The organism is Pseudomonas sp. KCJK9000 (assembly GCF_046230725.1).
Classification (GTDB): domain Bacteria; phylum Pseudomonadota; class Gammaproteobacteria; order Pseudomonadales; family Pseudomonadaceae; genus Aquipseudomonas; species Aquipseudomonas promysalinigenes.
The window spans coordinates 1-56802 of sequence record NZ_JBJJLN010000012.1 but is presented as its reverse complement, the minus strand read 5'-3'; the positions used below and the strand labels follow the sequence as shown (position 1 = coordinate 56802).

Here is a 56802-nt window from a genome sequence, read left to right as displayed (position 1 = left end):
GGGCCACGAATGCTGGCACCACAGCCGATGCAAGACCTGAGTGGAAGGCTCTCTGTGGGCGAAGCGGGTTTCGGTGCCGGGGTCAGACGGCGGATGCGGGGCCCGATCAGGAGACGTCCTTATAATCGGGGGGAGATTATAACGATGTCGCGGGCAGAAAGGTCGTTAATCGTGGTTTTTATTGCAGCGTTTGTCAGGCTGCGAGGATGCGCTGATGCCAGCGATGGCTTGCAGGCATGCAAACGCGGGCTTCGGCGGGCAGTTCGCGGCCTAGCCAGGCCAGCCGGATTTCAGTGATCTGCACCCAGCCGTAGCCGCCGGGTACCTGGCTGGATTGCTTCAAAGCCAGGCATATGCCGTCGGTGTCCAGGCGCGCATAGCAGTTGAGCTGTGGGCGTTGCAAGAGCAGGGTCCAGAGCGAAGTCATGGCGGTATGTCCTGTGCGTTAGGCGTTGGCGCAAGGATAAAGGCGCAGCCATGAAACGATTGTGACAAGCCTGCCCGACCGATGACTGGCCTGTGTCAGGCTGGGTATACTGTGGGCCTTTGCCGTATTTTCTGGAGAAACGCGCATGTTGCAACGTCTGTTGTTCGGTTTGATTGCCGTGGCCAGCCTCAGCCTGGTCGGTTGTGCCCACAGCCCGCAACAACTCAGCCCGCAACCCACGCTCAAGGCTCAGCTTGCACCGGTCGGCCACGGCCAGCCAGTGGTGGTCAAGGTGGTCGATGGCCGGGCTTCGCAGTCGCTGGGCACCCGTGGTGGCATGTACCCTGAAACCAGCACGATCAGCGTCAGTGGCAACGATGTCGTACCCAAACTGCAGGCCCAGGCCGAAGCGGCCGTGCGCCTGTTAGGGTTCACCCCAACTGCGAGCGCCTATAACGCACCGCAACTGACCGTGACGTTGGCAGAGCTGAAATACCAATCGCCCAAGGACAACCTGTACGTGACCGAGGCCACCATCGGTGCAACCTTCCGTGCCGATGTCCAGAATGCCAACCGCCGCTACAGTGGCCGCTACGGTGCCTCTCTGGACCAGCGCTTCGGTATGGCGCCGAATCAGGACACCAACACCCAGTTGGTGGGTGATGTGTTGAGCGATGCGCTGACGCGTCTGTTCAAGGACCCGACCATCGGGCAGGTACTGGGCGAATAAGTCAGCTTTTGCGTTACAAAACCCGCCGCCCGGCTTAGTGCTGTTTACTTGAACCTAGAGGCTCGGCGTGAGCTCTTCGTTGGAGCGCAGACCGAGCGCCGCCCGCGCGGCGCATCGCGAGCTGCGCTCGCTCCTACGTTTGTTTCGGGCCAATTATGCCTGTGGGATTTGTGCGCGGACTCGCGTCGTACCAACAAGGCGGTCGCGCGCGTCTGCCACAGGCGTTACTGGCCCGAAACAAGCGTAGGAGCGAGCAAAGCTCGCGATGCGCCGCGCGGGCGGCGCTCGATCTCACAGGCGCTAAAAGACTCAGATTGAACTACCTGGCCTGACCGTTGACTTGCCTGCCCTTCACAGAGCGAACATGCACAGATGAAACCTGGTGACACTTTGTCGCCAAGGCGCGGCGCGTAGCGTCGACTTCGGTAGAATGGCGGGCTTCGCCGTTGCTATGACCGAGGTTGTGTGATGTCTTTGCAAGTGCTTTGGGGGGTCATGACCGCCCATCCGACCAAGCTGATCAATTTGCTGGCGTTGCTGCTGACCTGCCCTGGCGGGTTGCTGCTGCAAAGCGCGCGGCGCCATGCGGTGATCACCCGCCAGCGCCTGGCGGTAGATGAGGGGGTGGTGGACAGCCTTGGCCAACGCATACCGCGCTATTACTACATCCTCGGCTTTTCCTGCCTGGCCATGGCCTTGCTGTTGTCCTGGTTAAGCACCTGGATCTGAACCCGTCGAGGGCCGCCCCGCGGCCCTGACCGTTCAGGCAACCGGCGTTTGTTGCTTGACCTGATACTGGTTACGTACTGGCGTAGCGTATTGCAATATCAGGAAGGGCCTTTGCTCTTCAGGGCAGGCATCCAGGCGGCGTTGCCATTCTTCCTTGGCCTTGGCCAGCTCTTGGTCCGGGAACATGTTCTCGGCGCTTGGCACATCAAGCGCCTCGTCCTTCTCGCTCCACATCGCATAAGCCAGGTAATGCACCGGGAACAGGCGGTAGCCGCCCAATATCTGCCGGTCGGTTTCCTGGGCCAGTTGCTTGGTGTCCTCGTAGTAGTCGGTCACTGGCGAGGCGAAGTGGATGTGGACCCGGCCCTTGTAGCCGGTGATGCCCTTGGCGATGCTGTTGTCGTCCTCACCGGGCGCTTTCTGATAAGTGCCGGTAGTTGCGCGGATGTACAGCTCGCGCGCCTTGGCCTGATCACAAGGGTCGTACTCGTAACTGATCGACACCGGCGTCAGGTTCAGGCTTTGGATCACCGCGCCGAACGGCTCATCCTTGCGGCTCATGTGGAACATCTTAAGGATCGCCGAATCGGTGCGGTCGTCACCGTCCTTGGCGCGGCCTTCGGCCTGGGCGATCCAGATGGACGTGCGATCCTTGCAGATCGAGTGGTTGATATAGGCCGAAAGCAGCTGGTACGCCGCGAGTTTCTCGCGCCGCCCGCTGATCGAGCGATGGACGATGAAGCTCTTGTTCAACCGCATCATGTCGCTGACGAACGGCTTTTGCAGCAGGTTGTCACCAATGGCGATGCGCGGCGTCGGCAGGCCTGCGTGGTACACGGCGTAGTTGACGAAGGCCGGGTCCATGACGATGTCGCGGTGGTTTGCCAGAAACAGATAGGCCGTACCTGCCTTGAGCTGTTCGACGCCGGAGTAGGTCACACCGTCGGTGGCACGTTCGATGGTGTGGTCGACGTAGTACTCGACCTTGTCCTGCAGTGTCGACACGCAGGTAACGCCTGCGAATTCCTTGCGCAGGCGCCGCGCGATCAGCGGCTTGAGCAGCCAGCCGAAGGCGCCGGCTGCGCGCGGGAAGCGGAAGTGGGTGAGGATATCGAGGAATGCCGGGTCGCTGAGCAGGCGCGCCAGAACGGCAGGGACCTCAGCATCGTCGTATGGTCGGATGGCATCGAATTCGCCCATCATGCTCTCTTGTTGGAAACGGCTAGGGTAATAAGGTAAGGGGTGGGGCCCGAAAAACGGCTCGGGCACACGCAAGCCCTGTAAATAGACCGGCAATTATACGCACAAGTCACCCCGGAGGCCTCGATGCTCGAACAAGCATTCTACGATTGCCCATACTGTGGCGAAGAAGTCGAAACGACCGTTGACCTGTCAGGCGGGGACCAGGAATACATCGAAGACTGCCAGGTCTGCTGCAAGCCTATTCGCTTTGTGCTGCAGGTTCACGGCGACGAGTGGATGCTGGATGTTTACGGCGAGAACGACTGATGCGACGGATCTATGAACCGGAAAACCTGCTGGAAGCCGAAATGCTGCTAGGCATGCTGGCCAGCGAAGGCATCGATGTGCACCTGGCCGGTCGTCACCTGTTGGGGGGCGCCGGTGAGTTGCCGCTGCAAGGGTTGCTCGGCCTTGCCGTGCCCGATGAACAAGCCGAATACGCACGGCAACTGATCGATGCGTACAATGGTGCCGAGCCGCTTGCCGGTGACGAGCCGGAGACTGTTCCCGGTACCTTGATCTGCTAGGTTCTGAAATCGCCCATGTGTGGACGTTACGCCCTGTTTCGCTGGCCCCAGGCGCTGGCCAGCCTGCCGGGTTTCCCTGCTGGCCAGCCAGCCCAATGGAATATTTCGCCAGGTGCCACGGTGCTCATCCAGCGCCAGCTCGACGGCCAGCAGCAGTTGGCCCCGGCACGCTGGGGGCTGACCCCAGCCTGGCTCACCGACCTGTCCCGTACCCCCGCCCATGCTCGTGCCGAAACCCTGGTTGAGCAACCGATGTTCCGCGAAGCGTTTCGCCAGCGCCGCTGCCTGATGCCTGCCAATGGTTTTTACGAATGGCGCGGCACGGTGCGCAAGCGTCCTTATTGGTTGACGCCAGGGGAGGGGGCATCGCTGTATTTTGCCGCTGTTTGGGAGGCCTATCCGGTGCAGGACCAGGTCTGGTTGAGTTGTGCAGTGGTGACCCAGGCCGCAATGAATCAGCGTCGGCCATTGATCCTCGACGAGGCTGGGCGCGCTGCCTGGCTGGATCCGGATACCCCGTTGCCGCGCCTGCAGGAGTTGCTCGCCAGCCCGCCGGCAACCCTGCGCGAACGGGCGCTGGCGAACTTCGTCAACGACCCGAAACTGGACGCGCCGGAGTGTTTGACGCCCGCTTAGCTAAAAACTTCCATGCGGCTATGGCAGGGTGCTGGCGACTCAGCCTAGGATACGGCGCATGCAAAAAAGGGAGTGTCTCGATGCGTAAGTCTTTTATCGTCAGCCTGCTCAGTGCTGGCATCCTCATCGGCGGCTGCCAGGCGGTTAACACCACCAGCGGCGGGGCTGTTGGTGTCCAGCGTCAGCAGTACATGTTCAGCATGCTGTCGACCGATGAGGTCAACCAGATGTACGCGCAGTCTTACCAGCAAACGCTCGGCGAGGCTTCGAGCAAAGGCGTGCTGGACAAGACCAGTAGTGACGCCAAACGCGTGCAGGCCATCGCCAGCCGGCTGATCGCCCAGGCGCCGCAGTTCCGCCCCGATTCCGCCCAGTGGAACTGGGAAGTCAACGTCATCAAGAGCGATGAGCTCAACGCCAACTGCGGGCCCGGTGGCAAGATCATCGTGTACACCGGGCTGATCGACCAGCTCAAGCTGACTGACGCCGAAATTGCCGCGGTGGTCGGCCACGAAATCGCCCACGCCCTGCGTGAGCATAGCCGCGAGGCGATGTCCAAGGCGTACGGGGTGCAGATGGCGCGCCAAGGCGCAGGTGCCTTGCTTGGCCTTGGCCAGGACAGCATGGCACTGGCCGACGCCGTGGTGAATTATTCCATGACCCTGCCCAACAGCCGCGCCAACGAAAACGAAGCCGACCTGATTGGCTTGGAGCTGTCGGCGCGTGCCGGTTATGACCCCAATGCCGCGATCACTTTGTGGAACAAGATGAGCAAGGCATCGGAAGGCGCGCCGCCGGAGTTCATGAGTACTCACCCATCATCCAATAGTCGGATTGCCTCGTTGCAGGCGGCGATCCCGAAGGTGATGCCGCTGTACGAAGCTGCGAAAAAGTAAGCCATCGGCGGCTGTTAAGCAGTCGTTCGCGAACCGGGGCGCATAGCGCCCCACTTTGGTTTTATCCCACCCAACCACTGGTCTTCATGGCCGAATAAACCGCCACGATCGCCAGTACGAAGAATGCAGCAGCAGCCAGGCGACGGATCAGGGTCAGTGGCAGCTTCTCGGCGGCAAAGTTACCTGCCAGCACAACTGGCACGTTGGCAATCAGCATGCCCAGGGTAGTGCCGATGATCACCATGATCAGGTGCGGATACTGGGCCGCCAGCATCACTGTGGCGACCTGGGTCTTGTCGCCGATTTCCGCCAGGAAGAAGGCGATCAGGGTGGTCAGGAAGGGGCCGAAGCGGCGTGCCGGGTTCTCGTCGTCATCCATCTTGTCTGGCACCAGGGTCCACAGCGCGGTTGCGGTGAAACTCGCGGCAAGCACCCAGTGCAACACCGACTCGCTGAAGAAGCTGCCTACCCAGGCCCCTACTGCACCGGCGGCAGCATGGTTGGCCAGCGTAGCGGCAATGATACCGGCAATGATTGGCCAGGGTTTGCGAAAGCGCGCGGCAAGAATGAGCGCGAGCAATTGCGTTTTGTCGCCGATTTCGGCCAAGGCAACGATAGCGGTGGGGACCAACAGAGATTCCAGCATCAGGCTTCCTACGGGGGCGGGTCGACACGGCTATGACACGTACAGCCTCCCCGCCCCGGGTAAGGTGTGCGTGTCATAGGTCTTGTCAAACCCCTGGCCTGTCTGTGCAGGCCGCTGGGTCGCACGCGCCATGGCCTGTGGGCCAAGTATGTTGACGCGTACCGGGCGAGCAGGGCGCTCGCGGGAGACTACTCCCCTAGGACGGTGCGGATTCTGCCTAGCCCAAACGCTTTCGGCAAGCCCTGTTTTTTAACCGCGTGTGGCGCGATAGATTCGAAAGCCGTCGGCCTCGGCGCAGGTCTGGCAGTTGCCGAGCGCGCCTTCGATCAGTGGCTGGTAGCGCAGGAAACTATTGGCAACCAGGCGCATTTCGCCGCCTTTTCGCAGATGTTGGCCGGACTTTTTCAGCAAGTTCTCCGAGGCCTGATAGTTTGTGTGGACCCCGGTATGAAAGGGCGGGTTGCTCAAGATCAGGCATAGGTCGGCGGGCGCTGCGTCGATGCCATCGCCGCTGATGACTTCACCGTCAAGGCCGTTGGCTGCCAGCGTCAGGCGGCTGGCAGCCACCGCGAAAGCATCGACGTCCAACAGGGTGACGCGGCTTTGTGGATAGCGACGTTTGACGGTGGCGCCCAGCACCCCCGCGCCACAGCCGAAGTCGAGCACATGGCCGACCGGCAGGCCATCGAGGTGCTTGAGCAGTAGGGCAGTGCCGCGGTCCAGGCGGCCATGGCTGAACACGCCTGGCAGGCTCACTACCTGCAGTGGGCCGTCCTCGAGATCCAGCGAAAAATGTTCGGCCAGGCTTTGCAGCGGTGTGGCCTCAGGGGCGTTATCCACGGTCACCTGCCAGAGTTGGCAATGCCGAGCGCTGTCGAGCTTGCGCGGTTTGCCGAACGCCTGCAGCTGCTTGGCTGCGCCCTCGATGCCGCCACGTTTTTCCCCCACCAGGTACAGTTCACGGCCTGCCAGGCGCGAGGCCAGTGCGTTGAGCAGGTAGGCGGCCAGTTCGCGGGACTTTGGCAGGAACAGCACCGCCGCCTCGAAGGCCACCGCAGGTACCTCGACGCCGTAGTGGCTGCGCTCGCTGAAGCGGCTGTCAAGCATGGCCTGATCGCCAGCGTGCCAGGTCCAGGCCTGTGCGTTTGGCAGTTGCCCGAGCAAACCATCGGCGGGGGCGCCAGCGAGCAACAACGGGCCCTGGAACAGCTCTGCCTGGCGGAGCAACACTTCACTGCGCGGGTCCATGGACGACGCCTCCTGAAAAAGTGGCGCAGTGTAGCAGAGCCTGGCGCTGGCCTCAGCTCACCACGCGGCGTGGCTGGCCTTCGAAGAACGCTTTGGCGTTTTCACCGAGCTGGCCGACGATGCGCTGACGTGACTCCACCGCGCCCCAGGCGCTGTGCGGGGTGATCAGCAGGCGCGGGATACCCTTCTCCAACAGTGGGTTGCCGTTGACGGGCGGCTCGACGCTCAGCACATCGGTGGCGGCGCCGCCCAGGTGGCCGCTGCGCAAGGCGTCCGCCAGGGCGTGTTCGTCGATCAGGCCGCCACGGGCAGTGTTGACCACCAACGCGCCTTTTTTCAGCAACCCCAGTTCCCGAGCGCCGATCATGTGGCGGGTGTGTTCGTTGAGTGGGCAGTGCAGGGTCAGCGCATCGACCTGTGGCAGTAATTCATCCAGTGCCAGGCGGTCTTCGCGGGCTGGGCGGCCAGGGATCTGGCCACTCAGTACGCGCATGCCGAAGGCTTCGGCCAAGCGTGCCACCGCGCCACCGAGTTCACCGTGGCCGAGCACGCCGAGGGTCTTGCCGTGCAGTTCGACGATGGGGTAGTCCAGCAGGCAGAACTGGCTGGCCTTTGCCCACTGACCATCGGCAACGGCCTGGTTGTAGTCGCAAAGGCGTGTGGCCAGGGCCAGTAGCAAAGCCAGGGTGTGCTGGGCCACCGAAGGTGTGCCATACCCTTGGCAGTTGCACACTGTAACGCCGTGGCTGCGGGCTGCTGCCAGGTCAACATTGTTGGTGCCGGTGGCTGCCACCAGAATCAGCTTGAGCTGGGGGTTGGCGGCCAGCGTGGCAGCATCGAGCATCACCTTGTTACTGACCACGGCAACCGCGCCCTGCAAGCGTTCGGCGACCTGCTCCGGTGCAGTGGTGGCATGCAGCTGGAATTCGTCGAACTGATCACGCAGGGGCGACAAATCAAGGTCGCCAAGGTCCAGGGATTGGTGGTCGAGAAACACGGCGCGGCGCAAGCTTGACATCAATGAGGGCTCCGGTGACAGGGCGAGTTTATCCATCAATCCGCACAATGCCACTCATACCCGGCGCAGCCAAATCATTCCTTCGGCTGATTTGACCGTCACACTCAGCCACTACAGTAACGCCAGAGTTGTTCGGCCTGCTTTCCAGAAAAGGGATTACCATGTTGCAGACCCGCATCATCAAGCCCGCCGAGGGCGCCTATGACTACCCGCTGTTGATCAAGCGCCTGCTCATGTCCGGCAGCCGTTATGAAAAGACTCGCGAAATCGTCTACCGCGACCAACTGCGCCTGACATACCTGCAGCTCAATGAGCGTATCGCCCGCCTTGCCAACGTACTGACCGAGGCAGGGGTAAAGGCGGGTGACACCGTGGCAGTAATGGATTGGGACAGCCACCGATACCTGGAGTGCATGTTCGCCATCCCCATGATCGGCGCGGTGGTGCACACCATCAACGTGCGCCTGTCGCCCGAGCAGATCCTCTACACCATGAACCACGCCGAAGACCGCTTCGTGCTGGTCAACAGTGACTTCGTGGGCCTTTATCAGGCTATCGCCGGGCAACTGACGACGGTCGACAAGACCGTGCTGCTCACCGATGCCCCAGGCACCACCGCCGACTTGCCGAATATGGTCGGTGAATACGAGCAACTGCTCGCCGCCGCCAGCGCGCACTACGACTTCCCTGATTTCGACGAAAACTCGGTCGCGACCACCTTCTACACCACCGGTACCACCGGCAACCCCAAAGGTGTGTACTTCACCCACCGTCAGCTGGTGCTGCATACCCTGGCCGAAGCAGCAGTGACCGGCAGCATCGACAGTGTGCGCCTGCTTGGCAGTGACGACGTGTACATGCCCATTACACCGATGTTCCACGTGCACGCATGGGGCATCCCCTATGCCGCCACCATGCTGGGCATGAAGCAGGTCTACCCCGGCCGTTACGAGCCGCAAATGCTGGTCAAGCTATGGCGCGAAGAGAAGGTCACCTTCTCGCACTGTGTGCCGACCATTTTGCAGATGCTGCTCAACTGCCCGTCCGCTCAGGGCGAGCATTTTGGTGGCTGGAAGATCATCATCGGCGGCAGCGCACTCAACCGGGCACTTTACGAGGCAGCGCTGGCCCGGGGTATTCAACTGACGGCGGCTTATGGCATGTCGGAAACCTGCCCGCTGATTTCAGCCGCGCACCTGAACGACGAGCTGCAGGCCGGCAGCGATGATGAGCGGGTGACCTACCGCATCAAGGCGGGTGTCCCGGTGCCCTTGGTGGAGGCGGCGATAGTCGATTGCGAAGGCAACTTCCTCCCAGCCGATGGCGAAACGCAAGGCGAGCTGGTGCTGCGTGCACCTTGGTTGACCTTGGGTTATTTCAAAGAGCCGGAAAAGAGCGAGGAACTGTGGCAGGGCGGCTGGCTGCACACCGGCGACGTCGCCACCCTCGACAGCATGGGCTATATCGACATCCGCGACCGTATCAAGGACGTGATCAAGACGGGTGGCGAGTGGATCTCCTCGCTCGATCTGGAAGACCTGATCAGCCGTCACCCGGCGGTGCAGGAAGTGGCGGTGGTCGGGGTGGCCGACCCGCAGTGGGGGGAGCGTCCGTTCGCCCTCTTGGTGGTGCGCGAGGGCCAGGCCATCGATGCCAAGGCGCTCAAGGAGCATCTCAAACCTTTTGTCGAGCAAGGGCATATCAACAAGTGGGCGATTCCAAGCCAGATCGCCGTTGTTACTGAAATTCCCAAGACCAGTGTCGGTAAGCTGGACAAAAAGCGTATCCGCCAAGACATCGTCCAGTGGCAGGCCAGTAACAGCGCCTTTCTGTCTACGGTGTGAGCAACAGGCGGGTCGTGCGCGCCATAACGCGACCCGCATGCTAGACGGGCTGTAGCCTTGCCAAACGGGAAAAATCGGCCATGCTTGAGCGTGGCCAATGGGCAACCTGCGCAAATCACACTTTAGAGGGATCAAGCACGGGTGCCTGCTGGCTATAGTCGGGGCCAGGGAATTTTCAGAAATGGGGGGCGGCGTGCGCAAGGCACCTCGTCACGGGGGCAAGCCCGCACACCGGTCGCACGGGCCGTTTCTGAAGGGACTCACTGCCATAACAATAAAGTACATGGAGTAGCGTCGATGAAATCTGCATATCCGTTCTGGCGCCGGGCCAAGCTGCCTTTGGCCGTCAGCCTTGCTTCAACGCTCGCAAGTCCTGCTTTCGCTGTCAGTTTCAACATCGGTGAAATCGAAGGTCAGTTCGACTCGTCGCTCTCCGTTGGCGCCAGCTGGTCCACCGCCAACCCCAACAAGAACCTGATCGGGGTCAACAACGGCGGCAAGGGCCTGTCGCAGACCTCCGACGATGGCCACCTGAACTTCAAGAAAGGCGAGACCTTCTCGAAGATCTTCAAAGGCATCCACGACCTTGAGCTCAAATACGGCGATACTGGCGTGTTCGTGCGCGGCAAGTACTGGTACGACTTCGAACTCAAGGACGAAGGCCGCGAGTTCAAGGACATCAGTGATGCGGGCCGTAAGGAAGGCGCCAAGTCCTCCGGTGCCCAGTTGCTCGATGCCTTCGTTTACCACAACTACTCGATCGCTGATCAGCCGGGTTCGGTACGCTTCGGCAAGCAGGTAGTGAGTTGGGGTGAAAGCACCTTCATCGGCGGTGGCATCAACTCGATCAACCCCATCGACGTGGCTGCATTCCGTCGCCCTGGCGCCGAGATCAAGGAAGGCCTGATCCCGGTCAACATGTTCTACATCTCACAGAGCCTGACCGACAACCTGTCGGCCGAGGCCTTCTATCAATTGGAGTGGGACCAGACCGTCGTCGACAACTGCGGCACCTTCTTCTCCCAGCCGGACATCATCGCCGACGGTTGCACCGATAACCTGCGTGTGCTCAACAGCAGCCGCACGGTACCGGCTGCGGCGCAGCAGTTTCTGGCAACCCGCGGCGTCAACATCAATCAGGAAGGTGTGATGGTGGCCCGTGGCGCCGACCGCGATGCGCGCGACAGCGGCCAATTCGGCGTGGCCATGCGTTACATGTTCGAGCCGCTCGATACCGAGTTCGGCGCCTACTTCATGAACTATCACAGTCGCGCACCGATTTTCAGCGCAACGGGCGCTTCGCCGTCGGTCTTTGCTGGCTTGAGTCAGTTGCCGGCGCAACTGCGTGCGTTGGCACCACTGATCGTTGCAGGCAATTCCAAATACTTCGTCGAGTACCCCGAAGATATACGCCTGTACGGTTTGAGCTTCTCCACCACGCTGCCCACGGGTACTGCCTGGAGTGGCGAAATCAGTTACAGGCCGAACGCACCGGTACAGCTGAACACCACCGACATTCTGTTTGCAGGGGTACGCCCCATCGGTGGCGCACTGAGCAACGCTTCGTTGCTCACCGGCACTCCAGGGCAAGACCTGCACGGCTATCGTCGCAAGGAAATCACGCAGTTCCAGACTACCCTGACGCACTTCTTCGACCAGGTGATGGGCGCAAGCCGTATGACCGTGGTGGGTGAAGTGGGTGTGACCCACGTAGGGGGCCTGGAAAACGCCCACGACACACGCTACGGCCGCGACCCGGTCTTCGGCCCTGGTCCATTGCCGGCTACCGGTGGCGCTAATACATGCCAGGCACTCAATACCAGCACCATCGCTGGCGCCGGCGCCGGCGCCTCGACCACCAACCTCAACCGCAAGTGCGAGAACGACGGCTATACCACCAGCACCTCCTGGGGTTATCGCGCCCGCGTAATCTGGGACTACAACGACGTGTTTGCAGGGGTCAACCTGAAACCGAACGTAGCGTGGTCCCACGACGTGTCCGGGTATTCCCCGGGCCCTGGCGGCAACTTCGAGGAAGGGCGCAAGGCCATCAGCCTTGGCCTGGACGCCGAATACCAGAACACGTACACCGCCAGCCTGTCGTACACCAATTTCTTCGACGGCAAGTACAGCACTGTGGATGACCGCGACTTCGTCGCGCTCAGCTTCGGCGTGAACTTCTAAGCATACTGATCCAGGACGACACGAGATGAACAAGACCAGAAGTCTGTTGCAAGCCGGTGTGCTGGGCCTGTCCCTGCTGGCGACCAGCGTCATGGCTGCGGTATCGGCCGACGAAGCAGCAAAGCTGGGCAGTACCCTTACCCCAATGGGCGCCGAAAAAGCCGGCAACGCCAACGGCTCGATCGGGCCATGGGAGCCCCTGTCCAAGAGCGCAGGCACTGTGGACAGCAAAGGTTTCCTGTCTGACCCCTATGGCACTGAAAAACCGCTGTTCACCATCACCGCGCAAAACGCTGAGCAGTACAAGGATCAGCTCTCGCCGGGCCAGTTGGCGATGCTCAAGCGTTATCCGGACACCTACAAGATCCCGGTGTTCAAGACCCATCGCGGTTCCACGGTGCCTGACGATGTGTTCGCCGCCATCAAGAAGAACGCCACCACCACCACGCTGGTCGAAGGCGGTAACGGTCTGAACAACTTCCAGACTGCCGTACCCTTCCCGATCCCGAAAAGCGGCCTGGAAGTTATCTGGAACCATATCACCCGCTACCGTGGCGGTAGCGTCAGCCGCCTGGTGACCCAGGCCACCCCGCAGCAGAATGGCTCGTACAGCCTGGTGTACTTCGCCGACCAGTTCGTCTTCCGCGACAAGATGAAGGACTACGACCCCAACAACCCAGGCAACATTCTGTTCTACTTCAAGCAGGAAGTGACTGCCCCGGCACGCCTGGCCGGTACTGTGCTGCTGGTGCACGAGACCCTCGACCAGGTCAAGGAGCCCCGCAAGGCCTGGATCTACAACGCCGGCCAGCGCCGCGTACGTCAGGCCCCGCAGGTCTCCTACGACGGCCCGGGCACCGCGGCCGATGGCCTGCGCACCTCCGACAACCTGGACATGTACAACGGCGCACCTGACCGCTACGACTGGAAGCTGGAGGGCAAGAAGGAGATGTACATCGCCTCCAACGCCTTCAAGCTGGATGACCCCAAGCTCAAGTACGCCGACATCCTCAAGCCCGGGCACATCAACCAGGATCTGGCCCGTTACGAACTACGCCGTGTATGGCACGTGGTCGCGACCCTCAAGCCTGGCCAGCGGCACATTTATGCCAAGCGTGACTTCTACATCGACGAGGATACCTGGCAAGCAGCGGTTATCGACCAGTACGACGGCCGCGGTCAGTTGTGGCGGGTGTCGGAGGCCCATGCCCAGCCGTACTACAACGTGCAGGTACCGTGGTACACCCTCGAAGCCATCTACGATCTGCAATCGGGCCGTTACCTGGCTCTGGGCATGAAGAACGAAGAAAAGCGTGCCTATGACTTCGGCTTCAGTGCCAGCAAGGCCGATTTCCAGCCCGCAGCCCTGCGTCAGTCGGGTATCCGTTGAGCTGACGATCCGAAACACTGTGACCTCCCAGAACGCCCCGGCTTGCCGGGGCGTTTCTGTTGTGCTGCCATAAAGCCGATGAATACCCCGCCAAAGCCCCGCCGCTAGGCCCTGAGCAGCGCCCATGTTGCGTTTTGTCGCAGTCTTTACCTGGCCAATGGTGCCCATCATCTTCAAACGCGTTGCATTACCAGCTAGTCTCGCAAGCACACGTACCGCCGAAGTCTTTCCAATAGAACGAGCCGGCCATGACCGATCTGTCCCGTACGCATGGATTCGCCAGCCAGGCTCTGGGCCTGCTGGACGGGCGCTTCTTCCGGCCACCGCAGCCGGACGGCCATGTGCCGCGTGCGCGCCTGTGCCAGCGCCTGCAGGGCGGCCTAAGCGGTCGGCTACTGCTGGTCAATGCTCCCGCTGGTTTTGGCAAAAGCTCTCTGGCCATCGAATTCTGCGAGTCACTGCCCAGCCACTGGCGCAGTCTCTGGCTCGGCCTGAGCCAACGGGATGCTGACCCTGGCCGCTTCCTCGAACGCCTGCTCGAAGGCCTGCAGCAGTATTGTCCGGCACTGGGCGGGCAAGCCATGGGGTTGCTGAAGATGCGTCAGCGTCACCAGCCCTTTGCCTTCGAAGAGTGGCTGGACAGCCTGCTGGATGAACTGGCGCTGTACCTACAGGCCGATACACCGTTGCTTCTGGTACTGGACGACTATCACCTGGCCCAAGGGCCGGTACTGGACCGCTGCCTGCAATTTTTCCTCAATCATTTGCCGGCAGGCCTCGTACTGCTGGTGACCAGCCGTCAGCGCCCGGACTGGCACTTGGCGCGGCTACGCTTGTCTCGGCAATTGACCGAACTCGGCGAGCAGGACCTACGCCTGACCGCAGAGGAAGCGCTGGCGGTGATTGGTCACCATCCCATGGGCCTGGGTGGCCAGGCGGTCGATAACCTGATTCAGCGCAGCGATGGCTGGGTTGCGGGGCTGCGCTTCTGGCAATTGGCAGCCAGCGAGGCCGGTGACGAACAGCTCATGCCCCAGGCCTTGCACGGTGGTGAGGGTTTGATCCGCGACTACCTGCTCGAAGAAGTCATCGAAATGCTGCCTGGGGATGTACAGGCTTTTCTGTTTGACACCGCCTGCCAGGAACGCTTCTGTGCAGCGCTGTGCGACGCGCTGCGCGAGCGCGCAGACAGCGCGGCGATCCTGGGGTATCTGCAGGCACATCAAGTGTTTCTGGTGCCACTGGACGAGCATGGCCTCTGGTACCGCTATCATCATCTGTTCTCCGACCTGCTGCGCAGCCGCCAGGCAAATGAGCCACAGGCACGCCTGCACCTGCGTGCCTGCCGCTGGTTCCAGGGCCAAGGCTTGCTCGACGAGGCCGTGGAGCAAGCCTTGCGCGCCGGCCACCTCGATGTTGCCGCCAATCTGGTGCAGAACCTCTCCGAGGAGCAACTGCTGGCTGAGCAGAACGTGGGCATGCTGCTGCGCTGGAAGATGGACCTGCCCGACAGCCTTCTGATCAGTACGCCGCGCTTGATCGTGCTGTACAGCTGGGCGCTCGGCCTGGCGTGCCAGCTGGATGCGGCCGAGGAGTTGGCCAGTTACCTCAGCCGCTTCCTGCCGGCGCCGTCGGCTACCGCGCAAAAGTCGATGCTGGCGCAGTGGCTGGCCTTGAGCGGAGTCATCGCGCGGGGCCGGGGTGACCGTGAGCGTACCTTGGCGTATTGCGGCGAGGCGTTGCAGAGCCTGCCGAGTAAGCGCTATGGGCAACGCCTGGTGTGCCTCTCGACATTGTCCAACCTAGCCATTGCCGATGGCGACTTCTGGCGTGCGCGTGGCTGGAACCGCGAAGCGCTTGAACTGGCACAGCGGGTCGGTAACCCATTGTTCGAGGCACTGGCGCATTACGACCGTGCCCGCGTGCTGCATGCCCGCGGTGAAGTGCTGCGGGCGCTTGATGAAGTGCGCCAGGGGCTGCAACGTCTGCAAGGGCTGCCTGCACAGCGGCTTTACGCCGTGCGGGCGCGCTTGACCCTTTACGAGGGTTACCTGCTGGTGGCGCGGCTGCAGCCCACCCAAGGTCGCGCGCGCTTGCGCGCAGGGCTTGGCGAGGCGCGTGCCTGCCGCGATATCAGCGTGCTTATCGGCCATTGCGTGATCGCCTCGCTCGAGGGGCGTGAGGGGCAGTATGCCGAGGCGTTCGCCGAATTGGCCGAGGCGGAGCGGCTGATGCACATCTGGGATGTGCCGGCGATCTTCTACCTGGCGATGATTACCCTGGTGAAGTGCGAGCTATGGCTCGCTCAGGGTCGCATCGACCTGGCCGAGTCCTGGTTGCTGCGTCTGGGCCAGACCTATGGTGGCGAACACCCTGCGGCGGCGCCGGAGTTTCACCCCTTGCTGCCTTTGCACATCCAGTTGCAGCAGGCACTGCTTGAGCGTGTTCAGCAGCGCCGGGAAGACGCAGTGGCGCGCCTGCGTAGCCTGGCCGAGCGCGGGCAGGCCAGCGGCAGCATGATGCTCAGCTTGCACGCGCTGTCACAGTGGGTCGACCTGCTGTTGAGCCAGGGGGCTGAAGCACAGGCGGCGCAATTGCTTCCCATGGCGTTGAGCGCAGCCCGAGGGGGCGTGATGCAACCGTTCCAGCGCCTGATCGAGCAGCACCCGGTGTGGCTGCGTGAACAACTGCTGGCGCAGCCGGCTTGCCAGGCTCAGGCTGAGCTGCTGAATCGTCTGCCGGAGCCTACACCCGCCGCAAGTGTTGCTGCCCAAGCCTTGAGTGGCCGTGAACTGGCGGTGCTCGAACTGATTGCGCAAGGTTGTTCGAACCAGCAGATCAGCGAACGGCTGTTCATCTCACTGCACACGGTCAAGACCCATGCCAGTCATATCAATAGCAAGCTTGGAGTGGAACGTCGCACCCAGGCAGTGGCAAGGGCTAAGGCATTGGGTTTGCTGGCCTGAAGTAGCCTGAAGCGATGCGGCTCTATAAAATAGTGGCGTAAAGCCATTATTTGTTGGTGCGCGATATTTCTCGCCCTCATCTTTCCGGCCCGCTTGCCGATACAGGTTTCGGCGGTATGCATCGCCCCGCGCCATTCACCCATCCACTCAATACAGGTCGTGTTGATGCTGCAGTACGGGCAAAAAAGCTTTCTGATCGTCGACGACTACACCGACTTCCGCACGTCGACCCGTTCCATGTTGCGTGAACTGGGCGTTCGCGATGTGGATACCGCAGACAGTGGTGAGCAGGCCCTGCGCATGTGCGGGCAGAAGCGCTACGACTACGTTCTTCAAGACTTCCACCTTGGCGACGGCAAGAAAAATGGTCAGCAGGTTCTGGAAGACTTGATCCTGGACAAATTGATCAGCCATGAATGCGTTTTCATCATGGTCACCGCAGAGAGCAGCCAGGCCATCGTGCTCAGCGCCCTGGAGCATGAGCCCGATGCCTACCTGACCAAACCGTTCAACCGCGTAGGCCTGGCCCAGCGCCTGGAAAAGCTGACCCAGCGCAAGACCCTGCTCAAGCCCATCCTGCAGGCCCTGGACCGTGGTCGCCCGGCCGAAGTGCTGGCCGCTTGTGCCGAGCTGTGCAAGAAAGACCCGCGTTTTGCGCCATTGTGCTTGCGCTACCGCGCCGATGCGCTGCGCGACCTCAACCGCTTCGATGAGTTGGAGAAGTTTCTCAAGACCATCCTTGGCAGCCGCCCTCAGCCTTGGGTGTATTCGGCACTGGGCAGCCTGATGCAAAAGCGCGGGCAGCATGCCCAGGCCCAAGGGGTTTACGAACAGGCGCTCAAAGCCTTCCCAATCATGCCTGGGTTGTACGATGGCATGGCAGAGGCGCTGGTCGCTCAAGGTGATACCAAGCGTGCCCAGACCATGCTCGAAGAAGCAGTGCGCTTGTCACCCCTGGCAGTGCGGCGGCAGGCTGCGCTTGGCAAGTTGGCGTTGGACAACGAAGATTTCGAAAGCGCCTCCAAGGCCTTCCGGCACGCCGTCAATCAGGGGCAGAGCTCACGCTACAAGGATGCAGAGAGCAATCTTGGGCTCGTTCAGGCGCTGATGAGCAAAAACGCAGGCTTCGGGCTGGATGCCCGGGCTCGGGTGGAGATCAACACCGTGCTCAGCGAAGTGGCCAAGGACAATGTCGAAGACCAGGGCCTGCAGGTGCGTGCCCGCTTGATGAAAGCGGCCAGCCTGCAGCAGGCAGGCGACCCTGAGACGGCCGCCAAACTCACCGAGCAAGCCATGCAGCGGCTGGATAAGATGGACCAGTTCTTCTCCGTCGAGGCCGCCCTGACGGTGGCCAAACAACTTAAAGCGCTTGGCCAGGAGGCCGCTGGGGGCAGCATCCTCAAAGGCTGCGTGGAAACCTACGGTGATGACCCGAAGGTCATGCAGAACGTCGCCAAGCTGACGGATGACCCGACCGTGCTGGGCGCCGTCACCGAAGCGGTCGACCTCAATCGCCAAGGGGTGCGCAGTTACCAGGCGGGGCAGCTCAACGAAGCCTTGCAGATGTTCCGCAAGGCCCTGTCGCTGCAACCGAAGAACATCAGCATCGCGCTCAATACGGCCCAGGCTCTGCTGCGCATCGGGGGCGAGGTGACACCGCCGGCGATCATGCAGGAATGCCGCGACTGCCTGACCCGGGTGGCCGGCATCCCGAGCACCGACAGCCGCTATGACCGCTACCGCAAACTGCACATCAAGGTCTTCGGCGCATGAGCCAGGATAACCAGGGGCTGGATTTTTCCACGGTGATCGCCTCCACCGTACACGACCTGAAAAACTCGCTATCAGCGCTGATTCAGTCCCATGACCAATGGCTGGCGCGGCTGCCTGAAGCGTGGCGCAGCGGCACCGAGCAGGGGGTGATCGAGCATGAATTCCGCCACCTCAACGGCATGCTGGTGCAGTTACTGGGGTTGTACAAGCTAGGGGTCAATCAGCTGCCGGTGTGCCCTGACTACCACGAACTAGAAGACTTCATCGAAGCGCAACTGGCGGCCCATCAGCAAGTGCTGCAGCACAACGATATCCTCGCGACCTGGCGGGTCGAAACCGATAACCCACTGGGCTTCTTCGACCGCGAACTGGTCGCTTCGGTGATTGCCAACGTCATCACCAATGCCACCCGCTATGCAGGGCATGCGCTGTTGATCAGCATCGGCGAGCAGGACGATCACCTGGTCATCAGCGTCAACGACGACGGCCCAGGCTACCCGGCCAAGATGATCGAGCGCCAGCAGGATTACGTGCAAGGCATCGACTCGCAAAGCGGCAGTACGGGGCTGGGGCTGTATTTTGCGGCGCGCATTGCCGCATTGCATGAGCGTAGCGGTGTGCGCGGGCGGATCGAGATTGCCAACGGAGGGACGCTTGGGGGCGGGTTGTTCAGGTTGTATCTGCCTTGACGCCAGGCGCTGTCAGGCGCCGCATACCAAGACAGCCTGCCCTGCCCGCGCTAACATTCCGGCAGCCGTCAGGAGCCCCTATGAACACAGCCCCCACTACACTTGTTCGCGAAACCTTCCCCGTAGGCCCTTTGCAGTGCAATTGCACATTGATCGGTGATCCGCTTACCAAGAAGGCCATCGTGGTCGACCCGGGCGGTGATCCGGACAAGATTCTCGCACGCTTGCAAGCCCATGGCCTGACGCTGGTCAGCATCATCCATACCCATGCGCATTTCGACCATTTCCTGGCTTCGGGCAAGCTCAAGGAACTGACCGGCGCCACCTTGCACCTGCACAAGCAGGACCAGCCGCTGTGGGACAACCTTCAGATGCAATGCCAGATGTTCGGTGTGCCCTACACCCCGGTGCCATCGCCAGACCGCTGGATCGAGGACGGCGAAGAGCTTGCCTGTGGTTGTGGCGTGGCCTTGCATACCCCGGGGCACACCCCGGGTTCGATGAGTTTCTGGTTCGCCGATGCCCAGTTGCTGATCGCCGGCGATACCTTGTTCCGCCGGGGTATCGGCCGTACCGATTTGTGGGGTGGTGACCAGCGAGCGATTGTGCGGTCGATCAAGGAGCGACTCTACCGTCTGGATGAAGAGGCCACTGTGGTGACTGGCCACGGCCCGGATACCCGCCTTGGCGACGAGATGCGCGAGAACCCGTTCGTTCGCGCCTGAGCATGAAAAGCCTTTCATGGAATTTTTGCTTGTTCCGGCAATCCAAGGCTGGCATAGATCCAACTCTGATCTGCCGCACATACGAATTTTTTGTAGGAGCTTGCCCATGTTCACCATGCGTCGCCTGATTATCGTCGCAACCGCTGCAGCCTTGATGACCGGCTGCGCCGGGCAGAACCCTTATGACAATCAAGGCCAGGCTCAAGGCGGGTCGGCGGGAATGAGCAAGACTGCCAAATATGGCGGCCTTGGTGCGCTGGCTGGGGCCGTTGCCGGTGCCGCCATCGACCACAACCACCGTGGCAAAGGCGCCCTGATCGGCGCTGCAGCAGTCGGTGCCGCCGCCGCCGGTTACGGCTACTACGCCGACAAGCAGGAGGCCGAGCTGCGCGCGAAAATGGCCAATACGGGCGTCGAAGTGCAGCGCCAGGGCGATCAGATCAAGCTGATCATGCCGGGCAACATCACCTTCGCCACTGATTCGGCGAACATTTCCCCAAGCTTCTACAGCCCACTGAACAACTTGGCGAATTCGTTCAAGTCGTTCAACCAGAACACCATCGAAGTGGTCGGCTTTACTGACAGCACCGGCAGCCGCCAGCACAACATGGATCTGTCCCAGCGTCGTGCGCAGGCCGTCAGTACCTACCTGACTTCTCAGGGCGTTGATGCTTCGCGCGTGACCGTACGCGGCATGGGCCCCGACCAGCCGATCGCCAGCAATGCCGACGCCAATGGCCGCGCCCAGAACCGCCGTGTCGAGGTCAACCTGAAGCCGATCCCAGGTCAGCAATACGACCAGCAGCAGGGCCAGGTTCAGCAGTACCCTTGAAACGCCTCATGGGGGCGCAGTAGTCAAGTTCTCAAGCGCGCCTATTGGGCTGCAACGCAGCCCGATAGGCTTCACTGACTGGCTGCAGGCCGTTTTCGTTTCAGCGGCTGACGCTGGCCTGTATGGCAGTAAGCGCGATGGTGTGCACGATGTCATCCACCTGCGCACCACGTGGCAGGTCATTCACCGGTTTGCGCAGCCCTTGTAGCATCGGCCCCAAGCTGACCCCATCGGTGCTGCGCTGCACCGCCTTGTGAGTGGTATTGCCGGTATTGAGGTCAGGGAATACGAACACCGTCGCACGGCCCGCTACCTGGCTCTGCGGAGCCAGTTGACGAGCGACCTGCGGGTTGGCAGCAGCGTCGTACTGCAGCGGCCCGTCAATCGTCAGCCCTGGTTCTGCGGCCTGCGCCAGGCGCGTGGCTTCGCGCACTTTTTCGACTTCCTCGTCACTGGCCGAATCGCTCGAATAGCTGATCATCGCTACCCGTGGCGCGATGCCGAATGCCTGCGCTGACTCGGCGCTCTGCCGGGCAATTTCCGCCAGCTCGCTAGCGCTGGGGTGGGGGTTCATCACGCAATCGCCGTATACCAACACCTGCTCGGGAAACAGCATGAAGAACACCGACGACACCAGGCTGGTGCCGGGGGCGGTCTTGATCAATTGCAGGGCCGGGCGAATGGTGTTGGCAGTTGAGTGCACCAAGCCCGAGACCAGGCCATCGACCTCGTCCAGGGCCAGCATCATGGTGCCGATCACCACCGGGTCTTCCAGCTGTTGCTCAGCCATCGGTGCGTTGAGGTTCTTGCTCTTGCGCAGGCTCACCATCGGTTCCACATAGCGCCCGCGAATCAGCTCGGGGTCGAGTATTTCCAGGTCCGGCGGCAAGGTAATGCCTTGCGCACGAGCCACGGCTTCGACCGCCTCGGGCTTGGCCAGCAGTACGCAACGGGCGATGCCGCGCGCCTGGCAGATGGCTGCCGCCTGAACCAGCAGCGGTTCTGCGCCTTCGGGCAAGACGATGCGCTTATTGGCCTGTTGCGCACGCTGGATCAACTGATAGCGAAATACTGCTGGCGATAGGCGCAGCTCCCTTGGCGTGCCGCAGCGCTGGTGCAGCCAGGCGGCGTCAAGGTGGCTGGCGACGAAGTCGGTGATGAATTCGGCCCGGTCACGGTCATCTACCGGGATTTCACGGTTCAGCGAGTTGAGCAGGTTGGCGGTGTCGTACGAGCCGGTGCTCACCGACAGGATCGGCAGGCCCGCCTGCAAGGCACCTTGGCACAGGCCAAGGATGCGTGCATCGGGCTTGCTGTCGCTGGTCAGCAGCAGGCCGGCCAACGGCACACCGTTGATGGCGGCAAGGCTCACGGCAAGGATGATGTCGTCGCGATCGCCGGGGGTTACCACCAAGGTGCCCGGGGTCAGCAGCGGCACGGTATTGGCTACGGTGCGGGCACAGATGATGATTTTGTTCATCCGCCGCTGTTCGTAGTCGCCGGCATTGAGCACCTGGGCACCCAGCAGCTCGGCTACGTCGCGGGTACGCGGGGCGTTCAGCTCGCTCTGGTAGGGGATGCAGCCCAATAGCCGGAAGTCGTTGCCGCGTAGCAGCGGTGAGTGCTCGCGAAGGCGCGTAGCAAAGTCGGCCATGCTTTCGTCGGTGCGTACCTTGTTGAGGATCACCCCCAGCACTTTGGGGTCACGCGGCCCACCGAACAGCTGGGCCTGCAATTCCACCCGCCCGGACAGCTCGCTGAGCACTTCGTTTTCCGGGGCGGAAACCAGAATCACCTCGGCGTCCAGGCTCTTGGCCAGGTGCAGGTTGACCCGAGCGGCATAGCTGGCATGGCGGGTCGGGACCATCCCTTCGACCACCACCACGTCATTGCCGACGCAGGCTTGCTGGTAAAGGCGGATGATCTCTTCGAGTAGCTCGTCCAGCTGGCCATCGCCGAGCATGCGCTCGACATGGGCCAGGCTCAATGGCACCGGCGGCTTGATGCCGTGGGTGCGAGCCACCAGTTCGGTGGAACGTTCCGGGCCAGTATCGCCAGGGTGAGGCTGAGCGATCGGCTTGAAAAAACCAACTTTGAGCCCAGCACGCTCAAGGGTGCGGACCAGGCCCAGGCTGATGGAGGTCAGGCCGACCCCAAAGTCGGTCGGCGCAATGAAAAATGTCTGCATGCGTGCTTCTCGAAATAAGCGGTGCAAGGAATCAACGGCCAAGGGTAGCGCTATCGGGCCCTTGTGCGCACCAGCCACAGGCGAACGCCTGGCCGATGTGCCGCGCGCGCTGCTCGGCGTCGAGCACCCATGGCCTGGATTGCCAGGGTGGCTGGTGGCGCAGGTGCTGGGTGTGGCCGCAGGACAACTCAACCACCCAGTGGCCTTCTTCGTCCTCGTGCCAGCCGGTGATCCGACTGATGGGGCAGTGCTCGCCCGCACTGCGGTCGCAATCGAGCGATGCCTTGGTTACACTTGTGCGCTCTACATTCTTTTGCAAAAGGTCTTGCCCCATGCTGATCGCCGCCAACAAGGCAGTCTCCATCGACTATACCCTGACCAACGACGCCGGGGAGACCATCGACAGCTCCGCCGGTGGCGCGCCGCTGGTTTACCTGCACGGTGCCGCCAATATCATCCCTGGCCTGGAAAAGGCCCTGGAAGGCAAGCAAGCCGGTGACGAGCTGGAAGTTGCCATCGAGCCAGAAGACGCCTACGGCGAATACCTGGCCGAGCTGGTCAGCACCCTGAACCGCAGCCTGTTCGAAGGCGTCGACCAGCTGGAAGTGGGCATGCAGTTCCACGCGTCGGCGCCCGATGGCCAGATGCAGATCGTCACCATCCGCGATATCGACGGCGACGACATTACCGTCGACGGCAACCACCCACTGGCTGGCCAGCGTCTGAACTTCAAGGTCAAGGTCGTCGACGTGCGTGACGCCAGCGATGAAGAAATCGCTCACCGCCACATCCACGGTGAAGGTGGCCATCACCACTGATTTTCTGCGCTAAGCTCAGAAAGTCGCCAGGCGCTCGGACGAGCCGGCATGCTTCCAAACGGAAGGTGCGCGGCTTGCAAGAGCGCCTTTTTAGTGGGCGCAATTCGCCCCCAGCGGCAACCTGCAACCTCAGAGGGGATTGATCATGAGTGCATTTCACGACCTGACGTTGAAAGCGCTGACCGGCGAGGACCTGCCCCTGGCACCGTTCAAAGGCCAGGTCGTGCTGGTGGTCAATGTGGCCTCCAAATGTGGTTTGACGCCGCAATACGCCTCGCTGGAAAAGCTCCAGCAGCAATTCAAAGGCAAAGGTTTCAACGTGCTGGGTTTGCCGTGCAACCAGTTCGCCGGCCAGGAGCCTGGCAGCGACAAGGAGATTCTGGAGTTCTGCAGCCTGAACTATGGCGTGAGTTTCCCGCTGGCTGCCAAACTCGAGGTCAATGGGCCGCAGCGTCATTCGTTGTACCGCCTACTGGCAGGCGAGGGTGCCGAATTCCCTGGGGATATCAGCTGGAATTTCGAAAAGTTTCTGGTAGGTAAAGATGGCCGGGTGCTGGCGCGCTTCGCTCCGCGCACTGCCCCGGATGACCCTTGCGTGGTCCAAGCTATCGAAAAGGCCCTGGGCTGACTGCATTCGAGTTCGCGGCTGATTCAGCTTGCACGCTCGTGCCCTCGATACCGGCGAATCACTCCGATCAATGATGCTTGGCCAGGCTGTGCGGGGCCCATAACCTCTGGCGGAGTTCCTCACACAGACGCAAGCGCCCCCATGTCCAGCAATCCTTTGTTCCAGCCCTTCACCCTTGGCGCACTCGAGCTGCCGACTCGTGTCGTCATGGCGCCGATGACCCGCACGTTTTGCCCGGGTGGAGTACCACATGCAGGCGTGGTCGAGTACTACCGACGCCGCGCTGCAGCGAACGTTGGCCTGATCATCACAGAAGGCACCACGGTGGACCACAAGGCAGCCAACGGCTACCCGAATGTGCCGCGCTTTCATGGTGAAGATGCCCTGGCCGGCTGGCAGCAGGTGGTCGATGCCGTGCATGCCGAAGGTGGCCGTATAGTGCCGCAGCTATGGCATGTGGGCATGGTTCGGCGCCTGGGGTGCGAGCCGGATGCCAGTGTGCCCGGTTACGGGCCCAGCGAGAAAACCAAAGACGGCCAGGTGCTGGTGCAGGGTATGAGCGAAGCTGATATTCGCGAAGTGATCGACGCTTTCGCCCAAGCGGCTCGCAATGCCAAAGCCATCGGGATGGATGGCGTCGAGATTCATGGTGCCCACGGCTATCTGATCGACCAGTTCTTCTGGGAGGTCAGCAACCGTCGCACCGATGCCTATGGTGGCGACCTGGCTGGCCGCTCGCGTTTTGCCATAGAACTGATTCAGGCCGTGCGTGCGGCCGTCGGGCCAGATTTCCCGATCATCTTCCGTTTCTCGCAGTGGAAGCAGCAAGACTACAGTGCTCGCCTGGTGGATACGCCTCAAGCCCTCGCTGCGTTTCTCGAGCCGCTGTCGGCGGCGGGTGTGGATATCTTCCACTGCTCGACCCGACGCTTTTGGGAGCCTGAGTTCGAAGGCAGCGAGCTGAACCTGGCCGGATGGACACGTGCCCTGACCGGCAAACCAACCATCACCGTCGGTAGCGTGGGGCTCGACGGCGAGTTCCTGCAGTTCATGGTCGACACCGATAAAGTGGCCAAACCTGCCAGCCTTGAGGGCCTGCTGCGGCGGCTGGGCGATGAGGAGTTCGACTTGGTTGCGGTAGGGCGTGCCTTGCTGGTGGACGCCGAGTGGGCCCTCAAGGTGCGAGAAGGGCGTGAAGCGGATGTGCTGCCCTTCAGCCGTGAGGCGTTGACGACTCTGGCTTGACCCCCAGCGTGGCGTGGGCGCCGGCTGGCGACGACAGGCAGGCGTCCATCAGGTGCGCTTCGAACTGCTCTACGACTGCCGGCCAACCTTGCCGGCTGGCGTGCTGGCGTGCATTGAGACGGATTCGGCGCAGCGTTTCATCTTCTTCCAGCAGCCAGCAGGCGGCCTCGATGAACGCCGCTTGGTCACCCGGCATCGCTAGCGTGCCACTGTGGCCGTGGCGGATATGCTGGGCGGCGGCGGCTTCGTCGTAGGCGACGACTGCCAGGCCCGAGGCCATGGCCTCGAGCACCACATTGCCGAAGGTTTCGGTCAGGCTCGGAAACAGAAACACATCACCACTGGCGTAATGCTCGGCCAGGGCCTCCCCGCGCTGGGCACCGCAGAACACCGTATCTGGAAGCTGCTGCTCGAGGCTGGCCCGTTGCGGGCCGTCGCCGACCACCACAAGCCGTAGATGCCGTTGTGGATGAGCGTTTTGCATCTTTTGCAGGCACGGGCCCAATAGCGCCAGGTTCTTCTCCGCAGCCAGGCGCCCAACGTGCAGTACGGCAATGTCGTCGCTCCCAAGGCCCCAGCGCTCACGTAGCGCCTGGCTACGGCGTGCCGGGTTGAACAGGCCAGCGTCCACCCCACGGGTCAGCAGAGCCAGGCGTTCGAAGCCACGGCGTTGCAGAGCCAGGCACTGGCTCACGCTGGGTACGAGCGTGGTAGCGGTGCGGCGGTGAAACCAGCGTAGGTAATGTGTGAGCAGCCGTGCCAACAGGCCAAGGCCGTACTTGCTGCAATATTGCGCAAAGTTGGTGTGAAAACCGCTGACCACCGCCACCCCCAGGCGCCTTGCCGCGCGCAGGGCGCTCAGGCCCAGTGGCCCTTCTGTAGCGATGTAAAGCACGTCAGGGCGTTGCCTGCGCCAATGGCGGATCAGCTTGTGCATCGACACTTCACCCCATTGCAGGCCGGGGTAACCCGGCAGCGCCCAGCCACGGCACAGCAACAGGCTTTGCATATCGCCGGTGCATGGCTCGTTCGCTTGCCGCGGACGAACGATCTGAACGTGGTGGCCGCGCTGTCGCAGGCCTTCACTGAGGTGGCCGAGTGTATTGGCCACACCGTTGATTTCGGGCGGGAAGGTTTCGCTGACCAGTGCGATGCGTAGTGCGCGTGTATTCATGGCAAAAGTCTGTGCCCGCTGCATTGCGCTCGAATGACAGGCGTGTGACGCGCACGTGACGCCGGATTTTCGGCGGGCGAGGCCCTCTGAATATTTCTTTTTGGAGTGCTCAAGGGCAGCCAGGTGCAGCCGATGAAGTTGCATCCTAATCGGTCAGATGCGCTCCGGGAGAGCGGTGATGTTCAACAGCAAGCTCAAGAATGAAATCCAGCAACTGCGCGAAGAGCTGAAGGCTATCGAGCAGGTCAAGAATAGCCTCGACAGTGAAATGCTGGTGCTGCACCTCGACCCGCAAGGGCGCATCGAGCAGGTCAACGGCAACTTCGAGAGCGAGATGCTCTACCGCGCCGAGCAACTGATTGGCCGCAACATCGAGGATATCGTGCCGGCGCATGTGAAACAGCTGGATTTCTACCAGCGCATGAAACAGGCCATCAGCCGTGGCGAACATCTCAACGGCGCTTTCCGCCTGCTGCGCGGCAACGGCCAGGAGGCATGGCTACGTTCGATACTGCAGCCGGTGAAAAGTACCGATGGGAGGCTCAGATATTTCAGTATGCACTCCAGTGATCTGACTCGCACCATCGAAGCTTCCCGAGAGCATGAAAGCCTGATCAAGGCGCTGATGCGCTCCACTGCGGTAATCGAGTTCAACCTCGACGGTGAAGTGCTCACGGCCAATGATCGCTTTCTGCAAACGGTGGGCTACAGCCTGGACCAAGTGCGAGGCAAACATCACCGGATGTTCTGCGAACCAGCGCAGGCCAACTCTGCCGATTATCAGGCGTTCTGGGATAAGCTGCGCCGCGGCGAATACGTGGCTGATCGTTTCAAGCGTATTGACGCCCACGGGCGTACCGTCTGGCTGGAAGCCTCCTACAACCCGATCTTCGATGCCCACGATGTGCTGTACAAGGTGGTCAAGTTCGCCACCGTGATCACCGACCAGGTCAACCAGGAGCAGGCCGTGGCCCACGCCGCCGACATTGCCTACAACACCTCGCTTGAGACCGATAGCAGCGCCCGCAAGGCTACCGAGGTGGTCACCCAGACCGTCGAAGTGATGCGCGGCCTGGAAGGCTCCATGCAAAACGCTGCCAACGGCATCGAGGCGTTGGACAAGCAGTCCAAGGTGATCGGCGCAATCATCAAGACCATCAGCGACATTGCCGGGCAGACCAACCTGCTGGCGCTCAATGCCGCCATCGAAGCTGCGCGCGCGGGTGAGCAGGGCCGGGGTTTCGCCGTCGTGGCCGATGAAGTGCGACAGTTGGCATCTCGTACCAGCAGCGCCACCGAGGAAATCGCCAGGGTTGTGCAGCAGAATGAGCAGTTGGCCCAGGCGGCGGTGGACATCATCGATACCAGCAAGCGCCAGGCCGAGCAGGGGTTGGCCCTGGCAGCCGATACCGGTGGGGTGATCGTCGAAATTCAGGAAGGTGCGAAGAAGGTGGTGGATGCGGTAGGGCAGTTTTCCAGTCACCTGGTGCAGTGATCGGCAACCCGCCGGTAACGACAACCTTCAGGTCATCAGCCACTGCCGGTACCGCTCGGGCCACTGCATGGTTGGCGTGCCCGGCCTACCCATACCGAAACCATGGCCACCGCTGGCATAAAGATAACGTTGCACCGGCACATGAGCGGCCTCGCAGGCCTTCGCCATGATGAGCGTGTTGTGCGGATCGGCTATGGGATCATCCTCGGCCTGCACCAGAAACATCGGGGGCGTGTGCGCTGTTACGTAACGCTCAACCGACCATCGGGCATTCTCGGCCGGGCTGGCGTGGGCGCCTACCAGTACCTTGTGGGTCGAAGTGTGGGAGTAGGGCGCTTCAAGCGTAATGACTGGGTAAATCAATGCTGCCCGATCAGCATAAGCAGGCGCATGGTCAAGGTGGTCGACGGCAGGATAGGACTGAAAGTCGGCGCGTGTTGCCGCCATGCCCATCAGATGCCCACCCGCTGAGAAGCCTAATACCTGCACATGCTGTTCTCGGCTACGAATGATACGCAGGGCACGTTGCGCGTCCTGCAAGGGCGCCATCGCGCCCTGCTGCCAGCCCTCGGCAGGCAGCCGGTAGCTCAACACGTAGGCCGTGTACCCCAGGCTCACTAGCCACTGGGCGGCAGGCCATGCTTCGCTGGCCATCTCGATCCGTTTGTAGCCACCGCCGCCTGCCACCAGCACAGCCCGCCCATTGGGACGCTGGGGTTTGAAAACCCGCAGCGAAGGCACTGCAATATTGGTCAATGCCCCCTTTTCCGACAAATGCTCGGCACCGGTTGGCCCATCGGCGCCCGGCGCTGCGCCTGGCCAAAGCGTGAGCGTCTCGCTCTGCACTGGCAGCGTTGCCGTATGCCCGCTGCCCAGGCGCAGCGCAAGCAATACTGCGGCAGTCTTTGTGAAAAAATCTCGACGATGCATAGGGATGGCCGCAGTTATCGAGCAGGTCCAACCATCGTCAGATGGTCGGGGCCAGGCGTGCGCGCTCAGTCCCGCTCACGCACCCAAAACAATGTAGCCCCAGCCACCGCCGCTGGCATCATCAGCACGTTCACCCCTGGTATCAGCAGGGCCAGGTAAGTGATGCCGCCAAAACCCAGCGACTGCCAGCGCTTGCTGCGCAGCCAGGCGAGCATGTCCTGCCAGCTCATCTTGTTGTTGTCGGCCGGGTAGTCGATGTACTGGATGGCCATCATCCATACGCCGAAGATCAGCCACAGGGGTGCGGCCACCACATTGACCACCGGGATCAGCGACAAGATGAACAAGCCGATCGCCCGCGGCAGAAAGTAAGCCAGCTTGCGCATTTCGCGGCCAAAGGTGCGCGGCACCATGGCTACCAGCTCACCCCAACTGAACGCCGGGAACGGGTCTTTGCCACGTACCACCACTTCGACCTTTTCGGCGAGAAAGCCGTTGAACGGCGCGGCGATGACGTTGGCCACCAAGGTGAAGGTGAAGAACACCATCAGTACCAACAAGGCGACGAACAGTGGCCAGAGAATGTAGGAAAGGAAGCTCAGCCAACTTGGCAGCGTCGGCATCAGCGCATCGAGCCACAGGCTGAATTCGTGCCCGGCGAAGTAGATCAGGCCACCGAACAGCAGCAGGTTGATGGCCAGCGGCAGCAGCACGAACATCCGCAGGTTGGGGCTCAGCACCAGTTTCAGGCCTTCGCGAAGATACTGGGGGCCGGACAGGACAGGAGCTTGCATCGGGTCACTCCGCAAAGAAGGAAAACGCGCTGACCTTACCGATTTTGCGGCGCCGACGAAAGGCAGGCATTGATGAAGAAACCGGCTGTAACAAATGTGCCTGGGCCCTTTTCAGCACTCGAATTTGCAGATAGAGGACGCCTATGAGGTGGATTGTCGAAGGATATTTCCTTAATCTCTGCCACCTCGCTACAGTGCGCTCAAGTTTTCGTTTTTAGGGCCTGCGCATTCAAGCCTTCCCCAAGTGCTGCGTAGGTCCTTTTTAATTTCCAGCTGGCGGCCCCAGTGGCCTGCTCGACAGGAGTTCGACATGTCTGAAGTACGTCATTCACGCGTCATCATCCTTGGTTCCGGCCCTGCCGGTTACAGCGCCGCGGTTTACGCCGCCCGCGCCAACCTCAAGCCACTGCTGATCACCGGCATGCAGGCAGGTGGCCAGCTGACCACCACCACTGAAGTCGACAACTGGCCGGGCGACCCCCACGGCCTGACCGGGCCGGCGCTGATGCAGCGTATGCAGGAACACGCCGAGCGCTTCGAGACCGAGATCGTCTTCGATCACATCAACGCCGTCGACCTGGCCAACAAACCCTTCACCCTGCAGGGCGACAGTGGCAAGTACACCTGCGATGCGCTGATCGTCGCCACCGGCGCCAGCGCCCGTTACCTGGGCCTGCCGTCGGAAGAAACGTTCATGGGCAAGGGCGTATCGGCCTGTGCCACCTGCGACGGCTTCTTCTACCGCAATAAGCCGGTGGCTGTGGTCGGCGGCGGTAACACCGCCGTAGAAGAGGCGCTGTACCTGGCCAACATCGCCAGCAAAGTGACCCTGGTGCACCGCCGCGAAACCTTCCGCGCAGAGAAAATCCTGGTCGACAAGCTCAACGCGCGAGTTGCCGAAGGCAAGATCGAGCTCAAGCTCAATGCCACCCTGGATGAAGTGCTGGGCGACAACATGGGCGTGACAGGTGCGCGCTTGAAAAACAACGATGGCAGCAGCGATGAGATCAAGGTCGACGGCGTGTTCATTGCCATTGGCCACACGCCGAACACTTCGCTGTTCGAAGGCCAGCTGACCCTCAAGGACGGCTACCTGGTCGTCAACGGTGGCCGTGAAGGCAACGCCACTGCCACCAATGTCGAGGGCGTATTCGCCGCTGGCGACGTGGCTGACCACGTTTACCGCCAGGCAATCACCTCGGCCGGTGCCGGCTGCATGGCGGCACTGGATGTCGAACGCTACCTGGACGGTCTGGCTAACGCCTCGTTCTGATTCGCATCTAAAAAAACCGGCCAGCTGGTATAACGCCGGTCAGTCAAGGCCGATTAGGCTGGCTGTTTTGCAGCCTTTCACGGGTGAACCCGTGTAAGGCTGCAACGCGGCCGCCAATCCATAACCCCTTGACTGACTGCCGTTAGCCACCTGGCCGGTTTTTCATGCCTGCGATTCGCTCACAGGCTCAGCCGCATCGACAGATCCACTGCCTTCACATCCTTGGTCATTGCACCAATGGAAATGAAGTCGACGCCGGTCTCGGCAATCGCTCGCAAGGTACTTTCGTTCACGCCGCCGCTGGCTTCGAGCTTGGCCTTGCCAGCGGTGATGGCCACCGCCTCGCGCATCTCGTCAAGGGTCAGCTCGTCGAGCATGATGATGTCGGCGCCAGCGCTCAACGCCTGGCGCAACTCATCCAGGCTTTCCACTTCGATTTCCACCGGCTTGCCGGGGGCAATGCGGTGCGCCGCTGCCACGCCCTCGGCCACGCCGCCGCTGGCGGCGATGTGGTTTTCCTTGATCAGGAACGCGTCGTACAAGCCGATGCGGTGGTTGTGACAGCCACCGCAGGTGACTGCGTACTTTTGCGCAAGGCGCAGGCCCGGCAGGGTCTTGCGGGTGTCGAGCAGGTGCACCTGGGTGCCCTCGACCAGGTCCGCCAGGAACCGCGCACGGGTAGCGACACCCGACAGCAGTTGCAGGAAGTTCAGGGCACTGCGCTCGCCGCTGAGCAGCGAACGTGCCGGGCCTTCAAGGTGAAACAACGGTTGGTTGGCCGTGGCACGTTGGCCATCGACCACCTGCCAGTGCACCGCCACGCGCGGGTCGAGCTGGCGGAAAACCGCATCTACCCAGGCGGTACCGGCAACCACGCAGTCTTCGCGGGTGATGATGGTGGCCTTGGCCAGGCGCTCAGCTGGGATCAACTGCGCGGTGATGTCGCCACTGCCGATGTCCTCCAGCAGCGCGCGGCGCACATTGGCTTCGATCTCGGCAGTCAGGTCGGCAAGGCGTAGGTTCGGCATGGTTGGCTCCACAAGCAAGTTGGCGGCGATTATAGGGCAGGGGCGCTACGTCGTGTACAGCAGCCCGGCAGGCAACCTTTGGTCAGGTCAGCTGAGCACGTTTGCAGATGCGCAGTCTCTACCCATAACGAACGGGGCTGGCAGCGCACGGATTTTTTATCGATAATGGCGCCCAACATTTGGCGTCATAGCTTTGACGATTAATCGCCTCAACCTACACGTGACCTAACAAGGAGTCGGGGATGCAGAAACAAGGCAAGGTGGTGCCCCTCGCGGCTGCCATCGACAAAGGCGCCAACACGCCTTTGCCTTGCCTTCCGGTTTTGCTTCTGCAAGTGCGTGACAAGGCCGCGATGCAGTTGCGCGAGGGCCTACAGGCGTTGTTCGACAATGCTGACGACATGCTCTTCGAAATGGCCGACCGCGCGGTCGATCGCGTCAACCAGAACCTCTATTTCGAGGCTATGCGCGACCTGCGCCTGAAGCGTAAAAGCATCGAACGCGGCTTTCTCGATATCTTCTACGATGCTTTCTCCCGCATTGGCCAGCCCGATCCCTTAGGCCGGCATGAGCAGGGCAATAAGCTCCAAAAAGAACGTACCTTAGCCGTCGACGGCATGGTTGCACGGGTGCTGTCACGCGATGGCCATGCTCTCGAGCAATTGGGGGCACGCTTGCAGTGCCTGGTGGCGCGGCACTTGGACCAACAGCTAAATCCTCTTGGGCCGGCTGCGCTGTGTGCCTACTTCCTCGACGCCGGGCGCAACCTGGGGGTAGGCCTGCGGGTCAAATTGATCGTGCTCAAACTGTTCGAGCGCTATGTGCTGCGTGATCTCGACAACGTCTATGCAGAGGCTAACCACCTACTGGCCGCTGCTGGCGTGATGCCAGAACTGCAACCGGCACCGCGACGACGCGCCGACGATCGGCGCTTGAGTGCGCGGCACGTATCGACCCGCCTGACGGAGCACACTCTCGGGCCAGCGGATGCCGGGCATGCCTTCATGGATGACTTGCAAGCTCTACTGGCGCCATGCCGCGGCCGCATCGCACCACGTTTGCAAGCCACTGCCGCCAGCCAGCCAATCAGCACCGCCGACTTGCTGCGCTTGCTGTCACATCTGCAACACTATGTGCCAGCTTCAGTTGACGATGATGACTTCGACCTAGGGCAGCAGCTCGAACAACTGCTGCTCAGGGTCAGTGTACGCAGTGGCACCCGGCGCCGAATCCCCTGCGCCGACGAAGACATGATCAACTTGGTCGGGCTGCTGTTCGAGTACATCGCAGCCGACCCCAACCTGCCTTCGAGCCTTCGCGCAGTCATCGTCCGCCTGCATATTCCGTTGCTGAAGGTGGCACTGTTAGACAAAAGCCTGTTCAGCCGAACCAGCCACCCGGCGCGGCGCCTGCTCAACGAGTTAGCCGCAGCTGCGATGGGCTGCGAAGGCAGGAACGAATCCCTGCGCGACAGCCTGCATTTGCGCATCGAGCGGACTGTCCAGCGTCTGCTCGGTGACTTCACTGACGATATGGCGATTTTCGTCGACCTTCTTCAAGATTTTCTGACGTTCAGCCAGGGCGAGCGTCGTCGTAACGACCTGCTCGAGCAGCGCACGCGCGATGCTGAAGAAGGCCGTGCCCGCGCCTTGCAGGCCCGCCTGCAGGTTCAGCAAGAACTCAACCAGCGTCTGCGAGGCCGCATCCTGCCCGAGGCGGTGGTCAACATGCTGGTTCAGGGCTGGAGCCAGGTGCTGTTGCTGGCATGGCTCAAACAGGGCGAGGCCTCCCAGGCTTGGCGGCAGGCACTGGCGACCATGGACACTCTGCTTGCCAGCATCGTCCCGGGGCAGCAACCGCAAGTGTTGCTGGAACAGGTCCCCGGCCTGCTCAAGGCCCTGCGCGAAGGCTTGGCAAGTGTGGCGCTGGATGCGGCGGCCACGCGCGATTTCTTCCAGCAGCTTGAGCAACTGCATTTACGCGCGTGCCAGGGCGCGGCGTCGCTTACTGGCGACGATGACCTGGCACAGGTGCTGGTGGCAGAGGACATCGTCCTGGCCATCGCCGAAGAGGCCGCATGTGCGCCGCTGCAACATGACGAGCCAGTGGAGCAAATGCGCACGGTCCAGCGCTTGCGGGTCGGTAACTGGGTGGAGGCGCTCGACGACGACGAGCCACTGCGCTGCAAACTGGTCGCGCGTGTCGACGGCAGCGACCGTCTGGTGTTCGTCAACCGCACCGGCATGAAAGTGCGCGAGTGGAGCCAGGCGGGTCTGGCTCAAGCCCTGCACCGGGGTGCAGTGCGCCTGCTGGATGATGGCCCACTGTTCGAGCGAGCACTGGATGCCGTGCTCGACGGGCTGCGCCAGCAACAGGCGCGCTGAGCGTTTGGCCTTACAATCATTCACATGCAAAGCGGCCCACGGGCAGGGCATACTGCAGCTCTGTACTGGTGCTTTTCAGGATCTGCCCCATGCAATTGGACCGTGCCACTGGCTGGTTTCACGGAAGCGGAATCACCCACTGCCCCTCGCCGAACTTCAATGCTCGCCCCGAAGGCGAAGCGATCTCCCTGCTGGTGATTCACAATATCAGCCTGCCGCCAGCCTGCTTTGGTAGCGGCAAGGTGCAGCAGTTTTTCCAGAATCGGCTGGACCCCAACGAACATCCGTATTTCACCAGCATCAGTCACCTGACGGTCTCGGCCCACCTGTTCGTCGAGCGCGACGGCGCGGTGACCCAGTTCGTGTCGCTGCTCGACCGGGCCTGGCATGCTGGGGTGTCGTGTTTTAACGGGCGTGAAGGCTGCAACGACTTTTCCATCGGCATCGAGTTGGAAGGCACTGATGATCTGCCGTATACCGATAGCCAATATGCCGTGCTCGAGCAACTGACGCGGCAGATCCAGGCGGCCTGGCCTGTGATCGACTTCGAGCGTATTCAGGGCCACAGCGACATCGCCCCTGTGCGCAAGACCGACCCTGGCCCAGCGTTCGACTGGGCGCGTTACCGCAAGGCCCTGAGTGGCAACGAGGACTGCGCATGAGCTTTCTGGTGCTGATAGTGGTGCTGTGGGTAGAGAAGTTTTCTGCGCTGCGCCACCGGCTACAACGAGACGGTGTCTTTCTAGGCGAGCTGATGCGCCTCGAGCGCAGCGGCAAAGTGCACCCCTGGTGGACGCTGGCGGCCCTGGTGCTGGCCCCGGTGGCTGTGCTGGTGCTGTTGCTGCATGTGCTTGAGCCGGTGGCCTATGGCCTGCTGGCTTTGCCGGTGCACTTGCTGGTGCTGATCTACAGCTTGGGGCGCGGTGATGCCAAGGGCGCTCTTGGGCCGTTTCGTGACGCCTGGCGCCGTGGCGATGACCAGGCTGCGCTGCATGTGGCCGAACGCGACCTGGGCTTGGTGGCCGACGAGCCGCACAGTTTGCTGGTGCGGGTACAGGGCTATCTGTTGTGGCAGGCCTACCAAAGCTTCTTCGCGGTGATCTTCTGGTATTTCGTGCTCGGCCCAGGTGCGGCACTGGCCTACCGGCTGCTGGCCCTGACCGCCGAGCACAGCCGCCAGCCTGGCCTCAGTGCACGGGCGCAAGGGCTGCGTCATGCCTTGGACTGGCTGCCTGTGCGGGCGCTTGCCTTGAGTTTTGCACTGGTCGGCAATTTCGTCGCAGTGATGCGGGTGATGCTGCACGAGTTGCTCAACTGGCATATCAGCGCTGCGCACCTGGTGGCCAAGGTTGGGTGTGTAGCCGATGACAGCGCGCCAACCGAGGATGCCCAGCGTGGCTTGAGTCGGCTCGATAGCGTGTGGGACCTCCTGCTGCGATGCGCTGTGCTGTGGTACTCAATGTTTGCTTTGTGGACAGTGCTGATGTAGCTGAGCGGTTAACCTTAAGTTACAAACCTCCGATTCGATCTGCGGTATACAAGTGGCCTAGTGCTATCTCTGCAGAACAACAAGAATCGATGGAGGTGCCCTGTGACGCCTTTGCTATATCCAGCCATTGCGCTGATGAACAGGCTGAGCTTCGGCCAGAAGTTCAGCCTGATCAGCGTTTTGTTCTTCCTGCCCATGCTGGCCACCAGCTTTTACCTGGTGCGCGATGCCTATCAGCAGTTTCATGCCACCCGAGCCGAGTTGCAGGGCATTGCGCCCCTCGCGGCAAGCCTGGGCCTGCGCGCCGACCTGGAGTCGCTTGGCAACTTGGTGCAGATCAATGCAGTACTGGGCCAATCGGGCCAGGCAGGCGATCTAGATACACGTATCACGGCGTTGCAGGACAAGGTTCAGGCGCAGGTGCGCAGCCTGCAGGATCAAGCCACCTTAGCCCAGGGCACCCTTGAGGAACTGGCCAAAGCATTTGCCAATGCCCAGGCCGAGTCATCGCTGCAAAGCAAGGTCGCGCTGCTCGACAAACTGTTGACCATGGCCCAGATGCTCGGCAAGCAGGTGGCCAGCCACAGCGGCCTGAGCCAGGATAGCGACGCCTCGGTGCGCCAGTTGAGCGAGCTGATTGGCGGCGCCACCGCACAAGTCACCCAAGCCCTGGGCGAAGGCCGGGCCATGGGCGCCATCGCGCTGGGCCGGGGGTTTATGGATTCCTCTGGCAGTGCGCGCTTCGAAGACCTGTTACAACGCCTCGATCGCCTTGCCGGCGACTATGCACTGCGGCTTGACCAGGCCCTTGCTTCGGACCTGGGCGCAAAGCCTGCGTTGGCGCAAGTGGCTGGCAGCAGCCAGGCGACGGTCAGGCAGGCCGCGTCTTTGTTCGAGGCACAGGTGGTGGTGGCCGAAACGCTCGACGCGCCATGGCAGGCATTTTATCAACAGGTCAGCGACTTGATGGCCCAGACCTACCGGCTGAACGATGCGGTAATCGGCCAACTGCAGGAGCAGTTGCAGCAGCGCCTGGGCGAGCAACGCTTGCGCATGGTGGCGCTGGGGGCCCTGCTAGGCGGCGTCTTCGTGCTGATTCTGTACCTGTATGGCGGCTTCTATGTGTCCACCCGGGCCACGTTGCGCCAGCTTGGCGGGGCAATGGACAAGGTCGCAGCCGGCGATATGACCGTCAGCTTCAAAGCCCAGAGCCGCGATGAGTTGGGCGAGCTGGGCCAGGGCTTCAGCGAAACCGTACAGCGAATTCGCGCGCTGATCGATCAGGTCGGGCGCACCGTGGTGGCCGTGGAAGAACAGGCCGGGCAGGTACTGGCGGTGTCAACGCGAAGCAATCAGGCGGTCGGTGGCCAGCGTCAGCAGATCGAGCAGGTGGCCACGGCGATGAACCAGATGAGCGCCACCGCTCAGGAAGTGGCACGCAGCGCCACACTGGCCGCTGACGGCGCTCAGCAGGTCAACCTCGAAGGTGCCAACGGTCGCTCCCTGGTGGCCAGCCAGCAAGCGAGCATCGGCCGCCTGGCTGAAGAGATCGATCAGACCGTGCTGGCCATCAACCGCCTGGCTGACGATAGCCAGGCCATCGGCCAGGTGCTGGAAGTGATCCGCGGCATCGCTGAGCAGACCAACCTGTTGGCATTGAATGCCGCCATCGAAGCGGCCCGTGCCGGCGAGCAGGGCCGTGGTTTTGCCGTGGTCGCCGACGAAGTGCGAACCTTGGCACGCCGTACCCAGGACTCCACGGCGCAGATCGCACAGATGATCGCGCGCCTGCGCGAGGGCGTAGCGCAGGCCGTGCAGGCGATGGGCAGCAGCCATCAGATGACGGCGGGCACCGTCGATGAAGCGCGGCAGGTGCAGCAGGCGCTGGGCAATATTCTGGCCGCCGTCGGCGGTATCGTTGAGCAGAACCAGCAAATCGCTGCTGCTGTAGAGCAGCAGACAGCGGTGGCCCACGACATTGACCGCAACATCGTCGCGATCAACCGCGCAGCCCAGGACACCACGCAGGGCGCCTGCCAGACCGAAGATGCCAGCCGCGTGCTGTCGAGCCAAGTTGTAGAGCTCAAGCGCCTTATCGGTACTTTCAAAGTCTGAGCGCGGCGTGAGTTACCAGCCAAACAGCTCGCAAGCATTGCGGCTGCTGGCCTCGGCCAATGCCTCTGGCGCGATGCCGATCAGTTCGGCCAGCGCCTGGGCAATTTCCGGCAGGTGCTCGGGGCTGTTGCGTTGCCCAGCAAACATGGCCGGGGCCATGTCGGGCGAGTCGGTTTCCAGCACGATGCTGTCCAGCGGCAAGCGCGCCACGGTCTTGCGCAGGCGCAGCGCCTGGGGCCAGGTCGCTGCGCCGCCCAGGCCCAGGCAGAAACCGAGTTTGATGTACTCACGGGCCTCTTCGTAACTGCCGGCAAAGGCATGGATCACTCCCCCTCGCGCCGGCTTGTAGCGCTTGAGCGTGGCGATCACCTGGGCGTGGCTGCGGCGCACGTGCAGCAATGCAGGCAAAGCGAAGTCGCATGCCAATTGCAATTGCGCTTCGAACAGCGCCTGCTGGCGCTGTTTGTCCAGCCCTTCAAGGTAGTAGTCCAGGCCGAACTCGCCCACTGCGCACAGCCGCGGATCGCCCTGCAGGCGCGTCAGCCACTCGTGCAGCTGCTGCAAGTGTTCCGGGCGGTGCTGGTCGAGGTACACCGGGTGCAGCCCCAAGGCCGCGTACACGCGGCCCTCAGCGCAGGCCAGGTCCCACACCCGCTGGAAATTGGCCTGATACACCCCCAGCACCACCATGCGCTGTACCCCTCGGGCTGCCGCGTTGGCGAGCAGCTGCGAGCGGTCGGCGTCGAAGTCGGGAAAGTCGAGATGGGTATGGGTGTCGATCAGGCGCATGCTCAGGCCGCTGGGATGCGTTGCTTGAAGGTACGGCCGATGGCGTGCACCCCAGGTTCGTAGCGTTTGTCCTCGATCGCGGCCAAGGCCAGTTCCAATGCAGTAGCGGCGATCTGGCCGTGCTGCTGAGCCATGGCATTGACCGGCAACGGCAAAAAGTCGAGCAACTGATTGTCGCCGAAGGTGCCCAGCTGCAGCTGGCGCGAATTGGCCGGGCGTGCCTGCAAGGTATCGAACACACCCTGTAGCAGCACGTAGGATGTGGTGACCAGGGCATCGGGAAGGCCACCATGGTCGTCGATCAGTTGCTGCATCAGGCGTTGGCCGCATTCACGGCTGAAGGCCTCGCCCTGATAGCGGCGCACTACACCGTCGAAGGTCTGCATGGCTTCGTCGAACCCGCCGGCACGGGCCTGGCTGACCGACAGCTCCGGCCGCGCGCCGATCAGCGCTATGCTACGAGGGGTGGTGGCCAGTAGGCTGTCGGCCAGTTGGCGGCTGGCATCACGATCGTCGCTGATCACTGAACAGAAGTAGGCGGGGTTCAGTCGCCGGTCGATGGCTATCACCGGCAAGCCTTTGTCTTGCAGCGTGCGGTAGCTGTCGTCCTCCGGCGGCAGGCAGCTGGCCACGAACAGCGCATCGCAGCGGCGCGCACGAAATAGCTGCTGCAGTTGGCGCTCGCTTTCGGGCTGGTCATCGCTGCTGGCGATCAGCAGCTGGTACCCGCGGGCGCGCGCGCCTTGCTCGAGCTGTTTGGCGATGCGGGCATAGCTGGGGTTCTCCAAGTCCGGGAGAATGAAGCCCAACGTGCGGGTATGCCGGCTGCGCAGGCCAGCAGCCTGAGGGTTGGGGGTAAAGCCGTGAGCTTCGACCACTGCACGCACCCGTTCTACAGTGCTATTGCTGATGCGCTGTTGTTCGGCCTTGCCATTGATGACATAGCTGGCAGTGGTCACTGACACACCGGCCAGGCGGGCGATATCGCTGAGTTTCACCGAATTTTCCTTGTTATTACCGGGACTGGCTACGGGGCCAGGACCGGAGAGTTTGACCCGGGTAGGCCGCTTTGCGCAGGCGACCATTGTTGCAATTGTCCGACAGGATGGGGCTTTTTCCTCGGCAGATTATCGAGTAACGTGGCCGCCTGGTCAGATTAAACGTTTCAGCTATCAATTTTTTCTGCCTCGTCCGCCGTGCTTTCATGGCAGTCGAACTGGCTGATTGCGTGAATATCACAACAATACCTCAGTACCTGGCATCAAAACCAAGCCTGGGCTGCAAAAGGAGAAGGTCATGCTCGAGCTCGCCAAAGAGCAGATAGCCATGGGCCAAAAGGCCACCGACAAGGCCGAGGCCCTGCGCCTGCTGGCCGACCAACTGGTAGCGGACGGCCTGGTCGCCGAAGGGTATCTGGACGGCCTGCAGGCGCGCGAGGCGCAAGGCTCGACATTTCTGGGGCAGGGCATCGCCATCCCGCACGGTACGCCACAGACCCGCGACCTGGTATTCGCTACCGGTGTACGTTTGCTGCAGTTCCCCGACGGGGTGGACTGGGGCGATGGGCAACGGGTGTACCTTGCAATCGGTATTGCTGCCCGTTCCGACGAACACCTGCGTCTGCTGCAACTGCTCACCCGTGCCTTGGGTGAGACGGACCTGGCAGAAGCACTGCGCCGCGCCAGCTCTGCCGAAGCGCTGCTCAAGCTGCTGCAAGGTGCGCCCCAGGAGTTGGCCCTGGATGCTCAGTTGGTGGGGCTGAACCTGCCCGCCGAAGATTTCGAGGAGCTGGCCTGGCGTGGCGCCCGGCTGCTGCAGCGCGCCGGTTGTGTCGACAGCGGCTTTGCTGCCGTGCTGCAGCAGTCCGAGCCCCTGCCGTTGGGCGAGGGCCTTTGGTGGTTGCACAGCGAGCGCCAGGTGCGCCAGCCTGGCCTGGCCTTCATCACCCCACAGCAGCCGCTGCGTTATCGTGACCAGCCGCTCAACGGCCTGTTCTGCCTGGCCAGCCTTGGCGCGGCTCACCAAGCGCTGCTCGAGCGCCTTTGCGAAGTGCTGATCGAAGGCCGTGGGCAAACGCTTTACCAGGCCACCAGTAGCCGGGCGGTGTTGCAGGTGTTGGGGGGCGAGGCCCCGGCGGACTGGCCAACAGCGCGTGTCGTGTTGGCCAACCCCCACGGGCTGCATGCCCGCCCGGCGAAGGTATTGGCACAGCTGGCCAAAAGCTTCGAAGGTGACATTCGTCTGCGGGTGCTCGATAGCGCGCAAGCTGCCGTATCGATCAAGAGCTTGAGCAAGCTGCTGAGCCTCGGCGCTCGTCGGGGGCAGGAGCTGGAATTGAGCGCTGAGCCGTCGATTGCCGGCGAAGCACTGCCGGCCCTGCTGGCGGCGATCGAGCAAGGCCTTGGCGAAGACGTCGAGCCGATTACGCTCGCCCCTGCAGCGCCAGAGGTCGAAGAAGTGGTTGTACTTCAGGCACCTGCTGCGGGCAGCCACATCCAAGGGGTCAGTGCCTCCCCCGGAATCGCCTGTGGCCCTGCGCATGTCTGCGTCGAGCGTGATATCGATTACCCGCTGCGCGGCGAGTCACCCACCCTGGAGCGCCAGAAGCTGCGCGCTGCACTGGAGGTGGTGCATGGCGAGCTGCAAGCGCTGGTGCAGCGCAGCGGCGCGTCGATTGGCGAAATCTTCGTCACTCACCAAGAAATGCTTGCCGACCCGGATCTGACCGACGAGGTCGACGCCCGCCTGGGCCAGGGCGAAAGCGCAGCTGCCGCGTGGATGGCGGTGATCGAAGCGGCTGCGCGCCAGCAGGAAGCCTTGCAGGATGCTCTGCTGGCCGAGCGCGCTGCCGATCTGCGAGACGTTGGCCGCCGGGTGCTGGCCCAGCTATGCGGGGTGCAGGCGCCGGTCGAGCCCGAGCAGCCCTACGTGTTGGTCATGGGCGAGGTTGGCCCGTCCGATGTCGCGCGCCTGGACCCGGCCCGTGTTGCCGGTATCGTCACCGCCCACGGCGGTGCTACCGCGCACAGTGCGATTGTTGCCCGCGCCTTGGGCATTCCGGCAGTGGTGGGCGCAGGTGCTGCGATCCTGCTGCTTGAAGCGGGCACCACACTGTTGCTCGATGGCCAGCGCGGTATAGTCAGCGTGGCCCCGCCGGCTGACGAACTGCAACGCGCGCTGGCTGAGCGCGACGCGCGTGAACAACGCCTGCAAGCCGCTTGGGCCAAGCGCCACGAGCCGGCGGTGACCCGCGATGGGCATGCCGTCGAGGTGTTCGCCAACATTGGCCAAAGCAGCGGCATCGACAAGGTGGTGGAGCAGGGTGCCGAGGGCGTTGGCCTGCTGCGCACCGAACTGATCTTCATGGCCCACTCGCAGGCTCCGGATGTCGCCACCCAGGAAGCGGAATATCGGCGGGTGCTCGACGGCCTGGAGGGTCGGCCGCTGGTGGTGCGCACCCTGGATGTTGGCGGCGACAAGCCCTTGCCGTACTGGCCCATCGCTGCCGAGGAAAACCCGTTCCTGGGCGTGCGTGGCGTACGCCTGACCCTGCAACGCCCGCAAATCATGGAAGACCAGTTGCGGGCCTTGCTGCGCGCCGCCGACCAGCGACCGTTGCGCATCATGTTCCCAATGGTCGGGCAGATTCACGAGTGGCGCGAGGCGCGCGCCATGGTCGAGCGCCTGCGCCAGGAAATCCCGGTCGCCGACCTGCAGGTCGGGATCATGGTCGAAGTGCCCTCGGCCGCCTTGCTGGCGCCGCAGCTGGCCCGTGAAGTGGACTTCTTCAGCATCGGTACCAATGACCTGACGCAATACACCCTGGCCATCGACCGTGGCCACCCCAGCCTTTCAGCCCAAGCCGACGGCCTGCACCCTGCGGTGTTGAGCCTGATCGACATGACCGTGCGCGCCGCCCATGCCGAAGGCAAGTGGGTGGGTATCTGCGGCGAATTGGCCGCAGACCCGCAGGCGGTGGCTGTGCTGCTGGGCCTTGAGGTGGACGAGCTCAGCGTAGCCGCTCGCAGCATTGCCGAAGTCAAAGCCTTGGTGCGCCAGGCTGATTACCAAACGGCCCGCGCCCTGGCGCGCGAGGCCCTGCAACAAGACAGCGCCGCGGCGGTTCGCGCGCTGGTGGAGCGTTACTGAATGGCCAAGATCCTAACCCTGACCCTGAACCCTGCGCTGGACCTGACCGTCAGCCTCGACACCTTGCGCCCTGGGCACGTCAACCGCGCCCAGGCTCAGCAGAGTCACGCCGCTGGCAAAGGCCTGAATGTGGCTCAGGTGCTCGCCGATCTGGGCCACCAGGTCACCGTCGGTGGTTTTCTGGGCAGTGACAACCTGCAGCCGTTCGAAGCGCTGATCGCCCGGCGCGGTTTCACCGATTGTTTCGTTCGCGTGGCCGGTGAAACCCGCAGCAACCTCAAGCTAGTCGAGGCCGATGGCCGGGTTACCGACATCAATGGCCAAGGGCCGCACGTCGATGAAGCGGCCCGCAACGAACTACTGCGCCTGTTGGCCCAAGTAGCGCCAGGGCATGACGCCGTGGTGGTGGCAGGTAGCCTGCCCCGGGGCATCAGCCCTGCGTGGTTCAGCCAGTTACTGGAGCAATTGCGCAAGCAGGGGCTCAAGGTGGCCTTGGACAGCAGCGGCGATGCCTTGCGTGCAGGCTTTGCCAGTGCGCCGTGGCTGGTCAAACCCAATACCGAGGAGCTCGGCGAAGTGCTGGGTACTGCGGTGCACACTGCCGACGAACAGCGTGCTGCTGCCCAACAGTTGTTGGCAAAAGGTGTCGAGCATGTGGTGGTGTCGGCCGGTGAGCAGGGCGTCAGTTGGTTCACCGCTGGGCTGGCGCTGCATGCGCAACCGCCGAAAGTGCAGGTTGCCAGCACCGTAGGCGCGGGTGATTCGCTGGTCGCTGGCATGGTCCACGGCCTGCTGAGCGCACAGAGCCCGCAGCAGACCCTGCGCGCTGCCACCGCCATCGCCGCGCAGGCGGTGACTCAGGTTGGCTTCGGCATCCACGACCGCGCCCAGCTCGCACAACTGGAAGCCGGCGTGCAACTGACAGAACAACAAGAGGGTTGCCGATGAATATTGCCATTGTCACTGCCTGCCCCAATGGGCAGGTGTCCAGCGTGCTCAGCGCCCGCCTGTTGGCGGCTGCCGCCCAGCGCCGAGGTTGGAGCACCTGTGTCGAGGTGCAGGACAGCGAACATCCCGAGCGCCAGCTGACAGCAGCCGAAATCGCCCAAGCCGATTGGGTGCTGGTGGTCAGCACCGGGCCGGTAGACCTCGCGCGCTTTGCCGGCAAGCGCGTGTACCAGAGCACGCCAGCGCAAGCCCTGGCCGACCGCGAGGGCTTTCTCGACGAGGCAGCGGGCAAGGCTCAGGTGCTCACCGCCCAAGCACCCGCTGCAACGCCTACGGCCACTGCGAAAATCGTCGCGGTGACCGCCTGCCCAACCGGCGTGGCACATACCTTCATGGCTGCCGAAGCCTTGCAGCAGGCGGCGCAACAATTGGGTTATACGTTCACGGTCGAAACCCAGGGCTCGGTGGGCGCGCGTAATCCGCTATCGGCCCAGGCTATCGCCGAAGCCGATGTGGTGCTGCTGGCTGCCGACATCGAGGTGCCCACGGCCCGCTTTGCCGGCAAGCGCATCTACCGTTGCGGCACGGGTATCGCTCTGAAGCAGGCACGCGCCACCCTGGACAAGGCCCTGGCCGAAGCCAAGGTCGAAGGTAGCGCAGAGGCGTCTGCGGCGGCGCCTGCCAAGGCCGAGAAAACCGGCGTCTACAAGCATCTGCTGACTGGTGTGTCGTTCATGTTGCCGATGGTGGTGGCTGGCGGCTTGCTGATTGCCTTGTCATTCGTGTTCGGCATCGAGGCCTACAAGCAGCCGGGCACTTTGCCGGCAGCACTGATGCAGATCGGTGGCGAGGCTGCGTTCAAACTGATGGTGCCCTTGCTGGCAGGTTATATCGCCTGGTCGATCGCCGACCGCCCCGGCCTCGCCCCAGGCATGATCGGTGGCTTGTTGGCCAGCACCCTTGGGGCCGGGTTCATCGGCGGCATCGTCGCCGGTTTTCTCGCAGGCTACAGCGCCAAGGCCATCGCTCGCTGGGCACGCCTGCCGAGTAGCTTGGAGGCGCTCAAACCAATCCTGATCATCCCTTTGCTGGCCAGCCTGTTCACCGGCTTGGTGATGATCTACGTGGTTGGCCAACCGGTGGCAGCGATGCTCGAAGGGCTGACCCATTTCCTCGACAGCATGGGCACCACCAACGCCATCCTGCTCGGGCTGCTGTTGGGCGGCATGATGTGTGTCGACCTCGGCGGGCCCATCAACAAAGCGGCTTACGCGTTCTCGGTGGGGCTGCTGGCCTCCTCCAGCTATGCGCCAATGGCGGCGACCATGGCCGCTGGCATGGTGCCGCCCATTGGCCTGGGCATCGCCACTTTCCTGGCCCGCCGCAAGTTCGCCCAGAGCGAGCGTGAAGCGGGCAAGGCAGCGCTGGCGCTGGGGCTTTGCTTCATTTCCGAAGGGGCGATCCCGTTCGCCGCCAAAGACCCGCTGCGAGTGATCCCTGCGAGCATTGCCGGCGGCGCTTTGACCGGCGCGCTGTCGATGTACTTCGGCTGCAAGCTGATGGCGCCCCATGGTGGGCTGTTCGTGCTGCTGATCCCCAATGCGATCAACCATGCGCTGTTGTATCTGCTGGCGATCGTGGCCGGTAGCCTGGTGACGGCGGTTGTGTATGCCGTGATCAAGAAGAGCGAGCGGGTAGAGTTGGCCGTTGCGCCCGTGAAAGGCTAAAGCAATTGGCTGGCATCGCCGGCCTCTTCGCGGCTAAAGCCGCTCCTACCGGTTTAGCGCTGCCCTGGTAGGAGCGGCTCCAGCCATAAAACGGCCATGGTCGTTTAGCGCCCGTGCTTCTGGCGCAATGGCAGCAATAGATCTGCAAGGCCGTTATGGTCGACCTCGTGCATCAATGCCAGCAACCCGCCCAGTTCTCCTGCTGGAAAACCCTTTCGTGCAAACCAAGCCAGATAATCACCGGGCAGATCGGCAATGACCCGCCCCTGATATTTTCCGAAAGGCATGGTGCGGGTAACCAGCAGTTCGAGCATTTCCGGTTTCATTGATGAGGCCTGGCTAAGGGGAAGCACCGACCATACTGCAAACTGCACGAGCGCCCAAGCGGCAATCATGCATAACGCCGTTTTCAGACGGACTGATAGTTTTTATAAGTATCTGATTTTAAAGGCTTTATAAGATTGTCGCCGGTTGGCATGAAGGCTGCTCTAGTAATGGTGACTATCACCTGCCAAGGAGTTATGCCATGAGCAACCCTAACAAAGACGTTATCGACGTACTGAACGACCTGATCGAGTACAGCAAGGATGGCGAAAAAGGCTTCAGAGAGTCGGCCGATGATGTGAAGAACCCAGAGCTCAAAGCGTTCTTCGTTCAGCGGGCCGGTGAGTGCGCCAACGCTGCAGGTGAGCTGCAAAGCGAAGTCCGCCGCCTGGGTGGCGACCCGGAAACCTCCACCAGCTTCAGCGGTGACCTGCACCGTGGCTGGGTCAATCTCAAGTCGATGGTTACCGGCAAAGATGAAGAAGCGGTGCTCAACGAGGTCGAGCGCGGTGAAGATCATGCGCTGAAGGCTTATAAAGAAGCCCGCGAAAAGCTGGCCAAGTTGGGCCGTGGTGCCACCGACGAGAGCTATAGCCTGGTCGAACGCCAGCTGCAGGGCGTGCAAGCCAATCATGACCAAGTCAAAGCCCTGCGCGACGCTGCCCGCGCTCGCTCCTAAGTGATAGGGCCCTCGACCCGGTTTCGGCCACTGGCCTTAGCCCGGTAGAGGGCTTCATCCGCGGCACTCAGCACCTGAGCAAGGTTTTGTTGGGTGCCGGGGGTGTAAACGCCCACACCCACGCTTACCGTTACCGAATCCTCATCCCCAGCGAACGGTGCCAGCGCTTGTACTTTGGCACGCACTCGCTCGGCCAGCATCATTGCGCCTGGCTTATCCGTGCCCGGCAAAATCACCTGAAATTCCTCCCCTCCATAACGTGCCGCCAAGTCTGCTGGCCTGCGGACGCAGTATTTCAATGCGTTGGCCACTTCGCGCAGAGCATGGTCGCCCCCAGCATGCCCATGGCGCTGATTGAATGCCCGAAAGTGATCGACGTCCACCATCAGCACAGCCAGCGGCTGGCGCTTATGTTGAGCGTGTAGCCATTCGTGGCGCAGGACCTGATCGAGCCTGCGACGGTTGGCAAGTCCAGTCAGGCTGTCGGTGGCAGCCAATGTAGCCAGGCTTTGCTCGGCTTCATGTCGACGGCGCAGCTCCCGGCCCAGTAGCAGGGTTAACCAGAGAATACCGATACACAACACGCCGGTGGCGACACTCACCAGGGCCGCTGTGCGTCGCCAGGACTGGAATACTTCGTCGGTGGAATGCATCACCAACACGACCAGGGGCAAATCAGCGACGCGGGCAAAGGTATAAATGCGCTTGGCGTGGGTGCTGCCCGAGCGCGCGGTGAAACTACCGCTTCGCTCGCTGATGATGCGCTTGAAGTTGGGCCGCTCACTGTAATCGCTGCCAATTTGCGGATCTTCAGGGCGAGCAGGTTCGCGCGCCAATAGTTGGCCATCGGTGTTGAGCAAGTTGATGCTGCTCTGGGCACCGATATCCAGGCGGCGGAACAGTTCGCTGAAATAGGACAAGCGCAAAGCGCCTGCGGCGAGCCCGGCGAACTCACCGTGTGGCCAGTCGATGCGGCGGCTGAAACTGATGCACCAGCCCATGTCGCCCAGCTTGGCCTTGAACAACGGCCCTACCAGCAAGCCGAGGTTGGCGTGCTGCTGGTGGGCCTGGAAGACCCCGGTATGGCCAAAGTTCGCCTGGCGAGGGGCAAGGCTGTTGGAATCCCCCACCACATTGCCCTGCTTGTCCAGCCACAGAACATCCCCGCGGGTGCGGTCCACGAAGGCTTCATTGAACAGCAGGCGCTGGCGCATAGCGGCTGGGATCGTGGGCAGCTCACTGCGCCCAACTGCCCAGATCAGGTTTTTCAGCGACTGATCGTAGAGTTCGGCATTGCGTAGGATGTCGCTCTCGATCAGCTGCACGACATTGTTCGAGGCGCGAATGGCCGATTGCTCGACGCTGTCGCGCTCGCGTGCCAGCAGATAGCTGACGATGGCAACGATAGCCAGCACGGCAAAGCAGCTGCCCAGGTTAAGGATCAGCTCGGGTTGCGACCGGTTGAGTGCGAACGGCGGGGATCGAGTGGGCATGCGCGCTACTGCTGGGGCGAGGCCATTTTTGGCGGGCGACAGTGTAGGCAAGCGCGGATTGTCGGACAAGATTTGTCCGACGGAAATGCATGTCGAGGTATTTAGGGTCGTTCAGAAGTGGAGTCGTGATGCCAGACGAGGGCAACTGCCCCCGTCGGCGAACAGCATTCAGAAAATATTCAGTGGGTAATCGACGATCACCCGCAGTTCGTCGTTGTCGCTGTTGCTGTCGATTGAAGCGTACCCCTGGCTACCACGGTGCGTGGCGTAGCGCACTTGCACTGCCAGATCCTTCAGGTCACCTTCCTGGAATACATATTTCACGTCCAGGTCCCGCTCCCAGTGCATGGCGTTCTTGCCATCGGCGCGGTAGTAGTCGTAATGGCTGCTGTTCTGCGCGGCCTTGGTCAGGTCCGCCTCGCCGCGAGAGTAGGACAGTGAAGTGTTCAGGCCTGGAATGCCCAACCCGGCGAAGTTGAAATCGTACTGCAGCTTCCAGGAGCGCTCATTGGGAGCGTTGAAATCCGAGTACATCCGCGAGTTATCCAGGTAAACGCTGTCACCCAAGTTGATGTAATCGAACGGAGTGTTGCCGTTGACCCGCTGATAGGCGGCGGTAACGCTGTGGTAACCGGCGGCCACCGTAAAGTGCACGCTATAGGTGTTGTTGTCGATCTTGCCCAGCAGTGCCTGGCCGGTGTCCTGGGTGTGGTAGAAGTGCACGCCCGGGTTGAGGCTGACCAGGTCGTTGACCACGTAGGTGTAGTCCAGGTCAGCGTAATACTGGTTCCAAACGTCCTTCAACTCGGCCGCGTACAGGTTGGCCGTGACATGCTCGCTGCCACTCCAGGATGCACCGGCCCAGTTCAGGTGCTTGCTGGTCTGGCCTTCCATGTCGCCGTAGTAGGTGTCGATACGGCGGTGGCCACTCTGGTTGTACGGGTGGGTGAAGCTGACCTGACCGCCTTCGAGCAGCAGGCCGTCGACGCTGTGGTTGGTCAGGCTCACACCGCGAAAGGTCTGCGGCAGCATGCGGGTTTCACCCCCTGCGATCACCGGGTTGGTGATGAACAGGTCACCTGCCTTCAACTCGGTGTCGAAGGCCTTGAGTTTGACCGCAGCACCGGCTGTGGAAAACGAGTGCGGTGCGGCCCCCAGCTCACCGTTATCTTTGATGTGCTCTGGCAGAATGCTGGTGCCAGCGTGGCCGCCACCCCCGTCAAGTTTCAGGCCCAGCATGGCGTGGGCATCGAGGCCGAAGCCGACGGTGCCCGGCGTGTAGCCAGATTCGAAGCGGGCAACTGCACCCTGGCCCCACTCGCGGGTGTCGCGTACACCGGCATTGTGGTTATTGCGGTTGAAGTAGGCGTTACGAAAATGCAGGTTGAGGGACGAACCTTCGATGAAGCCATCAGCCTTGTCTTCATCTGCTTGGGCGGCGCAAGGGATCGTTGCAGTCAACGCAATGAAAATAGGGGTAAAGCGAAACGCGGAAGGCACCGGTAATAGCTCCTTTGGTCTGACGGTGGGGCAGTTTTTATTTTTTCGATGTGCAACGTTTTATAAGTGTGGATACGTCGGGGCTGATGGTTGAAGCACATAAAAAAAGCCGCTGATCGGCAGCGGCTTCAAAAGGCTAACATATCGGCACCGGCGGTGCCCATGGCGTAGCCAAGGGAGAACGGGAGCAGGTTCGACGAGCGATCAGCTATCGGCGTTGGCACTGTCGGAAACTTTGGAGGCCGTCTGTTCTGAGCCTTCTGCGGCATCTGCCTTGTGCGCCAAGACTTCGCGGGAGTCTTGGTGGCTGGCGGCAAGTTGTGCAGTGCGGGCGACGAAGGCCGGGGATTCTTCAGCCATGGCCAGGGGCGACAACAACAGGGACGACAGAATGAAAACGCTGGCAATACCCATACTGTTGGACATGATTGTAACTACCTTCTTGCGGTGCAAGTGCTATGAGGACAGGGGTAAAGTTAGTCCTTAAACTGCCGTGGAAACAGCATGTTTATCGATAAGCACTATTGCGCAAAAAGTAACGATCATTAAAGAAGTTGAGTTAGACAGCCCGCGCTGCTAGGACGGCTTCGCCATCCCCTGAATCGGTAGTCGAATCCCGAAGGTATTGGTCCCTTCTTCACTGCGCACGAACACTTCGCCGCCATGCATCAACGCAATGGCCTTGACGATGGCCAAGCCTAAACCGTGGTTGCTGCCACCGCGGTTGCTGCGTGCCGCATCCACCCGGTAGAAGCGTTCGAACAACAGCGGCAGGTGAGCGTCTTCGATGGCAGGCCCCGGGTTGCTCACGGCGATGCAGGCCTGCTCTGGCCCCGCCTCGATTTGTACCTGAATCATCTGATGGGGCGCCGTATGCTGCACGGCGTTGTTGAGCAGGTTGATCAGCGCCCGGCGCAGTTGCGCCTTTTCGATGGGCGCCTGGGCATCGCCGTGTACGCTGACACTCACCTGGGCGTCTTCGAGAATGTAATCCAGGTAGTCGAGGGTGGTGGCGACCTCTTCGGCCAGCGAGGCGCAGGTCAGGGCGGTGGCCTTGCTACCTTGGTCGGCGCTGGCCAGGAACAGCATGTCATTGATGATGCTGCGCAGGCGCTCCAGCTCTTCCAGGTTCGATTGCAGCACTTCGAAATAATGCTCGGCGCTGCGCCCACGGGTGAGGGCGACCTGAGTCTGGCCAATCAGGTTGGTCAAAGGCGAGCGCAGTTCGTGGGCGACGTCGGCGTTGAAGGCTTCAAGCTGCGTATAAGCCTGGCTGACCCGGTCCAGTGCGGCATTGAACGCGCTGGCCAATTGCGCCAGTTCCGGTGCCAGGTTGGCTGTTTGCAAGCGCCCATTCAGGCGTGGCGGCGCCAGGGCCTGAGCTTCGACCGATAGTGCCAGCAGCGGGCGCAGGCCAATGCGCGCTACCCAGTACCCCAGCACCGAAGCCAGCAGCACACCCAGCACGGCCAGGCCGACGATGGCCACCAAAAGACTGTGTTGCGCCTGCCAGAAGGTTTCGGTGTCGATGCCGATCATAAACCGCAGGGGTGGCCGCCCGCCCAGGGTCGGTAGCTCGCTGACCAGCACCTTGTACGGGTAGCGATGCTCGGGCAGGTGCAATTCGCGCATACCCGTCGGGCCTTCACTGAATGCGCGTATTCGCTGGCTGGGGTGGCCATACTCGAACGCCGGGTCGCCACTGATGACCCAAAAGCGGATGCGCTTGTCTTCTTCGCTCAGCAGGTCGAGCTTGTTGTTGATCTTGGCCCAGTGTTCACGCGTGCCATAGCGGTTCAGGGTGGATTCGAGCACACTGAACCGCGCATCCAGCTCCGCGGCCGGTAGCAGGTCCAGGCTGCGGTCGACCTGGCGATACAACGCCCAGCCGATCAGCACGAACACCCCCAGCGCCACCAGAATGAACAGGGTCGACAGGCGCAGAGCGATCGAGTTAAGCGGCACGGTTTTCAAGCACATAGCCCATGCCTCGAATGGTATGCAGCAGCTTGTTGTCGAACGGCCCGTCGAGTTTTGCGCGCAAGCGTTTGATGGCGACTTCCACAACATTGGCGTCGCTATCGAAGTTGATGTCCCAGACCAGCTCGGCGATAGCGGTTTTCGAGAGGATCTCACCCTGACGCCGGGCCAGTACGCTGAGCAGCGAAAACTCCTTGGCAGTCAGCTCCAGGCGCTGGCCGGCACGGCTGGCCTTACGGGCCATCAGGTCGATCCACAGGTCACCTACCTGGATCTGCAACGGCTCGTGGCTGCTGCTGCGCCGGGTCAGCGCCTGCAGCCGTGCGACCAGTTCCAGGAACGAAAATGGCTTGCCCAGGTAGTCGTCGGCGCCCTCGCGCAAGCCGTGGATGCGGTCTTCGACCCGCTCGCGGGCAGTGAGCATGATCACCGGCGTCTGTTTGCGCGCGCGCAACGCACGCAGCACACCATAACCATCCATGCCCGGCAGCATCACATCGAGCACGATCACCGCGTAGTCGTTTTCCAAGGCCAGGTGCAGTCCATCGATACCATCGCGGGCAAGGTCAACGGTAAAGCCCTGCTCAGTCAGGCCGCGGTGCAGGTAATCGGCGGTTTTTTCTTCATCTTCGATGATCAGTACACGCATGCTTGAGTCCTAGCTGGCACTTGTCGCCGCCGCGCCGGCGGCCTTACGGCGATGGAACAGGCGCTCCAGGGCCAAGTATATGACCGGGGTGGTGAACAGCGTCAGCGCCTGGCTCACCAGCAACCCGCCAACTACCGCGATACCCAGCGGCTGGCGCAATTCAGCGCCGGCGCCGAAGCCGAACATCAGCGGCACTGCGCCGAGCAGGGCGGCGAGGGTGGTCATGATGATGGGCCGAAAGCGCGTCAGGCACGCCTGGTGAATCGCCTGCTCAGGGGGCATGCCGTGGTGGCGCTGGGCCTGAAGGGCAAAATCGATCAGCAGGATGCCGTTTTTCTTGACGATCCCAATCAGCAGCACCACCCCGATCAAGCCCATGATGCTGAAGTCCTGGCCCATGGCCCAGAGCAGTATCAACGCACCCAGCCCAGCCGAGGGCAGGGTGGAAATGATGGTCAGCGGGTGGACCAAGCTCTCGTAGAGCACGCCCAGGATGATGTACACCGCAACCACTGCGGCGAGGATCAGCCACGGTTGGCTCGACAGCGAACTCTGGAATGCCTGGGCCGCGCCCTGGAAGTTGCCGCTGATCGAGTCAGGCATGCCCAGTTCGCGCTGGATGCGCTCCAGGACGTTCACCGCATCGCCCAGCGCTACGCCCGGTGCCAGGTTGAACGACAGGTTGGCAGCCGGGAACAGCCCGTCGTGGCTGATCGACAGTGGGCCAGTGCTCGGTGGCGCCACATGTGCCAGGGCCGACAGCGGCACCATTTCGTTGGTCAGCGGCGAGCGCAGGTAGAAGAAGTTCAGGCTCTCGGCCTTGCCGCGCTGCTGTGCGTCCAGCTCCAGGATGACTTTGTACTGGTTGGTTTCGGTCTGAAACTCGCTGATCTGCCGCTGGCCAAAGGCATCGTACAGCGCCTGGTCGACATCGGTGGTGGTCAGGCCGAAGCGCGCTGCGGCCTGGCGGTCGATGTCGATGCGGGTCACGCTGGCGCCCAACTGCAGGTCGTTGGACAAGTCGCGCAGCATCGGGTTTTCCCGCAGGCGTTCGGTCAGGCGTTGGGTCCACAGGTTCAGCGCCACCCCGTCATTGCTCTTGAGCACGTACTGATATTGCGTGCGCGACGGGCCAGAGCTGAGGTTGATGTCCTGGCCTGCGCGCATGTACAGGACGATGCCCGGCACCTTGGCAAGTTTAGGCCGCAGCCGGTCGATGAACTCGCTGGCTGACACATCGCGTTCACCGCGTGGTTTGAGGGCGATCCAGAAGCGGCCGTTGGCGATGGTCTGGTTGCTGCCGGTGACTCCCACCGAATGGGAGTACGCCTGCACGGCTGGGTCGTCGCCAATGATCTTGGCCAGCGCCAAATGTTTCTCGACCATCGTTGGATACGACACGTCGGCCGCCGCCTCTGTCGTGCCGAGGATGAAGCCTGTGTCCTGCAGCGGGAAAAAGCCCTTGGGGATACCCACATAGCCGACCACCGCCAAGGCCAACGTCACGCCGAACACCCCAAGCGTCAGGCGTTGATGAGCCAGGGCACGGTCCAGGCCTTTTTCGTACCACCCCAACAGCCGCTCGCCGAAACCGCCACGGTGCTCGCCTGGCGGGCGACGCATGAACAGCGCGCACAGGGTGGGGGCGAGGGTCAGCGACACCAGCACCGAAATCAGAATGGTAGAGGTGGCGGTCAGGGCGAATTCTTTGAACAACCTGCCGACTACGCCGCCCATGAACAGCAGCGGAATGAACGCCGCGATCAGCGAGAAGCTGATCGATATCACCGTGAAGCCAATCTCCCCCGCGCCTTTGAGCGCGGCGGTGCGGCTGTCGTCTCCGGCTTCGAGATGGCGGTGGATGTTTTCCACCACGACGATGGCGTCGTCGACCACGAAGCCTACCGAGATCACGATGGCCACCAGCGTGAGGTTGTTCAGGCTAAAGCCCAGCGCGTACATCAGCGAGCAGCTGGCGATCAGGGATACGCCCAGCACGCTGGATACCACCAAGGTCGCCGACCATTGGCGCAGAAACAGCGCCATTACCCCGATCACCAGGGCCACGGCGATCATCAGGGTCAGCTCGACTTCGTGCAGGGAGGCGCGGATGGTCTGGGTGCGGTCCTGCAGCACCGACACCTCGACCGACGCCGGCAGCATTTGTTCGAGTTTGGGCAAGGCGGCCAATACCCGGTCGACCGTGTCGACGATGTTCGCCCCGGGCTGGCGGAACACTACCAGGTTCAGCCCTGGCTGCTCGCCGGACCACGCTTTGACGTAGGCATTCTCGGCGCCGTTGACCACATTGGCGACATCCTGCAGGTGCACTGGCGCGCCATTGCGGTAGGACACGATGAGCCTGGCGTAGTCCTGGGGGTGAAACAGCTGGTCATTGGCCGCGATGGTAGAGACGCTGTGCTCGCCGTACAACGCGCCCTTGGCCAGGTTCAGGCTGGTCTGCTGGATGGCCTGGCGTACATCGGCCAGGGTCAGGCCAATGGCGGCGAGCTTTTCCGGTTGCGCCTGCACACGGATAGCCGGGCGCAGTTGGCCGGTGATGTTGATCAGGCCAACCCCCTCGATCTGGCTGAGCTGGCGCGCTAGTAGGGTTTCTGCGTAGTCGCTCAGATCATTGCCGGGCATTTGTGCCGAACTCACGGTCAGCACCAGTACCGGGCTGTCGGCCGGGTTGACCTTGCGCCAGGTTGGCGGGTTAGGCAGGTCCTGTGGCAAACGGGCGGTGGCGGTGTTGATCGCTGCCTGGACTTCCTGGGCGGCGGTGTCGATGTTCTTGTCCAGGGTGAACTGCAGGATCAGGGTAGTGGAGCCTAGCGCACTGCTGCTGGTCATCTGGGTCATGCCGGGGATGGCACTGAACTGCACTTCAAGCGGGGTAGCCACCGAAGACGCCATGGTCTGCGGGCTGGCACCGGGGAGCTGGGTGGTGACCTGAATGGTCGGGAAGTCTGCTTCAGGCAAAGGGGCTACCGGCAGCCGTGGGAAGGCGATGGCGCCCAGCAGCACCAAGGCGAAGGTCAGCAGCAGGGTTGCGATGGGGTGGTCGATGCACCAGGCCGAAATACCGTTGCGGGTATTCATGGCTGGCTCCTGCGGTCAGCCATTTCGGCAGGTGGCGGTGCGTCGGTAGTCACCTCGACCCGTGATCCGGGCTTGAGCCGCGATTGGCCGTCGAGCACCAGGCGCTCGCCCGGCTTGACCCCGGCGATGATAGTCAGGGCGCTGTCCTGATAGAGCACCTTGACCGGCACGCTGGTTACCTTGTCACCGTCCAAGCGGTAGACGAAGTGTCCATCGATGCCGCGTTGCACCACTGGCGGCGGCACCACCAACGCGTTCTGCTCGACTGCGGTGCGTAGGCGCACGGTCACCAGTTGCCCAGGCCACAGGCGGCCGTCCTTGTTGTCGAATTCGGCTTTGGCCCGCACTGTGCCGGTGTTGGCCGATATCTGGTTGTCGATCAGGGCCAGGTGGCCTTCGCCCAGCAGGCTGCGCTCGCCGTCAGCGTCCATGTAGGCCTCGACCAACGCCGCAGTGGGGGCCTTGAGCAACGTTTGCAGCGTTGGCAGCATTTGTTGTGGCAGAGCGAACTCGACGGCAATCGGGTCGATCTGGGTGACGCTGAACAGGCCTTGGGTATCGCTGCTGCGCACCAGGTTGCCTGGGTCGACGTTGCGGATACCCACGCGCCCGGTCACCGGTGAGCGGATCTGGGTGTACGACAGTTGCACTTGGGCATTGGCGATGGCTGCCTGATTGCCTTTGACCGTGGCCTGCAGCTGGTTGACCAGAGCTTGTTGCTGGTCGAGTGTTTGCTTGGACACGCTGTTATCGGTGCTGAGCAGGCGGTAACGCTTGAGGTCGACGTCGGCCCCCTGGATCTGCGCCTGGCTCTGGCCGAGCTGGGCACGGGCCTGCTCGAGGCTGGCACGGATCGCCCGGTCGTCCAGGGTGGCAAGCAGGTCGCCTTCCTTTACCCACTGGCCTTCTTTGACCAGCACTTGGGTCAGCACGCCCTCGACCTGGGGGCGGATCTCGACGCTGTGCAAGGACAGCACCGCGCCGATGGCGCTGGTGTAGCGCGGCACATCCTGCTGGGCGACGCTGATCACACGCACCGGCACCGCCGCTTGCGCGTGCGGTGTGGGGCCGAGCGGGCGCTGGGTGTACCAGAGGCCGAGGGCTGCAAGGGCAAGCAGTGCCAACGTGGCGATAAGGACAGCGCGAGAGGGACGTCGCATCGGCGCGGGCACCTGGGCCAGGGGGACGGGGAGTTGTAGTGGAGTTTATAGCGCGCAGAGCGGGTCGGCAGCGTGACGGCTGGCTGACAGCGGTGACAGATTGTAATTAAGCCTAGAGGCTCGGCGTGAGTTTTTCGGTGGAGCGTAGATCGAGCGCAGCTCGCGATGCTAGAGGCTCGGCGTGAGTTTTTCGGTGGAGCGTAGATCGAGCGCCGCCCGCGCGGCGCATCGCGAGCTGC

48 protein-coding genes, 1 pseudogene and 1 riboswitch are annotated in these 56802 nt (G+C 62.2%); of the genes and pseudogenes, 28 read left to right on the top strand and 21 right to left on the bottom strand.

The features are described 5' to 3' along the window. Positions 1-193: 193 nt before the first annotated feature. On the bottom strand, positions 194-427 hold the full coding sequence (locus tag ACK59H_RS08070; protein WP_060477557.1) for a hypothetical protein: 234 nt from the start codon (positions 425-427) through the stop codon (positions 194-196). A 145-nt stretch (positions 428-572) separates the two neighbouring features. Here ACK59H_RS08070 and ACK59H_RS08065 point away from each other — a divergent pair, with 145 nt between their 5' ends. Further along, positions 573-1157, top strand: a complete 585-nt coding sequence (locus ACK59H_RS08065) for a YajG family lipoprotein (RefSeq protein ID WP_060477558.1) — start codon at positions 573-575, stop codon at positions 1155-1157. Between the two features lie 468 nt (positions 1158-1625). Next, on the top strand, positions 1626-1886 hold the full coding sequence (locus ACK59H_RS08060) for a hypothetical protein (RefSeq protein WP_060477559.1): 261 nt from the start codon (positions 1626-1628) through the stop codon (positions 1884-1886). Between the two features lie 33 nt (positions 1887-1919). Here ACK59H_RS08060 and ACK59H_RS08055 read toward each other — a convergent pair whose 3' ends face one another. Continuing rightward, positions 1920-3086 (bottom strand): 1-acyl-sn-glycerol-3-phosphate acyltransferase, encoded by a 1167-nt coding sequence (locus tag ACK59H_RS08055; RefSeq protein WP_196375124.1) that lies wholly within the window; start codon positions 3084-3086, stop codon positions 1920-1922. A gap of 126 nt (positions 3087-3212) precedes the next feature. Between ACK59H_RS08055 and ACK59H_RS08050 the strand changes: the two genes are divergently transcribed. From ACK59H_RS08050 to ACK59H_RS08035, 4 genes are all read left to right on the top strand, one after another. Next, positions 3213-3395, top strand: coding sequence for a CPXCG motif-containing cysteine-rich protein (locus ACK59H_RS08050; RefSeq protein ID WP_027918329.1), 183 nt, complete (start codon positions 3213-3215; stop codon positions 3393-3395). Continuing rightward, positions 3395-3655 carry a DUF2007 domain-containing protein gene (locus tag ACK59H_RS08045; protein WP_060477561.1) on the top strand — a complete coding sequence of 87 codons (261 nt, stop codon included), beginning with the start codon at positions 3395-3397 and terminating at the stop codon, positions 3653-3655. Before ACK59H_RS08050 ends, ACK59H_RS08045 begins: the two co-directional genes overlap by 1 nt. 15 nt (positions 3656-3670) lie before the next feature. Then, a complete protein-coding gene (locus tag ACK59H_RS08040; protein ID WP_060477562.1) occupies positions 3671-4291 on the top strand; it encodes an SOS response-associated peptidase in 621 nt (206 codons plus the stop codon). A gap of 80 nt (positions 4292-4371) precedes the next feature. Beyond that, entirely contained in the window at positions 4372-5187 is an 816-nt protein-coding gene (locus ACK59H_RS08035; protein ID WP_060477563.1) for a M48 family metallopeptidase, read from the top strand. A gap of 61 nt (positions 5188-5248) precedes the next feature. Here ACK59H_RS08035 and ACK59H_RS08030 read toward each other — a convergent pair whose 3' ends face one another. From ACK59H_RS08030 to ACK59H_RS08020, 3 genes are all read right to left on the bottom strand, one after another. Then, positions 5249-5830, bottom strand: a complete 582-nt coding sequence (locus ACK59H_RS08030; protein WP_186478318.1) for a TMEM165/GDT1 family protein — start codon at positions 5828-5830, stop codon at positions 5249-5251. Positions 5831-5921: 91 nt separating this feature from the next. Next, a riboswitch (yybP-ykoY riboswitch) is annotated at positions 5922-6042 on the bottom strand. A gap of 40 nt (positions 6043-6082) precedes the next feature. Next, entirely contained in the window at positions 6083-7081 is a 999-nt protein-coding gene (locus ACK59H_RS08025; RefSeq protein ID WP_060477565.1) for a class I SAM-dependent methyltransferase, read from the bottom strand. Positions 7082-7133: 52 nt separating this feature from the next. Beyond that, the gene (locus ACK59H_RS08020) at positions 7134-8099 is read right to left on the bottom strand and encodes a 2-hydroxyacid dehydrogenase (RefSeq protein ID WP_060477566.1); all 966 of its coding nucleotides are present in this window, start codon (positions 8097-8099) and stop codon (positions 7134-7136) included. A gap of 161 nt (positions 8100-8260) precedes the next feature. On the opposite strand from ACK59H_RS08020, the gene ACK59H_RS08015 reads away from it, so the two are divergent. The 8 genes from ACK59H_RS08015 (at position 8261) to ACK59H_RS07980 (ending at position 20502) form a co-directional block, all read left to right on the top strand. Then, positions 8261-9943, top strand: a complete 1683-nt coding sequence (locus ACK59H_RS08015; protein WP_409264391.1) for a fatty acid--CoA ligase — start codon at positions 8261-8263, stop codon at positions 9941-9943. Between the two features lie 297 nt (positions 9944-10240). Next, a complete protein-coding gene (locus ACK59H_RS08010) occupies positions 10241-12127 on the top strand; it encodes a DUF1302 domain-containing protein (protein WP_060477569.1) in 1887 nt (628 codons plus the stop codon). Positions 12128-12152: 25 nt separating this feature from the next. Continuing rightward, entirely contained in the window at positions 12153-13517 is a 1365-nt protein-coding gene (locus tag ACK59H_RS08005) for a DUF1329 domain-containing protein (RefSeq protein ID WP_409264390.1), read from the top strand. Between the two features lie 248 nt (positions 13518-13765). Then, positions 13766-16483: a LuxR C-terminal-related transcriptional regulator gene (locus ACK59H_RS08000; RefSeq protein ID WP_409264389.1), complete on the top strand. Its 2718-nt coding sequence runs from the start codon at positions 13766-13768 to the stop codon at positions 16481-16483. Positions 16484-16648: 165 nt separating this feature from the next. Beyond that, positions 16649-18256: a tetratricopeptide repeat-containing response regulator gene (locus ACK59H_RS07995; RefSeq protein WP_261744120.1), complete on the top strand. Its 1608-nt coding sequence runs from the start codon at positions 16649-16651 to the stop codon at positions 18254-18256. Next, positions 18253-18945 (top strand): sensor histidine kinase KdpD, encoded by a 693-nt coding sequence (locus tag ACK59H_RS07990; RefSeq protein WP_060477573.1) that lies wholly within the window; start codon positions 18253-18255, stop codon positions 18943-18945. The genes ACK59H_RS07995 and ACK59H_RS07990 overlap by 4 nt, the downstream gene beginning before the upstream one ends. 80 nt (positions 18946-19025) lie before the next feature. Beyond that, positions 19026-19670 (top strand): MBL fold metallo-hydrolase, encoded by a 645-nt coding sequence (locus ACK59H_RS07985; RefSeq protein ID WP_409264388.1) that lies wholly within the window; start codon positions 19026-19028, stop codon positions 19668-19670. Positions 19671-19776: 106 nt separating this feature from the next. After that, positions 19777-20502, top strand: coding sequence for an OmpA family protein (locus ACK59H_RS07980; RefSeq protein WP_060477575.1), 726 nt, complete (start codon positions 19777-19779; stop codon positions 20500-20502). A 100-nt stretch (positions 20503-20602) separates the two neighbouring features. Here ACK59H_RS07980 and pta read toward each other — a convergent pair whose 3' ends face one another. After that, positions 20603-22690: a phosphate acetyltransferase gene (gene pta / locus ACK59H_RS07975; RefSeq protein WP_409264387.1), complete on the bottom strand. Its 2088-nt coding sequence runs from the start codon at positions 22688-22690 to the stop codon at positions 20603-20605. A gap of 31 nt (positions 22691-22721) precedes the next feature. Further along, positions 22722-23024: a DUF3565 domain-containing protein gene (locus ACK59H_RS07970; RefSeq protein WP_409264386.1), complete on the bottom strand. Its 303-nt coding sequence runs from the start codon at positions 23022-23024 to the stop codon at positions 22722-22724. Between ACK59H_RS07970 and ACK59H_RS07965 the strand changes: the two genes are divergently transcribed. From ACK59H_RS07965 to ACK59H_RS07955, 3 genes are all read left to right on the top strand, one after another. Further along, the gene (locus ACK59H_RS07965) at positions 23023-23508 is read left to right on the top strand and encodes a peptidylprolyl isomerase (RefSeq protein WP_060477603.1); all 486 of its coding nucleotides are present in this window, start codon (positions 23023-23025) and stop codon (positions 23506-23508) included. The two genes, ACK59H_RS07970 and ACK59H_RS07965, sit on opposite strands and share 2 nt — an antisense overlap. A 145-nt stretch (positions 23509-23653) precedes the next feature. Then, on the top strand, positions 23654-24136 hold the full coding sequence (locus ACK59H_RS07960; RefSeq protein WP_060477578.1) for a glutathione peroxidase: 483 nt from the start codon (positions 23654-23656) through the stop codon (positions 24134-24136). Between the two features lie 141 nt (positions 24137-24277). Further along, a complete protein-coding gene (locus ACK59H_RS07955) occupies positions 24278-25381 on the top strand; it encodes an NADH:flavin oxidoreductase (protein WP_186478290.1) in 1104 nt (367 codons plus the stop codon). On the opposite strand, the gene ACK59H_RS07950 is transcribed toward ACK59H_RS07955, so the two are convergent. Further along, positions 25350-26555 carry a glycosyltransferase family 4 protein gene (locus ACK59H_RS07950; RefSeq protein WP_409264385.1) on the bottom strand — a complete coding sequence of 402 codons (1206 nt, stop codon included), beginning with the start codon at positions 26553-26555 and terminating at the stop codon, positions 25350-25352. The genes ACK59H_RS07955 and ACK59H_RS07950 overlap by 32 nt on opposite strands. A 178-nt stretch (positions 26556-26733) precedes the next feature. On the opposite strand from ACK59H_RS07950, the gene ACK59H_RS07945 reads away from it, so the two are divergent. After that, positions 26734-28050 (top strand): PAS domain-containing methyl-accepting chemotaxis protein, encoded by a 1317-nt coding sequence (locus ACK59H_RS07945; protein ID WP_060477580.1) that lies wholly within the window; start codon positions 26734-26736, stop codon positions 28048-28050. Between the two features lie 27 nt (positions 28051-28077). Here ACK59H_RS07945 and ACK59H_RS07940 read toward each other — a convergent pair whose 3' ends face one another. Both ACK59H_RS07940 and cysZ read right to left on the bottom strand, forming a co-directional pair. Continuing rightward, a complete protein-coding gene (locus tag ACK59H_RS07940; RefSeq protein ID WP_060477581.1) occupies positions 28078-28980 on the bottom strand; it encodes an alpha/beta hydrolase in 903 nt (300 codons plus the stop codon). A gap of 65 nt (positions 28981-29045) precedes the next feature. After that, positions 29046-29774, bottom strand: coding sequence for a sulfate transporter CysZ (gene cysZ, locus ACK59H_RS07935; RefSeq protein WP_186478294.1), 729 nt, complete (start codon positions 29772-29774; stop codon positions 29046-29048). Positions 29775-30084: 310 nt separating this feature from the next. On the opposite strand from cysZ, the gene trxB reads away from it, so the two are divergent. Further along, positions 30085-31047 carry a thioredoxin-disulfide reductase gene (gene trxB / locus ACK59H_RS07930; protein WP_059396049.1) on the top strand — a complete coding sequence of 321 codons (963 nt, stop codon included), beginning with the start codon at positions 30085-30087 and terminating at the stop codon, positions 31045-31047. 179 nt (positions 31048-31226) lie between these two features. On the opposite strand, the gene nadC is transcribed toward trxB, so the two are convergent. Beyond that, complete coding sequence (nadC, locus tag ACK59H_RS07925; protein WP_060477583.1) at positions 31227-32075, bottom strand: carboxylating nicotinate-nucleotide diphosphorylase; 849 nt, start codon at positions 32073-32075, stop codon at positions 31227-31229. A gap of 242 nt (positions 32076-32317) precedes the next feature. Between nadC and ACK59H_RS07920 the strand changes: the two genes are divergently transcribed. From ACK59H_RS07920 to ACK59H_RS07900, 5 genes and pseudogenes are all read left to right on the top strand, one after another. Then, entirely contained in the window at positions 32318-34459 is a 2142-nt protein-coding gene (locus ACK59H_RS07920; protein ID WP_060477584.1) for a DUF1631 domain-containing protein, read from the top strand. 89 nt (positions 34460-34548) lie between these two features. Further along, on the top strand, positions 34549-35121 hold the full coding sequence (ampD, locus tag ACK59H_RS07915; RefSeq protein ID WP_060477585.1) for a 1,6-anhydro-N-acetylmuramyl-L-alanine amidase AmpD: 573 nt from the start codon (positions 34549-34551) through the stop codon (positions 35119-35121). Further along, positions 35118-35948 carry a regulatory signaling modulator protein AmpE gene (gene ampE, locus ACK59H_RS07910; protein WP_060477586.1) on the top strand — a complete coding sequence of 277 codons (831 nt, stop codon included), beginning with the start codon at positions 35118-35120 and terminating at the stop codon, positions 35946-35948. Before ampD ends, ampE begins: the two co-directional genes overlap by 4 nt. 135 nt (positions 35949-36083) lie before the next feature. Then, a pseudogene (locus ACK59H_RS07905) lies at positions 36084-37208 on the top strand (HAMP domain-containing protein); the annotation flags it as partial. 141 nt (positions 37209-37349) lie between these two features. Next, positions 37350-38063, top strand: a complete 714-nt coding sequence (locus ACK59H_RS07900; protein ID WP_409264394.1) for a methyl-accepting chemotaxis protein — start codon at positions 37350-37352, stop codon at positions 38061-38063. 12 nt (positions 38064-38075) lie between these two features. Here ACK59H_RS07900 and ACK59H_RS07895 read toward each other — a convergent pair whose 3' ends face one another. After that, positions 38076-38852: a TatD family hydrolase gene (locus ACK59H_RS07895; RefSeq protein WP_060477587.1), complete on the bottom strand. Its 777-nt coding sequence runs from the start codon at positions 38850-38852 to the stop codon at positions 38076-38078. A gap of 2 nt (positions 38853-38854) precedes the next feature. Next, on the bottom strand, positions 38855-39850 hold the full coding sequence (gene cra / locus ACK59H_RS07890; protein WP_060477588.1) for a catabolite repressor/activator: 996 nt from the start codon (positions 39848-39850) through the stop codon (positions 38855-38857). A 298-nt stretch (positions 39851-40148) separates the two neighbouring features. On the opposite strand from cra, the gene ptsP reads away from it, so the two are divergent. The 3 genes from ptsP to ACK59H_RS07875 are packed head-to-tail and all read left to right on the top strand — an operon-like array spanning position 40149 to position 45676. Beyond that, positions 40149-43001 (top strand): phosphoenolpyruvate--protein phosphotransferase, encoded by a 2853-nt coding sequence (gene ptsP / locus ACK59H_RS07885; RefSeq protein WP_409264384.1) that lies wholly within the window; start codon positions 40149-40151, stop codon positions 42999-43001. Next, entirely contained in the window at positions 43002-43949 is a 948-nt protein-coding gene (pfkB, locus tag ACK59H_RS07880) for a 1-phosphofructokinase (protein ID WP_060477590.1), read from the top strand. Continuing rightward, positions 43946-45676 carry a PTS fructose-like transporter subunit IIB gene (locus tag ACK59H_RS07875; RefSeq protein WP_060477591.1) on the top strand — a complete coding sequence of 577 codons (1731 nt, stop codon included), beginning with the start codon at positions 43946-43948 and terminating at the stop codon, positions 45674-45676. Before pfkB ends, ACK59H_RS07875 begins: the two co-directional genes overlap by 4 nt. A gap of 104 nt (positions 45677-45780) precedes the next feature. Here ACK59H_RS07875 and ACK59H_RS07870 read toward each other — a convergent pair whose 3' ends face one another. Next, entirely contained in the window at positions 45781-46002 is a 222-nt protein-coding gene (locus tag ACK59H_RS07870) for a DUF3820 family protein (protein WP_060477592.1), read from the bottom strand. 200 nt (positions 46003-46202) lie between these two features. Here ACK59H_RS07870 and ACK59H_RS07865 point away from each other — a divergent pair, with 200 nt between their 5' ends. Continuing rightward, entirely contained in the window at positions 46203-46679 is a 477-nt protein-coding gene (locus ACK59H_RS07865; RefSeq protein ID WP_060477593.1) for a PA2169 family four-helix-bundle protein, read from the top strand. Here the strand turns inward: ACK59H_RS07865 and ACK59H_RS07860 are convergent. The 7 genes from ACK59H_RS07860 to ACK59H_RS07830 form a co-directional block, all read right to left on the bottom strand. Next, complete coding sequence (locus tag ACK59H_RS07860) at positions 46676-48172, bottom strand: sensor domain-containing diguanylate cyclase (RefSeq protein ID WP_060477594.1); 1497 nt, start codon at positions 48170-48172, stop codon at positions 46676-46678. The two genes, ACK59H_RS07865 and ACK59H_RS07860, sit on opposite strands and share 4 nt — an antisense overlap. Before the next feature lie 168 nt (positions 48173-48340). Beyond that, positions 48341-49672, bottom strand: coding sequence for an OprD family porin (locus ACK59H_RS07855; protein ID WP_060477595.1), 1332 nt, complete (start codon positions 49670-49672; stop codon positions 48341-48343). A gap of 204 nt (positions 49673-49876) precedes the next feature. Next, positions 49877-50098, bottom strand: a complete 222-nt coding sequence (locus ACK59H_RS07850) for a hypothetical protein (protein ID WP_060477596.1) — start codon at positions 50096-50098, stop codon at positions 49877-49879. Positions 50099-50248: 150 nt separating this feature from the next. Continuing rightward, complete coding sequence (locus tag ACK59H_RS07845) at positions 50249-51652, bottom strand: heavy metal sensor histidine kinase (protein ID WP_060477597.1); 1404 nt, start codon at positions 51650-51652, stop codon at positions 50249-50251. After that, on the bottom strand, positions 51627-52301 hold the full coding sequence (locus ACK59H_RS07840) for a heavy metal response regulator transcription factor (RefSeq protein ID WP_060477598.1): 675 nt from the start codon (positions 52299-52301) through the stop codon (positions 51627-51629). The genes ACK59H_RS07845 and ACK59H_RS07840 overlap by 26 nt, the downstream gene beginning before the upstream one ends. A gap of 9 nt (positions 52302-52310) precedes the next feature. Next, entirely contained in the window at positions 52311-55403 is a 3093-nt protein-coding gene (locus ACK59H_RS07835) for a multidrug efflux RND transporter permease subunit (protein WP_060477599.1), read from the bottom strand. After that, a complete protein-coding gene (locus tag ACK59H_RS07830; protein WP_060477600.1) occupies positions 55400-56563 on the bottom strand; it encodes an efflux RND transporter periplasmic adaptor subunit in 1164 nt (387 codons plus the stop codon). The genes ACK59H_RS07835 and ACK59H_RS07830 overlap by 4 nt, the downstream gene beginning before the upstream one ends. Between the last annotated feature and the right edge of the window lie 239 nt (positions 56564-56802).

Bases quoted from the DNA above. Each gene is read 5' to 3' on its own strand.
- ACK59H_RS08070 (WP_060477557.1), bottom strand. From the start codon at position 427: ATGACTTCGCTCTGGACCCTGCTCTTGCAACGCCCACAGCTCAACTGC.
- ACK59H_RS08065 (WP_060477558.1), top strand. From the start codon at position 573: ATGTTGCAACGTCTGTTGTTCGGTTTGATTGCCGTGGCCAGCCTCAGC.
- ACK59H_RS08060 (WP_060477559.1), top strand. From the start codon at position 1,626: ATGTCTTTGCAAGTGCTTTGGGGGGTCATGACCGCCCATCCGACCAAG.
- ACK59H_RS08055 (WP_196375124.1), bottom strand. From the start codon at position 3,086: ATGGGCGAATTCGATGCCATCCGACCATACGACGATGCTGAGGTCCCT.
- ACK59H_RS08050 (WP_027918329.1), top strand. From the start codon at position 3,213: ATGCTCGAACAAGCATTCTACGATTGCCCATACTGTGGCGAAGAAGTC.
- ACK59H_RS08045 (WP_060477561.1), top strand. From the start codon at position 3,395: ATGCGACGGATCTATGAACCGGAAAACCTGCTGGAAGCCGAAATGCTG.
- ACK59H_RS08040 (WP_060477562.1), top strand. From the start codon at position 3,671: ATGTGTGGACGTTACGCCCTGTTTCGCTGGCCCCAGGCGCTGGCCAGC.
- ACK59H_RS08035 (WP_060477563.1), top strand. From the start codon at position 4,372: ATGCGTAAGTCTTTTATCGTCAGCCTGCTCAGTGCTGGCATCCTCATC.
- ACK59H_RS08025 (WP_060477565.1), bottom strand. From the start codon at position 7,081: ATGGACCCGCGCAGTGAAGTGTTGCTCCGCCAGGCAGAGCTGTTCCAG.
- ACK59H_RS08020 (WP_060477566.1), bottom strand. From the start codon at position 8,099: ATGTCAAGCTTGCGCCGCGCCGTGTTTCTCGACCACCAATCCCTGGAC.
- ACK59H_RS08015 (WP_409264391.1), top strand. From the start codon at position 8,261: ATGTTGCAGACCCGCATCATCAAGCCCGCCGAGGGCGCCTATGACTAC.
- ACK59H_RS08010 (WP_060477569.1), top strand. From the start codon at position 10,241: ATGAAATCTGCATATCCGTTCTGGCGCCGGGCCAAGCTGCCTTTGGCC.
- ACK59H_RS08005 (WP_409264390.1), top strand. From the start codon at position 12,153: ATGAACAAGACCAGAAGTCTGTTGCAAGCCGGTGTGCTGGGCCTGTCC.
- ACK59H_RS08000 (WP_409264389.1), top strand. From the start codon at position 13,766: ATGACCGATCTGTCCCGTACGCATGGATTCGCCAGCCAGGCTCTGGGC.
- ACK59H_RS07995 (WP_261744120.1), top strand. From the start codon at position 16,649: ATGCTGCAGTACGGGCAAAAAAGCTTTCTGATCGTCGACGACTACACC.
- ACK59H_RS07990 (WP_060477573.1), top strand. From the start codon at position 18,253: ATGAGCCAGGATAACCAGGGGCTGGATTTTTCCACGGTGATCGCCTCC.
- ACK59H_RS07985 (WP_409264388.1), top strand. From the start codon at position 19,026: ATGAACACAGCCCCCACTACACTTGTTCGCGAAACCTTCCCCGTAGGC.
- ACK59H_RS07980 (WP_060477575.1), top strand. From the start codon at position 19,777: ATGTTCACCATGCGTCGCCTGATTATCGTCGCAACCGCTGCAGCCTTG.
- pta (WP_409264387.1), bottom strand. From the start codon at position 22,690: ATGCAGACATTTTTCATTGCGCCGACCGACTTTGGGGTCGGCCTGACC.
- ACK59H_RS07965 (WP_060477603.1), top strand. From the start codon at position 23,023: ATGCTGATCGCCGCCAACAAGGCAGTCTCCATCGACTATACCCTGACC.
- ACK59H_RS07970 (WP_409264386.1), bottom strand. From the start codon at position 23,024: ATGGGGCAAGACCTTTTGCAAAAGAATGTAGAGCGCACAAGTGTAACC.
- ACK59H_RS07960 (WP_060477578.1), top strand. From the start codon at position 23,654: ATGAGTGCATTTCACGACCTGACGTTGAAAGCGCTGACCGGCGAGGAC.
- ACK59H_RS07955 (WP_186478290.1), top strand. From the start codon at position 24,278: ATGTCCAGCAATCCTTTGTTCCAGCCCTTCACCCTTGGCGCACTCGAG.
- ACK59H_RS07950 (WP_409264385.1), bottom strand. From the start codon at position 26,555: ATGAATACACGCGCACTACGCATCGCACTGGTCAGCGAAACCTTCCCG.
- ACK59H_RS07945 (WP_060477580.1), top strand. From the start codon at position 26,734: ATGTTCAACAGCAAGCTCAAGAATGAAATCCAGCAACTGCGCGAAGAG.
- ACK59H_RS07940 (WP_060477581.1), bottom strand. From the start codon at position 28,980: ATGCATCGTCGAGATTTTTTCACAAAGACTGCCGCAGTATTGCTTGCG.
- cysZ (WP_186478294.1), bottom strand. From the start codon at position 29,774: ATGCAAGCTCCTGTCCTGTCCGGCCCCCAGTATCTTCGCGAAGGCCTG.
- trxB (WP_059396049.1), top strand. From the start codon at position 30,085: ATGTCTGAAGTACGTCATTCACGCGTCATCATCCTTGGTTCCGGCCCT.
- nadC (WP_060477583.1), bottom strand. From the start codon at position 32,075: ATGCCGAACCTACGCCTTGCCGACCTGACTGCCGAGATCGAAGCCAAT.
- ACK59H_RS07920 (WP_060477584.1), top strand. From the start codon at position 32,318: ATGCAGAAACAAGGCAAGGTGGTGCCCCTCGCGGCTGCCATCGACAAA.
- ampD (WP_060477585.1), top strand. From the start codon at position 34,549: ATGCAATTGGACCGTGCCACTGGCTGGTTTCACGGAAGCGGAATCACC.
- ampE (WP_060477586.1), top strand. From the start codon at position 35,118: ATGAGCTTTCTGGTGCTGATAGTGGTGCTGTGGGTAGAGAAGTTTTCT.
- ACK59H_RS07900 (WP_409264394.1), top strand. From the start codon at position 37,350: ATGAACCAGATGAGCGCCACCGCTCAGGAAGTGGCACGCAGCGCCACA.
- ACK59H_RS07895 (WP_060477587.1), bottom strand. From the start codon at position 38,852: ATGCGCCTGATCGACACCCATACCCATCTCGACTTTCCCGACTTCGAC.
- ptsP (WP_409264384.1), top strand. From the start codon at position 40,149: ATGCTCGAGCTCGCCAAAGAGCAGATAGCCATGGGCCAAAAGGCCACC.
- pfkB (WP_060477590.1), top strand. From the start codon at position 43,002: ATGGCCAAGATCCTAACCCTGACCCTGAACCCTGCGCTGGACCTGACC.
- ACK59H_RS07875 (WP_060477591.1), top strand. From the start codon at position 43,946: ATGAATATTGCCATTGTCACTGCCTGCCCCAATGGGCAGGTGTCCAGC.
- ACK59H_RS07870 (WP_060477592.1), bottom strand. From the start codon at position 46,002: ATGAAACCGGAAATGCTCGAACTGCTGGTTACCCGCACCATGCCTTTC.
- ACK59H_RS07865 (WP_060477593.1), top strand. From the start codon at position 46,203: ATGAGCAACCCTAACAAAGACGTTATCGACGTACTGAACGACCTGATC.
- ACK59H_RS07860 (WP_060477594.1), bottom strand. From the start codon at position 48,172: ATGCCCACTCGATCCCCGCCGTTCGCACTCAACCGGTCGCAACCCGAG.
- ACK59H_RS07850 (WP_060477596.1), bottom strand. From the start codon at position 50,098: ATGTCCAACAGTATGGGTATTGCCAGCGTTTTCATTCTGTCGTCCCTG.
- ACK59H_RS07845 (WP_060477597.1), bottom strand. From the start codon at position 51,652: ATGTGCTTGAAAACCGTGCCGCTTAACTCGATCGCTCTGCGCCTGTCG.
- ACK59H_RS07840 (WP_060477598.1), bottom strand. From the start codon at position 52,301: ATGCGTGTACTGATCATCGAAGATGAAGAAAAAACCGCCGATTACCTG.
- ACK59H_RS07835 (WP_060477599.1), bottom strand. From the start codon at position 55,403: ATGAATACCCGCAACGGTATTTCGGCCTGGTGCATCGACCACCCCATC.
- ACK59H_RS07830 (WP_060477600.1), bottom strand. From the start codon at position 56,563: ATGCGACGTCCCTCTCGCGCTGTCCTTATCGCCACGTTGGCACTGCTT.